The sequence below is a fragment of the Campylobacter concisus genome (genome assembly GCF_002914005.1).
Lineage (GTDB): Bacteria > Campylobacterota > Campylobacteria > Campylobacterales > Campylobacteraceae > Campylobacter_A > Campylobacter_A concisus_N.
The window spans coordinates 1-56,496 of the sequence record NZ_POZU01000036.1 but is presented as its reverse complement, the minus strand read 5'-3'; the positions used below and the strand labels follow the sequence as shown (position 1 = coordinate 56,496).

Sequence of the window (56,496 nt, the reverse complement as noted above, 5' to 3'; positions counted from 1 at the left end):
ACATTTGCCAAATGACAAAACATTTTTCTTAGACCATACATCTATGATAAGAAATTTAGCCGACGAGATCATAAGATCAGGGGCATTAAAGTAGAATTTATAAACTTTTGGCTAATATTCACACCTTACAACCAATAAAGCTCCATAAATCTTTTGCAAAAAAGTGCTTTTTGGTCTTACCAAATTTTAGAAAGGTAGAGTATGTCAAAATACGCTATATTTAAGCATGGCGGTAAGCAATATCGTGTTAGCGAGGGCGAGTACCTTAAGCTAGATCACTTTAGTGCTGAAGCTAAATCAACCGTTGAGATTACAGAAGTTTTAGCTGTAAATGACGGCGAAGTAAAGGTAGGTGCGCCATTTGTAAAGGGTGCAAAAGTTGTTCTTGAGGTCGTTAATGAAGGCAAAGACAAAAAAGTAGTTATCTACAAAAAACGCAGACGTAAAGACTCAAAACTAAAACGCGGCTTTAGAAGACAATTTACACGTGTAAAAGTCGTAAGTATCGCAGCTTAAGGAGATAAGATATGGCACACAAAAAAGGTCAAGGTTCAACCCAAAATAACCGTGATAGTATCGGACGCCGATTAGGTGTTAAGAAATTTGGTGGCGAGTTCGTTCGTGCTGGAAATATAATCATCCGCCAAAGAGGAACAGCAACTCATGCTGGAAATAACGTAGGTCTTGGCAAAGATCACACTATTTTTGCATTAGTCGATGGCTTTGTAAAATTTGAAAGACTTGATAAAAACAGAAAAAAAGTATCTGTTTATCCAGCTGCATAATCTCAGGGGCAATCGCCCCTTTCTTTCTTGAAATTATTCAAAAATCAAAATTTTTATTTAGTGTTTAGAATTTTTTAAATAGCTATTTAAGAGAAATTTTAAATCAACCATAACTTTATATTTTAGGCTTCATACTGATTATCTTTGCTTTATTTTAGACAAGATATCACGATTTAATTTCAGTAAAGTTGGATATAATCCAAATAAAAAATTTAAGGTAAAAAATGTTTATAGATAGTGCAAGATTGACTCTAAGTTCGGGGCATGGTGGAGCTGGAGCTGTGAGTTTTCGCCGTGAAAAACACGTCATTTTAGGTGGTCCTGATGGCGGAGATGGCGGAGATGGCGGAGACGTTTATTTTGTTTGTGATAACAATACACATACTTTAGCAAATTATAAGGGTAAAAGAGCCATGAAAGCTGGTAATGGTGAAGCTGGCATGGGCAAGCGAATGACTGGCAAAAAGGGCGAAAATTTAGAACTCATAGTCCCTCCTGGCACAGCTGTTTATGATGCACAGACAAATGAGCTGCTCTGCGATATAGTTAGCGAGGGTCAAAAGACACTATTTTTAAAGGGCGGCAAAGGCGGACTCGGAAATTTCCACTTTAAAAGCTCTATCAATCAAGCTCCAGAATACGCACAAAAAGGCATGCCTGAAGAGAGCATTGAAGTAAGGCTCGAGTTAAAGCTCATCGCTGATGTTGGTTTGGTGGGCTTTCCAAATGTCGGTAAATCAACGCTTATTTCAACAGTATCAAATGCCAAACCGCAGATCGCAAACTACGAATTTACGACGCTTACGCCAAAGCTTGGCCTTGTTGAGGTCGATGAGTTTAGTGGCTTTGTCATGGCTGACATCCCTGGTATCATCGAGGGAGCGAGTGATGGACGCGGTTTGGGCGTTAAATTTCTAAAGCATATCGAGCGAAATAAAATTTTACTTTTTATGATAGATGGAGCAAACTATAGAGGTATGAGCGAGCAGTTTAGTGTGCTAAAAGAAGAAGTCGCTAAATTTTCAAGTGTGCTTGCCAGCAGGGACTATGCTATCGCTATCACCAGAGTCGATGCGGCGGAAAATTTAGATGAAAATATAAAAGAATTTATGAAATTTTTAAAGCTAAAACCAGAGCAAAACGGTAAATTTATCTACAAACAAGATTTACTAAGCTTTGATCATTTAAAGCCATATTTTATTTTGCCGATCTCATCAGCGACAAACGAGAACATCGACGAGCTTAAATTTGCACTGCTTGAGCTACTTAAAAAAGAGCTTTGAGTTGCGACTTTTTGGCGCTTTGAGCATAGAAATTTAAGAACATAAAATGAAGAAAATTTTTTGCATTATACTATTTTACTTTAGCGCATATAGCTGTGATCCAGCGGATCCGGCATATATGTTTTTGGATTACAATGACATAGATCGTGACGGCATGCTAAATTTAGATGAGTGGACGTCCTGCAAAGTGCCATCAGCGCTAAAAATAGCACCAGATCTATGCACTAGTGAGGAATTTAAGAGGCTGGATCTTGATCGTAGTGGCAAAGTTAGCATTAATGAGCTAGGAAGTTTGATATTTCAAAAGATTGACTGGCAAGAAGATCCATGCGCCTCTTGGCTGACTGGCAGTAAAAACGTAGATCAAAATAAAAGTCGTTGAAATTTAAAGGAAAGTGATGAATGTAGTTTTTATGGGGACGCCCGATTATGCCGTTAGGATACTTAGGCACCTAAAAGAGGCTGGCTTTAATATAAAAGCAGTCTTTACCCAGCCTGATAAGCCAGTTGGTAGAAAGCAAATTTTAACCCCAAGCGAGGTGAAAATTTACACACAAAATGAGTTAGCAGGCGTGCCAGTCCTTACACCAAATACGCTAAAAGATGAGGCGGTTATTGCCGAGCTAAAGGCATTTGAACCTAAATTTATCGTAGTGGCAGCTTATGGTAAAATTTTGCCTGGGAGCGTGCTTGAGGTGGCAACTTGTATAAATTTACACGCTTCAATCTTGCCAAAATATAGAGGCGCAAGCCCTATACAAAGCGCGATCTTAGCAGGCGAAAAGCAAACTGGCGTCACAGCTATGCTAATGGACGCTGGGCTTGACACTGGCGATATGCTGGACTTCATATACACGCCTTGCGAGAGTAAGATGTCAAGCGAGCTTTTTAGTGAGCTAGGCGAGCTTGGCGGTGAGCTAATCGTAAAAGTACTTAAAAATTTTGAAAATTTAAAGCCACAAAAGCAAAATGACGCAGAGTCTTCGCACTGCAAAAAGATAAGCAAGAGCGACGGGCTTTTTAGCTTTGATGAAGATGCGGGGCAAATTTATAATAAATTTCGTGCGCTCACACCTTGGCCGGGGCTTTATTTGGCAAGCGGGCTAAAAATTTTATCGCTTGAGTTAAGTAAAAAAAGTGGTAAAAGTGGAGAAATTTTAAGCGTAGAAAAAGACCACGTTGTGGTTGCTTGCAAGGGTGGGGCGGTTAAAATTTATGAGCTTCAAGAGCCAAGCAAAAAGCCAACAAACGCAAAAGCATATATAAATGGTAAGCGCCTTAGCGTTGGCGATGAATTAAAATAAATTTAAAGGAGCGGTTATGAAAAATGCACTAAGTATAGCAGGGGTTGATCCAAGCGGTGGAGCCGGAGTTTTAGCTGATATAAAGGTCTTTATAGCGCACGGCGTATATGCGATGGGAGCGATTACGGCGGTCACTGCTCAAAATACAAAAGGTATATTTGGCATGCAGCTAGTTGAACCAAAGCTCATCGAGGATCAGATCAAGGCGATATTTGATGATATAAGAGTTGATGTGATAAAAATAGGCGTTGTCCCAAGCGTTGAGATCATCAAAAGCGTCGCAAAAACGCTAAGAGAGATCAAAAATTTACCACCAGTCGTGCTCGATCCTGTTATGAGCTGTAAAAATGGCGACATCTGGCTAGAGGGCGCTGCAAAAGACGCGATCGTGGAGGAGCTATTTCCACTTGCGAGTGTGATCACGCCAAATATCTTTGAAGCGCGCGAAATTTTAAAGCATGAGCTAAAGGGCGAGAGCGAGCTAAAAGAGGCTTGCAAGGAGCTTTTGAAATTTGGTACAAAAAGCGTCTATCTAAAATGTGGCGAACTTAATGGCAAGTCGCTTGATATATTTTATGATGGCAGCGAGTATGAATTTGTTAGCGACGAGCGCATAAAAACGACTGCGACACACGGCTCAGGCTGCTCACTATCAAGCGCGATCGCTTCGAATTTAGCAAATGGCCAAAACCTAAAAGAGAGCGTAAAAAATGCGCATGATTATATCTTTAACGCTATCAAAAACGCGGTTATCATCGGCGGTGGACAAAATCCGGTAAATCACTTCTATAAATTTAAGTTGTGATTTGAAAGTAGAGTTTTTTCAAAGTCTGCCTTCGACACAGGAATTTTTGATAGAGGCCCTAAAAAACGGCGAGATAAAAGCTCCGTATATGGTTGTGACGTATAATCAAACCAAAGGCATCGGTAGTCGCGGTAACAGCTGGGAGGGGCTTGGCGGAAATTTGTTTATGTCATTTTGTATAAGCGAAGATGAGCTACCAAGCGACATACCTCCGCCCTCGATCTCGATATATTTTTCTATGTTGATGCGTGAAGTCTTGAGCGAACTTGGCTCAAAGTGCTGGTTAAAATGGCCAAATGACTTTTATGTGGACGAGCGCAAGATAGGTGGCACTTTAACAAATAAAGTAGATGAAATTTACATTTGTGGCATGGGGATAAATTTAGCTAGCGCGCCTGAAAACGCGGGCATTTTGGATATAAAAACTAGCGTAGATGAGCTAGTTTGGGGCTTTATTAGTATGCTTGATAAAAAGATTTTATGGAAGCCAATTTTTAGCAAATTTAGGATAGACTTTTGCAAGTCAAAAAGTTTTATTACGCATATTGCAAATAGAGCTGTTTCGCTTCAGGATGCTGAAATTTGCGATGATGGAGCGATCTTACTAAATGGGGAAAAGGTATATTCGTTAAGATGAGCGAGATAATAACAATAGCTAATCAAAAAGGCGGCGTTGGCAAGACCACAACAGCCGTAAATTTAGCCGCATCACTGGCGGTTGCTGAGAAAAAAGTATTATTAATAGATATCGATCCACAGGCAAACGCGACAACTGGACTCGGTTTTAGCAGAAGTGACTATGAGTTTAACATCTATCACGTCTTAACAGATAGAAAAAAGCTCTCGCAAATTGTATTAAAAACTGAGATCCCAACACTTTTTTTAGCTCCATCAAATATCGGACTTGTCGGTATTGAGCAAGAATTTAACGATCAAAATAAGGATTATAAACTAATCCTTAAAAATAAAATTTCAGAAGTTGTAAACGACTATGATTTTATCATCATCGATAGTCCTCCAGCACTTGGTAGCATTACGATAAATGCTCTTAGTGCAAGTGATAGTGTTATTATTCCGATTCAATGTGAATTTTACGCACTTGAGGGCTTAGCTCAAATTTTAAATACGGTTAAGATCATCAAAAAAACGATAAATCCAAAGCTTAACATAAAGGGCTTTTTACCGACTATGTTTAGCTCACAAAACAATCTCTCAAAAGAGACAATTGCAAATTTAAAGCAGCATTTTGAAAATAAGCTCTTTAAGAGTAAGGACGGCAAAGAGGAATTTGTGGTCGTTCCAAGAAATGTGAAACTTGCTGAAAGCCCAAGTTTTGGCAAGCCAGTGATACTTTATGATATAAAATCACCAGGCTCAATTGCGTATCAAAATTTGGCATATTGTATTTTAAACTAAAAAATAAGGAAAAAAATGGCTAAAAAAGGTGGATTAGGGCGAGGACTTAGTGCGATACTTGAAGATGTAGAGCAAGCCTACAGTAAAGAGATCGCAAATTTAAATGACTCTGAGATGGTCGAAGAGATAAATATAGATGAAATTTTACCAAACCCATACCAGCCTAGAACGCATTTTGATGAAGAGGCTTTAAAAGAGCTAAGTGCCAGCATCAAAAGACACGGATTGATCCAGCCAATAATCGTCATCAAAAAAGATGATGGTTATATGTTAATAGCTGGTGAGCGCAGATACCGCGCTACAAAGATGCTTGGAGCAAGCAAGATAAAGGCAATCATCGCTGATATCAAATCTCAAAATTTAAGAGAGCTTGCACTTATTGAAAATATCCAACGTGAAAATTTAAATCCAATCGAACTTGCAAAGTCGTATAAAGAGCTCATAAATGAGTATAAGATTACACAAGATGGCTTGGCAAATATCATTCATAAAAGTAGAACACAAATAACAAATACGATGAGGCTTTTGCTTCTTAGCGACTATACGCAAAAACTTTTACAAGAAGATAAGCTAACGCAAGGTCACGCTAAAGTTATAGTTGGGCTTAGTACTGAAGAAGAAAAAATGGTTGTTGATACGATCATCGGTCAAAAGCTAAGCGTTAGAGACACAGAAATTTTAGTAAAAAAGATAAAAAATAAGGAAGAGATAAAAGACAAAAAGCCAAAAATTTCTGAGGAAATGAGCAAAAAATTATCAAATTTACAAGAAATTTTTAAAAATTTAAAGATAAAGACAAAAGTAAAATCTAGCAATCTAGTTTTAGAATTTAATAATATTTCACAGGTGGAAGAATTTATTGCTAGGCTAAAATAGAATTACAAATTTATTTTTATTTTTAGTAATTTATTGTAAAATCAGACTTTAATTTGAATATTAAATAAAACTTAATGATAAAATAAGGAGAGTGGATGTTAGAAATAGATGTGCCATTGATGCTTTTAACGGCTATCGTTTTCTTAGTATTGATCGCTATTTTGAATTCCTTGCTTTATAAGCCAATGCTCAAATTTATAGATGACAGAAATGCCTCTATAAAAAATGATGAAGAGAGTGCTAGTAAAAATGCAAGTGATCTAAGTGTTCATGAAAAAGAGATTGAAGAGATTATATTAAACGCAAGGACTGAGGCCAATAAAATAAGGCAAGAAGCCTTAAATTTGGCAAAAGAGGAGTCTTTAAAAGAAGTAAATGCTGTAAAAACTAGTTTAGAGGCTGATTACAATGAATTTTTAAATGCTCTAAACTCCCAGAAAGATAACTTAAAGGCAGATCTATCAGCTAAACTACCTGAGCTTAGAGCAGCTTTAAACGCTAAGCTCTCTAAAATTTAAAGGAAATTTATGAAGATAAAAATTTTATTTTTTCTAGCAATTCCATTTCTAGCATACGCTAGCGAGCATGGTGGAACAAACTACGACATAGTCGAGAGAACGCTAAACTTCTTACTTTTTTTTGCTATTTTGGTCTATTTTGCTGCTAAGCCACTAAAAGCTCTTTATCAAAGTAGGATCGACAGGATCGCAAATAAGCTTGAGAGTATCCAAGAGAAGCTTCGTGAGTCAAAAGCTAAAAAAGATGACGTTTTAAAGCGTGTAGAAGAGGCTAAGCAAAATGCAAATGCTCTAATCGAAACTGCGAAAAAAGAGGCTGTAAATTTAGCTGCTAAAGTTAAAAAAGAGGCTCAAAACGATATCGCAAATATCGAAAAAGGCTACAAAGAGCAAAAAGAATTTGAAGAGCGCAAGATGACAAAAGGCGTTGTAAATGAAATTTTGAGCGACATTTTCTCAAGCGATAGCCTAAAAGTCGATCAAAAAGAGCTTGTAAATATCATACTTAAAAAGGTTAGCTAATGAATGAAGTAGTAGCTAAAAAATACGTAAAAGCGATCTTAAGCGACGTAAAGTCTAATGAACTTAATGTATTTGTTGAAAATTTATCAGAGCTAGCCGCTGCTTTTGCTAGCGATAAATTTAAAAGCATTATAAGTTTGCCAACATTAAAGGCTTCACAAAAGGTTGAATTTGTACTATCTTTGGTTAAAAATCAAGATGTTAAATTTGCAAATTTTATAAAGCTTCTTGGTGCAAACAAAAGACTAGAGCTTATACCTGCGATACTAGATGAGATGAAGATAGAGCAATCTCTGCTTGAAAATACATATCGCGGCGAAGTTGTTGGAAATTTTGATCTAAGCGCTGAGCAGCTAAAAGCTTTGGAAGAGAATTTCTCTAAGAAATTTAACTCTAAGATCAAGCTTGATGGCTCAAAGAGCAATTACAACGGTGTAAAAGTTGAGTTAGACGATTTAGGTGTCGAGGTAAATTTCTCTATCGACAGACTAAAAAGTCAAATGAGTGAATATATATTAAAAGCAATTTAAAAAGGAGTGAAAGCGTGAGTGCAAAAATTAAAGCTGACGAAATTAGCACGATAATCAAAGAGCGTATTGAAAATTTTGATTTAAGTGTTGATGTAGAAGAGACCGGTAAAGTCATCTCAGTCGCTGATGGCGTTGCTAACGTTTATGGTTTGAAAAACGTTATGGCTGGTGAGATGGTTGAGTTTGAAAGCGGCGAAAAGGGTATGGCTCTTAACCTTGAAGATAGCAGTGTTGGTATAGTTATCCTTGGAAAAACTAGCGGTATCACAGAAGGAAGCTCTGTAAAAAGACTTAAAAAACTTCTACGTGTGCCAGTTGGCGACGCATTGATCGGCCGTGTTGTAAATTCACTCGGTGAGCCAATCGACGCAAAAGGTCCAATCGAAGCTACTGAATCTCGCTTCGTCGAAGAAAAAGCAAAAGGTATCATGGCAAGAAAAAGCGTTCATGAGCCACTTCAAACAGGTATCAAAGCTATCGACGCACTTGTACCAATCGGTAGAGGACAAAGAGAACTAATAATCGGCGATCGCCAAACTGGTAAAACAACAGTTGCTATCGATACTATCATCAACCAAAAAGGTCAAGATGTCATTTGTATCTATGTAGCTATCGGTCAAAAAAAATCAACCGTTGCTCAAGTCGTTAAAAAACTTGAAGAATATGGCGCTATGGACTACACAATAGTTGTAAATGCTGGTGCTAGTGACGCAGCTGCGCTTCAATACCTTGCACCATACGCTGGCGTAACAATGGGTGAATACTTTAGAGATAACTCTCGCCACGCATTAATCATCTATGATGACTTGTCAAAACACGCGGTTGCTTACCGTGAGATGTCTTTGATCTTAAGAAGACCGCCAGGCCGTGAAGCTTATCCGGGCGACGTTTTCTACCTTCACTCAAGACTTCTAGAAAGAGCAAGTAAGCTAAATGACGCGCTAGGCGCTGGATCTTTGACAGCTCTACCTATTATTGAGACTCAAGCGGGCGACGTTTCAGCTTATATTCCAACAAACGTTATTTCTATTACAGATGGTCAAATTTTCCTTGAGAGCGACTTATTTAACTCAGGTATCCGTCCAGCGATCAACGTTGGTCTTTCTGTATCTCGTGTTGGTGGTGCGGCTCAAATAAAAGCTATTAAACAAGTTTCTGGTACACTAAGACTAGACCTTGCTCAATACCGCGAACTACAAGCGTTTGCTCAATTTGCAAGCGACCTTGACGAGAGCTCAAGAAAACAACTAGAGCGTGGTCAAAAGATGGTTGAAGTACTAAAGCAACCTCCATATTCTCCACTTCCAGTTGAGAATCAAGTAGTTATCATATTTGCTGGCGCTAAGGGCTATTTGGATGATGTTGCAACTGCAAATGTAACAAAATTTGAGGCTGAGCTATATCCATATATAGAGGCGAAATACCCTGAAATTTTTGAGCAAATCAGAACTAAAAAGGTTCTTGATAAAGAAGTAGAAGAAATTTTACATAAAGCGTTGAAAGATTTTAAAGCGACTTTTGCCGCTAACTAGGGCTAAGATATGTCAAATTTAAAAGATATAAAACGAAAGATTAAGAGCGTCCAGAATACTCAAAAGACGACGCGTGCGATGAAGCTTGTCTCAACAGCAAAGCTTCGCAAAGCCGAAGAGGCTGCTCGATACTCTAGAGTTTACGCACTTAAGATCAATGAGGTTTTATCGGAGATAGCTTATAAGATCAATCAATATGCATCAGTTATGACTGAGAGTAAATTTTTTAACACAACAAAGAGTGTAGAAAAGGTTGATATTATATTTGTTACCGCTGATAAAGGGCTTTGCGGTGGCTTTAATGTCCAAACTATAAAGACAGTTAGGCGCATGATTGATGAGCTAAAAGCCAAAAAGATCAAGGTCAGACTAAGAGCTGTTGGTAAAAAAGGTATAGAATTTTTCAATTTTCAAGGCGTTGAACTACTTGAGACTTACGTCGGAGCTAGCTCTTCTCCTACATATGAAAAAGCTCAAAAAATCATAAAAGATGCCATCGATGACTTTACAAACGGCATAACTGATAAAGTCGTGCTAATACACAATGGTTATAAAAATATGATTTCTCAAGAGATTAGAGTAAATGATATTGTGCCTATTGAGCCGTCTAAGATAGTTGCTGTTGAGACAAATTCTTTGATGGAATTTGAACCAGAGGACAACTATACTAAGATTATGGATGAATTGCTTAATAAATATTTTGAGTATAGTATGTATTATGCTTTAGTTGACTCTTTAGCGGCTGAGCACAGCGCTAGAATGCAAGCTATGGATAATGCAACAAACAATGCTAAACAACGCGTCAAACAGTTAAATCTTGCTTACAATAAAGCAAGACAAGAGTCTATTACCACTGAGCTTATTGAGATCATCAGTGGTGTTGAATCAATGAAATAAAAGGAGTATGAATGAAGGGTGTTATTAGTCAAGTTATGGGCCCTGTGGTCGATGTTGACTTTAATGACTACTTGCCGAAGATCAATGAAGCTATCGAAGTTTTATTTGAGGTTGAGGGCAAGAAACATAAACTAATATTAGAAGTTGCTGCTCACCTAGGCGATAATAGAGTCAGAACTATTGCTATGGATATGAGTGAGGGCTTGACTCGTGGCTTAGAGGCTAAAGCACTTGGTGCGCCTATTAGTGTTCCAGTTGGTGAAAAAGTTCTAGGTAGAATTTTTAACGTAGTTGGTGATTTGATCGACGAGGGCGAGGGTATAAATTTTGATAAGCATTGGTCTATTCACCGCGATCCTCCTCCATTTGAAGAGCAAAGTACAAAAAGTGAAATTTTTGAAACTGGTATCAAGGTAGTCGACCTTCTAGCTCCTTATGCAAAGGGCGGTAAAGTAGGTCTATTTGGTGGTGCTGGTGTTGGTAAAACGGTTATTATTATGGAGCTTATCCATAACGTTGCGTTTAAACACAGCGGTTATTCTGTATTCGCTGGTGTTGGTGAGAGAACTCGTGAAGGAAATGACCTTTATCACGAAATGAAGGAAAGTAACGTTTTGGATAAAGTTGCCTTGTGTTATGGTCAAATGAATGAGCCACCAGGAGCAAGAAACCGTATCGCGCTAACTGGTCTTACAATGGCTGAGTATTTCCGTGATGAGATGGGACTTGACGTTTTGATGTTTATCGATAATATCTTCCGTTTCTCTCAATCAGGTGCAGAGATGTCAGCTCTACTTGGACGTATTCCATCAGCTGTTGGTTACCAGCCAACTCTTGCAAGTGAGATGGGTAAATTCCAAGAGAGAATTACATCAACTAAAAAAGGTTCAATCACTTCTGTTCAAGCCGTTTACGTTCCTGCGGACGACCTTACAGACCCAGCTCCTGCAACTGTTTTTGCGCACCTTGATGCCACAACAGTTCTTAATAGATCTATTGCGGAAAAAGGTATTTATCCAGCTGTTGATCCGCTTGATTCAACATCAAGAATGCTCGATCCTCAAATTTTAGGAGCAGATCACTATAAGGTAGCTCGTGGCGTTCAAGCTGTGCTCCAAAAATATAAAGATCTTCAAGATATCATTGCGATCCTTGGTATGGATGAGCTTAGCGAAGAAGATAAGCTAACAGTTGATAGAGCAAGAAAGATAGAGAGATTTTTATCTCAGCCATTCTTCGTTGCTGAAGTATTTACAGGTAGCCCTGGTAAATATGTAAGTCTTGACGAAAATATAGCTGGCTTTAAGGGAATTTTAGAGGGTAAATATGATCACTTACCAGAAGCAGCATTTTATATGGTTGGAAATATAGATGAGGCTTTAGCTAAAGCTGAGAAACTTAAGGCTTAAATTTAAAAAGGAAGCGTAATGGATAAATTACATTTAGAGATCGTAACTCCTCAAGGTCAGATATTTAATGATGACGTGAGCAGTGTAGTGCTTCCAGGTAGCGAGGGTGAGTTTGGTGTTTTACCAAACCATGCCTCATTAATATCTCTTTTAAAAGCAGGTATTATAGATATAGAACATAAAAATAAAAAACATGATGTTGTTGCGATTAACTGGGGCTATGCAAAGATTGACGAAGGTAAGGTAGTAATACTTGCTGACGGTGCGGTTTACGTCTCTGGTGATAGTGAAAGTGAGCTTGCAAATTCATTGGAAGCTGCTAGAAATTTGATAGAGAGCATGAGCAGTGATACAAATGCTTTTGCAGCAACTATATCTAAAATGGAAAATGTAGTGAGAACTAGATAAGTGGGCGGTATAGATTTATTTTTAAATTACATTCAAAGAAGTAGTTTTATTACAATTATTGTTTTAACTTGGCTGTCAATATATTTTATAGTTAGTTTCACAATTCTTTTTTCAAGAATGGCTGGTATTGGAGCTTGGCAAAAACGTGAGCAAAATGCACTTGAAGCACTGCTTATGGGTGCTAAAAATATTCCAAATGATTCGTCTTTGAGAAAATGTGCAAATGGAAGAATCTCAAGAGAAAAACTAAACGTATGTATAAGTATAGCCGAGAAAAATGCTACAAGTGGACTAACGTGGCTAAGTGTAATAGCATCTACTTCGCCTTTTATCGGTCTTTTTGGAACCGTTGTTTCTATTTTAGAGACATTTTCACAGCTTGGAAATGGCGGAGGTTCATCACTTGGTATTATCGCTCCAGCTATTTCAGAGGCACTTGTTGCAACTGGTTGCGGAATTTTTGTTGCCATCCCAGCATATACATTTAACTTACTCATAAAAAGAAAAGCTTATGAATTAATGAGTGTTATTGAGCGTCAGGCTGATGTAATGATAGCACTTAAAAAAGATGATGAGATACTATAAATGGCCGTTAAATTTACCGATGAGACACCAGAGCTAAATATAACTCCTCTTGTTGATATTATGCTTGTTTTGCTAGCCATTTTAATGGTTACTATGCCAACTATAACATATCAAGAGGATATTACTCTTCCGGATGGTTCAAAGGCGAAAACTTCAACATCTAAGCAAAAAGACCTTATAGTATCTATAAATTCACAAGGACAAGTTAGAGTTGATCAAAGCACTATGAGCCTTGCTGAGTTTCCCGATAATATCGCATTAATGAGTACAAAATACGATAAAACCTCGCCTATCTATATAAAAGCTGATAAAAATTTAAAATACGATGATGTTATGTTTGTATTAAAGACTTTGAAAGGTGCTGGTTTTAATAAAGTAGCTTTAGAGACAAACGGTTAAAATGTCAAATAAAGTTAAATTTCCAACGCTTAGTTCGTTTCTTGTAGCATCTTGTATTTACGTTATTATTATACTTGTTTTGTTTATAAAGCTTACTTTTTTTGTAGAACCTCCTAAAAAATATACTGATGATAAAGATGCTATTATGGATGTGGTTATGGTTGATAGAGAGGTTGATCAAACCATTAAAGCTCCAAAACAAGCAGATGAAGTAGTTAAAGAGACAAAGCCTGAACCTAAAAAGGAGTCTGAAGAAGATAAGCAAGAGACTACAAATAAGCCTGTTGTACCAGATGAACCATTACCTACCCCAAGCTTACCAACTCCTCCAAAAGAGGAACCAAAACCTGAGCCTAAAAAGCCAGAACCAAAACCAGAAATTTTAAAACCAAGTGAAGAACCCAAAGAAGATGTTAAGCCAGAGCCAAAACCTGAGCCTAAGCCTACACCAAAACCAGTTGAAAAGCCAAAACCAAAAGAGCCAAATATAAAAGACCTCTTTAGTGACATAGATTCTACGAAACTTAAAAAAGATGATGGTATAAAAAAGGCCGAAAGTAAAGTGCAAAGCCGTAAAAAAAGCGAAGCTTCTAGTTCAAAAGCCGCAAAAGAAGCTAGTGATATAATAAAGAGTTTAAAGATAGATCAAAATCCAACTGCTCCAAAATCGCAAATGACAGGTACTTATGATAAATTATTTGGTGAGATAACAAAACAAATAGAAAGAAGATGGCAAAGCTATAAGGCCGACTCTGCAAATTTAGCTAAAGTTAAAGTTATGATAGATCAGAGCGGAAATTTTAGCTATGAAATTTTAGAGCTATCATATAATGAAGAATTTAACGCAAAAGTAAGAGAGTGCTTAGAAAAACTTACAACGGAGAAATTTCCATTCAATCCAGACAAAAGCACTACTTTTAATTTAAATTTAGAAGATAAAATAAACTAAAATTTATAAAATTATGGAGTAGAGATGAAGAAAATTTTTCTTTTTTTATGTGTTGCTCTAGGGCTTTATGCTGCTGATGCAACCATATCTGTTGTAAATCAAGGTATTGCCTTGCCAAAGATAGCTTTGCAAGATGCAACAACTGCTGTTAGCGATATGGGTTTTAAAGACAAATTCTTTAAAATCATGCTAGGAGATCTAAAGGTTAGTTCCGATTTTGAAGTAATCGAAGACCATGTGCCTTCTACCTATGAAGGGGATGCGACTACTAATACAATGAGTGATAAAGGCGTCGAGCTTATCTTTAGATATGCACTTGAAGGCTCTATGGGCTCGCCTCTTACTTTAAGAGTAAAACTGATAAACGCTAAAACAGCAACTACAAGATATGAGAAGGTTTATACTATGCCAGATGGCGCAAAGTATCCGTTTTTGGCGCATAAAAGTATAGTTGAGCTTACTAATGAACTAAATTTACCACCAGTTGGCTGGATGGAAAAATTTATTATTCTTTCAAAATATACTTCAGCTCGCCAAAGCTCTATCATAGTTGCTGATTATACACTTACATATCAAAAGACCATAGTAAGTGGCGGTCTAAACATTTTCCCAAAATGGGCTGGAGCCGATCAAAGTAAATTTTATTATACATCTTACATAAATAATAAGCCAACTTTATTTAGATATGATCTAAATTCTGGCACAAAAACAAAGATAATTGATAGCATTGGCATGCTTATAGCCTCAGATGTTAGTAAAGATGGAAGTAAAATTTTATTAACCATGGCACCAAAAGATCAGCCAGATATTTTTATCTATAATACAAATAGTAAAAGTTTGACGCAGATTACCAATTATCCAGGTATAGATGTAAATGGAAATTTTGTAGATAATGATAGTAAGATAGTTTTTGTATCAGATAGGCTTGGTTATCCCAACGTTTTTGCAACTCCTGCGATTTCTGGCGGAAGCGTTGAACAAATGGTATTTCATGGTAAAAATAATAACTCTGTAAGTACATTTGAAAATTATGTTGTTTATTCAAGCAGGGAAGCAAGCGGTAGTTTTAATATATATCTAATTTCAACTCAAACGGATTTTATACGCCAGCTTACAGCAAATGGCAAAAATAACTATCCAAGATTCTCAAGCGATGGGCAAAGTGTCGTCTTTATAAAAGAGCTTGGTGGTCAAAGTTCACTAGGGGTTGTTAGGCTAAATGAAAACAGAAGTTTTCAGTTTCCTTTAAAAGTAGGAAAAATTCAATCTATAGATTGGTAAGATTCTGATAAAATTTAAAATTTTTGTGATATAATTCGACCAAATTTCTAAAAAAGGATAAGGAATGAAAAAAGTAGTTCTAGCAAGTGTTGCAGTTGCAACTTTATTGTTGAGCGGTTGTAGCTCAAAAAACCCTGAAGTTGATATGAATTCAAATTCAAATCAATCTGCAGATAATTCAGGTAGCATGAGCGATGCTGATAGATTAGCAGCTCTTATTGCTAATATCGAGAGTCAAGTTAAAAGTGTATACTTCGACTTTGATAAATTTAACATAAAAGCTGATCAACAAGGTGTTGTTAGCTCAAATGCATCAGTATTCAACCAAGCTGACGCCCAAGCTCTTTCTATAAAAGTAGAAGGTAACTGCGATGAGTGGGGTACAGATGAGTATAACTATGCTCTTGGTTTAAAACGTGCTAAAAGTGCTAAAGATGCTCTTGTAAGAAATGGCGTTAGTGCTGATAGAATCGCTGTAGTTAGCTTTGGCGAAAGCAATCCAGTTTGCACAGATAAAACAAAAGCTTGCGATGCTCAAAATAGACGTGCAGATTTCAAAGTACTTCCATAATTTATAATTAAATAATAATGAACAAAAAATCAATTATAGTGGCTCTGATTGGAGCCACTATCTCTATTACCTCCGGCCAAGAGATTTCAGCTTTTGATGCAGGCAATATGGATAGTGTGAATCCATATGGTCTAACTGACAATGAAAAAGTTACCTTAAACAATAAGCGAAGTGTTCAAAATATTGAAGAGAATATGAATAGTGTTTTAGAACAACTTCAAGGTTTGCAAAGCTTGATTGAGAGCATGAGTGCTAGAATGAATAAGCTTGAGCAAAGAATAAATGATATAGAGACGAAGGTAAATGGAGGCATAAGTGATTCTGGTGTAAGTTTGACATCACTGAAGGCTTATGTTGATGAAACTAGAGATATACAAGACAAAAACTATAAAAATATTACTGCTGCCTTAAATAAATTAGGCGCGATAATGGATAAAAATGCTGCTCAACCAAAGCAAAATGCAAATCCAAAACAACAAAATAAGCCAACTTCAAATTTTAGTGGAAAAAGCGATAAAGATATTTTGGCTGATGGCATTAAACTTTTAAATTCTGGCAATAGCACAGAAGCAGCTGAATATTTTGAATATTTAAATAAAAAAGGCTATAAAACTGGTGCAACAAATTATTATTTAGGTGAAGTTGCTTACAGTCAAAAATCATACAGCACAGCTATACAATACTACAAAAAAAGCATACAGGACGAAGATAAGGCTGACTATACACCAAAACTTCTATATCACACAGCTATAAGCTTTGATAAGATAGGTGATACGCAAAGTGCAAATAGATTTTATAAGGCTTTAAAAGTCGGTTATCCAGATAGCAAAGAAGCCAAAGCCTCTCCCAATAGAAACTAAATTTTAATCTTTTTTAGATATAATCCCACATTAATCAAAAAACCAAATCTAAGGAGATTATTGTGAGTAAAGATCAAGTTATAACTATGTTTTACGAACTAAAAGATGCTAACACTGGTGAAATTTTAGAGTCAAACATGCAAGAAGGTGGCCAAATTTCATTTATAACAGGGCATGGCCATATTATAGAAAAGCTTGAAGAAGAAGTAAGCAAATTAAAATCAGGTGAAAGAGCAACTATAAGCGTAAAGGCAGCAGAGGGTTGTGGTGAATATAATAATGAAGCCATTCAGTCGTTACCAAAAGAGCAATTTGCTGGTATAGATTTGCATGAAGGAATGGAACTTTTTGGTCAAAATGAGGATGGCTCAAGCGTTCGTGTTATTGTTAAAGAGATCAAAGATGATGAAGTGACAGTTGATTTTAATCACCCATATGCTGGTAAAGATTTACTATTTAATGTTGAAGTTTTAGAAGTTAGAGATGCGACAGAAGATGAAAAAGCAACAGGCATGGTGGCTGGGGCTCATACTTGCGGTTGTGGTGGTCACGATCATGAGCATGAGCATGAGCATGAGTGCTGCGGGGGTCATGGACACGGGCATGGACACGGACACGAGGATGGTGGTTGCGGTTGCGGTGGACATGGACATCACCATCACTAAGAAGCTAAAATGAAAAAATTTGCTTTTGTTTTTGCGGGCCAAGGCTCGCAAAGTATTGGTATGGGAAAAGACTTTTACGAAAATTTTTCTACTGCTAAGTTACTTTTAAATGATGCTTGTAATGACACTGGCACTGATTACAAAGAGCTTTTATTTACACAAAACGATAAGTTAGATAAAACAGAATTTACTCAGCCAGCTATCGTCTTAAACTCGCTAATGACTTATTTGGCTTTTTCAAATTTTATTAAAGAAAAACCAGAATTTAGTCTCGGGCACTCACTTGGAGAATTTACCGCTCTTGCAGTTAGTGGAGCATTTAATTTTATTGATGCGATTAGGCTTGTGAATTTACGTGGTAAATTTATGCAAGAAGCCTGCGTTGGCAAAGATGCTGGCATGATGGTAGTTCTTGGACTTAGTGATGAAGTGGTTGAAGAAATTTGTAAAAAAGCAAGAGAAGAAGGTTTACAAATTTATGCTGCAAACTACAACTGCGATGGACAAATCGTTGTCGCTGGCGTAAGAGCTGATCTTGCTAGCTATGAAGCAAAATTTAAAGAAGCTGGTGCAAAAAGAGCAATGCTTTTAAATATGTCGGTAGCAAGCCATTGTCCGATACTTGAACCAGCTAGTGTTAGGTTGACAGGCGAGCTTGAGGGTACTTTGGCTGCCAAATTTTCTCCAGTTGTCTCAAATGTAAATGCTAAAATTTATACTGATAAAAGCGAAGCACTAGTCCTACTAAAAGAGCAGCTAATAAAACCAGTTTGCTATAAACAAAGCATTAAAAACTATGAAAATAATGTTGATTGTTTTATCGAGCTTGGTGCTGCGACGTTAAAGGGCATCAATAAAAAAATTACCGAAAAGCCAACTTATAGTATTACTGATATGGCAAGTCTTGAAGAAGTTGTGAAAATTTTGGAGGAGAGATGATAGCGATACTTGGAGCTATGCAAGAAGAGATAACGCCGATCCTTGAAATGGTCGGTGAATATAAAACTATTCAATATGCAAATAATAAATTTTACTTAGCAAACTATAAAGGAAAAGAGCTAGTCATTGCCTATTCAAAGATAGGCAAAGTAAATGTAGCTATAACAGCAACTTTAATGGTAGAAAAATTTAAGGCTTCAAAGTTACTCTTTACTGGTGTAGCTGGCTCACTTGATGAGAGTTTAAAAATAGGCGATATGCTTTATGCTACTAGCTTGGTGCAACACGATCTTGATATCACGGCTTTTGGCCATCCTTATGGCTATGTGCCAGGCACAAGTATATTTGTCAAAAGCGATGAAGGGCTAAATGAACTGGCAAAAAAGATAGCTGATAAAAAAGATATGATCTTAAGTGCTGGTATTATTGCGACTGGAGATCAGTTTATCTGCGATAATGAAAAGAAAGCTTGGATTAAAAAGATATTTAATGCGAGCGCTACCGAGATGGAAGGTGCTAGCGTTGCACTAGTTTGCGAAACACTAGGTGTGCCATTTTTTATACTAAGAGCTATCAGCGATGGGGCTGGTGATGCAGCAGAGTTTGACTTTGATAAATTTTTGCAAGATTCAGCAAATGTTAGTGCAAAATTTATACTTGAAATGGTAGAAAGCTTATGATAGAGCTTAGTAAAAGGCTTCTTAGGCAAGTTGGTCAGACAAATGCCAGATACAAGATGATAGAGGGTGGAGATAAGATCTTGCTTGGTCTTAGCGGTGGTAAAGATAGCCTCGCACTAGCTCACGTACTAAAGCATATCCAAAACGTTACACCTGAGAAATTTGAGTTTAAAGCAGTAACACTAAGCTACGGCATGGGTGAGGACTACGCTTATCTTACGAAGCATTGCAATGAGCACGGAATAGAGCATGAAGTAATAGATAGCTCAATCTTTGAAATTTCAAAAGAGAAAATCCGTAAAAATTCTAGCTTTTGTAGTTTCTTTTCTCGTATGAGAAGAGGTTATCTTTATACTTACGCCTTAAAGCATGGTTTTAATAAACTCGCGATTGCTCATCATTTAGACGATGCAGCGGAGAGCTTTTTTATGAACTTTACATATAATGGTGCACTAAGGACGCTTGCTCCAAAATATACTGCAAAAAATGGAATCACAGTTATTAGGCCATTTATCTTCGTTCGCGAGAGACAGCTTCGCGAAAATGCTATCAAAAATGAATTAAGAGTCATTGGCGATGAAGCATGTCCTGCAATGAGATTTGACGTGAAGATGCCGCATGCTAGATATGAAACCAAACAGCTTTTAGCGACTTTAGAAAAAGAAAATCCAAAACTTTTTACTTCGCTAAAAGCAGCATTTGAAAATATCCATACTGATACTTTTTTTGCTCTCAATAGCAGTAGTGAAGAGTAAAATTTCACTTGATTCTTGGGACTAATCCCAAGAATCAAGCTATAAATATTTCTATTTTAATTAGCTCGTATAAAAATAAATAAAAATGTATGAATAGATGAAATTCTTGTACTTGTGCATAAATCAAAACTATCATATATAGCAAATACAAAAGCATTTAGTGCAAAAACTACTGGTTAGAATTTTATAACTTAGAAAATTGAAGCTTAAAAAATAGCCATGTGCTTTAAACATTAAGAAATAGCTATTTAAAATAGCAAGCTATAGCTTAAAGTCCGTCAAGTAAAATTTTATAAAGTCGGTTTATTTCATCGTCATTTAGCTCGATCGTGCTTTTTGTATCAAATAAATTTTTGATCTTGCTAGCGTCAAATTCGCTTCTATCAAGGCAGTGCTTGTGAGAGGGCAAAAAGCCACGAGTTAGGCAAAGCTCGCTTTCTATCTCCTCGTCGCAGATAAAGCACTCAAGCTCGCTGTGAAGCCTGCCTTCATACTCTAAAATTTTGACGTAGCTTTCGATGATGAGGCGTTTTGGATTTTGCAGCTGCATCTGTTTGGCGCAGCGATCAAGCTCGTTAAAGTAAATTTCATCGAGCTGCTCGACCTCTTTTAGATGATCATAAAGTAGGCGCATAAACTGCTGCCAAATGATGAGCTTATCGCGCTCTAGCAGCCATTTAAAGCCAAGATGAAGTATGCTTCTAAGCTTTGGTAGAAATTTCGCCTCTTGCTCTAGCTCAAAGTCGATCTTGTAGCCAGTCATGATGTTTGAGTGGCGAGCGCCAAAAAATCTATACGACTTTACGAGCAAATTTGGCGTTAGCACAAAGACTAAAAGGTCCTCGTCTCTGACCTTTTGCACACGCAGGATGTAGCCTTGCATCTAGGCAAAAAACTCCCTTATGCGCTCTCTCATAGCTGTCACGTCTTTAATGAAATTTACATCATTTCTAAAGGTTGTTGCGCCATCTATGCCTTTGCTGTATTGGTGCAAATGCTTTCTAAATATGCAAAGTCCGTGCTCGCCGTAGTGCTCGATCATCGCATCAAAGTGAGCTAGTATGATCTTTTGCTTTAGCGCCTTATCTACGCTGGTTTTGGTCTTTATCTCGTGAAATATCCAAGGGCTGCCGATACTTGCTCTGCCGATCATGAGAGCGTCACACTTTGTAAGGTTTAAAATTTCATCTGCATTTTGTGTATTTATATCGCCATTTGCGACGACTGGAATTTTTACACTAGCCTTTACTCTAGCGATCGCTTCGTAATCAACCTTTGCGCTGTATCCGCCAGCTCTTGTACGCCCATGCACTGCGATGTAGTCTGCGCCGGCTTCTTCGCAGGCTTTTGCTATCTTTTCTTCATTTTTATCGTTAAAGCCAAGTCTAAATTTAACACTCAGGCTCTCTTTGTTTGAGACGCTTTTTATGGCTGAGATTATATTTTGAAGTTTATCAAGATTATTTAGTAAAGCAGAACCCGCTCCTTGTCTAACAACCTTTGGTACGGGGCAGCCGCAGTTTAGATCGAGCCCATAAATCCCATCAAATTTATTGATAATTTGCACAGCTTTTTTTATATTTTCTGTGTCATTACCAGCTATTTGAACTACATAAGGCTCTTCGTTTGGGGATTTTTTAATCATTTCAAGCGTTTTGTCACTACTCTCATATACTAGAGCATTTGCGCTGATCATTTCGCTAACAGTGACATCACAGCCAAATTTCTTAACTACGCTTCTTAGTGGCAAGTCAGAAAAGCCAGCAAGAGGTGCTAAGAAAAGTGGCTTTTTGCTAAAGTCTATCATTTAAAAAATAGCGAGCTAGGCACCATTTTGCCGTTATCTCGTAAAAATAGTAAAACCTTTATCTCTTTAAACTCATCTGGGTCGCTACCTTCGATAGCTTCTCTTACTTTATCAAGCATCTGAAGCTCAAATAGCGCATATACGTAAGCCTCATCAGCGTCAGCATGGATGCTTTTTAGCTTCTCAAAGATGCCGATAAATGCATCTGGTTTTAGCTTATTTTTAAGCATTATGGCTGCTTTGTCGTATTGTGCTTTTGTCACTTTTGCGTTGTTTAAAAGATCAAAAATTTCATCACTGCTTAGATCGATCTCGTCATTTACAAAGCGGGTAATAATAAGCATTATATCTTCACTCGCTAGTTCAAAATTTAATCTTTTGATCTCGCTAAAAGAAGCTACTTTTATAAGTTTATCAAATGCAGCTTTTTTAAGGCTCTCATTTTGATCTTGATTTTTAAGTATGTCAAGATAGTAAGTAGGTAGTTGCTCGATCTTATTTAGCTCATTTAGGATATTCAACTTGCTATCTTTTGCTAGTCTAAATTTCTTTAGATCGACAATCTCTTTATTTTTTATACTTTTTATAGTTTGTAAGATATTGTTTATCTCAGCATCATCTACACCGACATCTTTAAGCTCGCCTACTGGTGAGATAGAGCGAGTGAGCTGCGAGGCGATCTTGTAAGTGTCGGTTTTGAAGTCTTTATTGCTCTCAAAGCCAAGAAGCGTCTCTTTAGCTAAATCTTTATAAAGCTGGCTATCTTTTTTGATCCATTTTTTATATCTATAAAAAGCATATCCATGATAGGCAATATGAAGTAGGGCAAGAAGTGCTAAAACAGCTACTGGAAGAGCGACCCAAATAGCAATTGGCAGAGTTATAGTTTGGCCTAAAAGCTCAAATGTGTAATCAGAACTATTAAGAGAATAAGTAAGCCCTGCAACAACTACTATGTAGATTATGCAGTAGACGAGAAATTTTCTAGTTTTCATGTTTTCTCCTTAGTTTTTTGCTGTTTTTTCGATTATTTCACGGCAAGTTATGCAGTATTTTGCATGTGGTTTTACTTTTAGTCGCGGTATGCTGATCTCCTCTTCACACATATCACAAATTCCATAAGTTTTATTTGCTATCTTCTCTAGTGCTTCATCTATCTCTGATAGCTCCGCTCTTTGTTGCGTCGAGATGGAATGCTCTATTAGCTGGTCTGTATTTACTGAGGCTATATCAAACTCATCGCTTACACCACTATCTCTTAAGCCATTTACTTCAACAGATGAATCATAGATATTTTTTTTGATCTGTAATTTTCTTTCTTCAAGTAATTTTTTAAAAAAATTTAGCTCAGTTTGTGTCATTTATATTCCTTTATTTGTGATATGGGTGGTTTGCATTTATGCAAAGTGCTCTAAAAATTTGCTCAAAAAGTACAAGCTTGGCAATCTTATGTGCCATCGTCATCTTGCTCAAACTTACGATTTTTTGTGCTTTATTCTTTAAATTTTGGCTAAGGCCATAAGCTCCACCTATGAAAAAGTTAATTTGTGAATTTGAGTTTAAAATTTGTGCAAATTCTTGGCTATCAAGTTGCAAGCCATTTTCATCAAGCATTACGCAAAAGCCTTTTAAATTTGGCTCATAAATTTCATCATAGGCTCTTAATGCTTCGCTTTTTCCGGCACTTTGAGCTTTTGCTATTTTTTCATTGAAAAAGACTTTATCGTTTATCTTGGCAAATTTTGCACTCATTTTTATATATTCTTGTATCTCGTTTTCAAAGTTATCACGTGATGATTTTTGAATGCTAAAAACTGAAATTTCCAAATTTAGCCTTTGGTTTTTAGCTTTAGTTCAAAGTTGTTTTCACTCTCGTCTTGTTTGTCTTTTTGATGTATTGTCTTATTATTTGTGAGAAATTTAACCATATCGCTTATATATTTTTTATGTTCGCTTCTTGGCACGATAGCATCGATTAGGCCATGCTCTAACAAAAACTCAGCTCTTTGAAATCCCTCTGGTAAATCAGCACCAATGGTTTGTTTGATGACCCTTTGACCTGCAAAGCCTATTAAAGCGCCAGGTTCAGCGATTATTAGATCTCCAAGCCAAGCAAAAGAGGCGCTAACGCCACCCATTGTCGGATCAGTAAGTATTGAGATGTAAGGTAATTTTGCTTCATCAAGTAGTTTTAAAGCGGCTGATGTCTTTGACATTTGCATCAAAGAAAATGTACTCTCTTGCATTCTAGCTCCACCTGAAGCACTCACTATGACTAAAGCTTGGCGTTTTTCTATTGCTCGTTTTATCGCTCTTACGATCTTTTCACCCTCAACTGAAGCTAGCGAACCACCCATGAAGCCAAAGTCAAAGACAACTAGCTGAATTTCTTGGCCTTCGCATTTACCTTCTCCACAAATAACTGAGCTTGTACGCCCAGTTTTTTCTTTATTTTCTGTAATTCTTTTTTTGTATGATTTTTTATCGACAAAATTTAATGGATCAACTGGCTTTAAATTTGCATCAAATTCAATAAAGCTATCTTCATCACAGATCAAATTTATACGATCGGTAGCTTTTAATCTCATATGATAGCCACATTTTGGGCATACATTAAAACAAGCTTCAACTTCTTTGTAGTACATCAGTGAGTGACAATTATCGCATTTTACCCAGTGTGTAGGCGCTTCTTCTGGACGAGGTTGAGCTTTTCTTATCTTTGAAAAAATATCTGAGAAATTCATATTTTTACCCACTTATATTAAAAATTGTGGGATTATATCTAATGTTTGCCTTGCTTTTTCTTATATGACTTAAAGTTTGTTTATTTGTGGAGGTTTTAAGGGGCAAGTTGACCCCTTAAAAAAATATCTTGTTAGAAGCGTCTTCCGATAGTAAATTCAAATGTATTTGTATCATCGCCCTCTTTAGGTTTAAGAGCTTTTGCAAAGATTAGTTGAAGTGGTCCAATAGGAGTTATCCACTCGATACCAGTTCCAACTGAAGATCTTTTTATCTCATTTAGGCTATTTTCGCCGATCATACCATAGTCATAAAATACAACGCCACGCATTTTGACACGATCTATTATAGGGAAGCTTATTTCAGCTGAATTATTAAATGAAGTTTCACCGCCGTATTCGTAGTAGTCGCCATTATATTTTACCTTTGGAGATACAGTTCTGCTCTCGTAACCACGTAAGCTTCTTATGCCACCAAGGTAAAGTCTTTCGTTAATCGGAGTATATCCTCTTTCCCAAATTTTGCCAAAGCTTGCTTTATATCTTAAGATAAGATCGTAGTCGATGTATTCTCTAAGACCTAGATAGTAGTTAAAATTTGTGCGATTTTTGATAAAGTCTATATCGCCACCAAGTCCAGCTATCTCAAATGATGTGCCAGCTATGATGCCACGTCTTGGCAAGTAATAATCATCAGTGCTATTATATGTTAAAGCTGGAGTTATAGCGCTTTTTATAGCTTTACCTTCTCTATAAATTTCTTTTTTAGTTTTTGTGTTGATATCTCTTAGTTCATCATCTTTTAAAGTAATTTTGCTTTGCTCAATATTGTAAGTAAGCGATGCGCTTAAATTTCTAGTTAGTTTTCTACCTAATGTTGTGCTAAAGCCATAGCTTCTCTCTTTATATGTTCTCCAGTCATAGTCATTTGCGTAAAGTGTTCCGCCAAGGCTATACTCTGAGTCAAAAATTCTTGGATTTGTAAGACTTATCTGACCTGAAAGCTCTCTGTCGCTCTTATCTACGCTTACTTGTCCTTGAAGACCAGAGCCAAAGATATTTGTGTCAGAAAGTGCTGCGTTTAGTAGTAGTCCGTCACTGCTGCCGTATCCGATACCACCGCTTATTGAGCCAGTTGAAGCCTCTTTTACTTTTACCTTTAGATCAACTGTATTTTTATCAACCGGATCTTCTTCTATCTCAACGTCATCAAAGTAGCTTGTTCTTTTTAGTGCATCTTTTGAGTCTTGAAGGTCGGTTCTGCTATATAAATTTCCTTCAGTTAGATAAAGTTCACGTCTTACAACGCGGTCAACAGTTCTATCGTTTCCTGAAATTTGAACATTTCTTATATATACTTTTTCGCCAGGATCGACTTCGTAGTCAATATCGACGGTTTTATTTTCATCAAATTTATCAGTCTTTGGATAGACTTTGACAAATGCATAACCTTTATCAGCAACCATATCATCGAGCTTTTTCATATCTTGGCGAAGTCTTGCTGAGTTCATCGTGTCACCAGCCTCAAGCCTAAAGTCATCTATAATCTTTTTAGTGTCAAGCTCTAGCTCTTCAGGTGCCGTAATGCTTACATTTGAAACCTTATAGGGCTCACCTTCATGAACATAATAAGTAAGATCAGCTGTGTAGTTATCAAACGATGAATTTAAATAAGGTGACGAAATAGTCGCATCTAAATAGCCTTTTTGGAAATATTTGTCTTGTATTCTTGCTGGATCATTTTCAAGCTCAAAAAGTTTAACTTTACCGTCATTTCTACCCCAAAGCCAGCCCATAAATTCTCTACTTTTATTTGCAACTACTGGCTCAATGTCGTCATAATCAAACTCTTTTGCACCGACTAAATTTACATTTTTGATTATCATATTTTCGCCACGGTTTATATTGAGTGTTATAAAAAGTGAGCTATCGTTATCTGCAACTGGTTGTTTTTCTACGTCTACAACGGTATCAAAATATCCCTTTGACTCATAATACTGACGAATTCTCTCTTTAGTTTTTTCTATTGTAAGCTCATCATACATATTGCCTGGTTTGATGTTGATTAGTGACTCGATCGCAGTTTTATCATTTGTTACGACGCCTTTTAGATCGACTCTCGCAACACTTGGCTTCTCTTTTACAGCTACTAAAAGATTGCCATTGCCTGTATCTTCTATGTAGATATCGTCGAAATAATTTTGTTTGTATAAATTTGTGATCGCCTTATCGCTAAGCTTTGGAGTCAAATCCTGACCGACTTTTAGGCCCATTATTTGGCTTGCTACTTCAGGCGAAAGGTGAATTAGGCCTTTAAAATTTATTGACTGGATTGTTTGTGCGCTTAGGCCACTGAAAGCTAATGCTAATAAAAATAATTTCTTTTTCATTAAATTTAACCTAGAGTTTTAGTATAAGTGCGTATAATATCATATTTTATTTTTAATAAATTTAAATTTTATAATTTTGAAGGTTTTTTATGAAAATAGGTATCATCGGACTTGGTCTTATGGGCGGCTCACTTGGGTTAGCATTAAAAGATGAAAAATTAATTTCTTGTGTTAGCGGATACGATAAAGATGAAAATCATAGCAAAAAGGCCTTAGAGCTTGGCTTGGTGCATGAAATTTTAAGTATAGATGAGATGAAAAAGAAGTGTGACATCATCTTTTTGGCTGTACCAGTCGAGGCTATCGTGAGCATCGTGCAAAATTTAACTGATATCAGCGAAGATACAACTATCATTGATTTTGGCTCAACTAAACAAAAGATCATCGAGGCTGTGCCAGAAAAAATTCGCAAAAATTTCATTCCAGCTCATCCAATGGCAGGTACTGAGTATTCTGGTCCAGAGGCTGCTTTCAAATCACTTTACACAGGAGCAACTGTTATCGTTTGTAACTTTGCTGAGAGCGCAGAAAAACATGTAAAAAGAAGCGTTGAGCTATTTTCTTGCCTTGGCATGAAGATTATTTTTATGAGTGCGAAAGAACATGATCATCACGTGGGTCTTATTTCGCATTTGCCTCATGCGATTGCATTTTCTCTTGCGAGTGGGATTTTAAAAGAAGAGGATAAAAGGCATATTGTGGCACTAGGTGGACCTACATTTAAGGGCATGATACGTGTTGCAAAGAGCTCGCCTTTTATGTGGAGCGATATCTTTAAGCAAAATAAAAATAATGTTATTGAAGCCATAAATATGTTTGAAAAAGAGCTAAATTTGTGCAAAGATCTCATCAAAGATGAACACTGGGATGAACTTTTTGCCTGGATGAGCGATGCTAGAGCTGTAAGAGAAATTTTGTAATTAACTAAAAATTTATTGATTAAATGTAAAATTTCGCAAATAAAATTTAAGGTAAAAATATATGTATAGACGTGGAATTGGTGGTTTTGGTATTGTTGTGCTTTTACTAATTTTAATTTTAGCCGGTGGTTTTGGCTATGCTTTGATGTCAAAAGATTTTGAGCGAAACGAGCCGATAATTGGTGTTGCTGATAAAGTTTATTGGAATCTTAGAACTCCAATGAATATCAAATTTAAAGATGATAGCGGTATAAAATTTGTACGAATTAGTATGAATGATGGGAAAAATGATCTAAATTTGTTAAATCAAATCATACAAAATCCAAGTACTGAGCTTGATGTAAATTTGACCTTCCCAAAGACTGGCTTTTTTGCTCAAAAAGATACTTATGAGATGAATATTGAGGCTGTGGATACCAGTAAATGGAGCTTTTTTACTGGCAACAAAGCTAGCAAAAAAGTTGAAGTCGCGCTTGATACTTCAAAACCTGATCTTTACGTGCTTTCGCAGTCTTATTCTATCTCAAAAGGTGGTAGCGCGGTTGTGGTCTTTAGGGCAACTGATAATCAGCTAAAAGAGGTCTATGTCCAGACAAATTTTGGTAAAAAATTTAAGGCTGTACCATTTTATAAAGAGGGCTTTTATGCAGCACTCGTTGCTTGGCCAGTTCAGGTTGAAAATTTTAGTGCTGAGGTCATTGCAAGAGACTTTGCAGGCAATGAAAGCAAGTCTCATGTTAGATATTTTTATGAAAATGTAAAGTATAAAACTTCAACTATTGCATTAAATGATAGATTTTTAGATGGTAAGATAGTTGATCTAACTGATCAATATGCAAAAGATCCAAGCGCGCTTTCAAGGCTTGAGAAAATGAGATTTGTCAATGAAACGCTTAGAAATTCAAACGAAGAAAAAATAACAGCACTTACTACAAACCCTGGCGATGAGATGTTAACTGGCTTTAGTGCGACACCATTTTATCCACTAAGAAATGGTAAAAAAGTGGCTGACTTCGCCGATCACCGATACTATACATATAATAACGAGCAAGTAAGCGAATCATGGCATATGGGAATAGACTTTGCAAGTGTGGCCGCAGCTCCTATAATAGCTAGCAATGCCGGCCGTGTCGTACTTGCATCTGAAAATGGAATTTATGGATTAAATATTGTGATTGATCATGGATTTGGGCTTTATTCGCTTTATGGACACTGCTCAAGCACTAGAGTAAAAGAGGGCGATATGGTGGCAGCTGGCGATCAGATAGGCACTACTGGAACTAGTGGTCTTGCACTTGGTGATCACCTTCACTTTGGAATTTTAGTCCAAGGCGAAGAGGTGAGACCACAACAATGGATGGATAAAAAGTGGATAAAGGACAATATCACAAGTGTTTTAGATGCTGCAAAAGCGATGATAGACAAGAACTAAAAAATTTGCAAAATTGATTTTTTAGTGCTATCATAAGCGGATTAAAAATATAAGGAAAATTCTTGAAACAAACTACTATCGCAAGACGCGTTGAGACCGTTGGTATAGGGCTTCATAAAGGTGAGCCGATAAGACTTATACTAGAACCTCTTGATGCAAATTCTGGCATTATTTTGCACCGCGAAGATCTTGGTATTAGTTTTAAAGCTGAACCTAAAAATGTTATAAATACGCAGATGGCAACTGTTGTTGGCAACGAAAAGGGCTTTATTAGTACGATTGAGCATCTAATGTCAGCCATAAATGGTTATGGCATTGATAATATTAGAATTTCTGTTGATGCAAATGAAATTCCAGTGATGGATGGTAGTGCAATAAGCTTTTGTATGCTACTTGATGAGGCTGGCATAAGATATCTTGATGCTGGCAAAAAAGTAATTCTTGTCAGACGTGAAGTTGAGGTTGTTGAGGGTTCTAAATTTGTACGAACTTCACCTTCAAGAAGTCCAAAATTTGACTATACGATAAAATTTGATCATCCAGTTATTGGTGAACAAAGATATGTTTTTGATTTTAGTAAAAGCTCATTTATAAAAAATATAGCTCGTGCTAGAACTTTTGGATTTTTGAAAGATTTACAACGTTTGCAAGCTCAAAATTTAGCTCTTGGTGCATCGCTTGATAATGCCGTGGCAATCGATGATACGCATATCCTAAATCCAGAAGGTTTGAGATTTGAAAATGAGTTTGTAAGGCACAAAATTTTAGATGCGATTGGTGATTTGAGCTTGCTTGGGGCGCCTTTATTGGGCGATTATACAGCATTTGCTGGAAGTCATGATCTAAATCACAAATTAACTCTTGCTTTGATGGCCGATGAGAAAAACTACGAGATCGCAACTCTAAATGGCGAACTTCTAAAAGAGTATCAAAAGGTATTTGCATAGAAAATATTGAAATTTTAGTTGTCTCTTTATCGACTCCGCTCTTGGTTGGAGTTTATAAAGATGGCGTAAAATTTGATGAAATTACGACTGATGAACATGTCAGTGAAGCTTTGATAAAAATCTTAGAAAATTTATCCTCTAAATTTAATATCACAAAAATTATCTATGCAAATACGCCAGGAAGCTTTATGGGGTTAAAGGTGGCCTATGTCATCTTAAAAACATTTTCTTTGGCGAAAGGATGCAAATTTTACGCCGTTAGTGGCTTTAGCTTAAATGGAGGCCAAGCGATCAGAGCAAATAAAAATTTAAGCTTCATTTTAAAAGATGGCAAAATTTTACTTGAAAAAGTAGAGCCAGTAGGATTTAGGTTGCCTTTAAATTTAGATGAATTAAAACTAAATTCAGATACACTACCAGATTATATCATCCAAGCAGTTTAGGAGAAATTTTGAATATCTTAGTGCCTGCAACAAGTGCGAATTTGGGCCCTGGTTTTGATGCTTTGGGGCTCAGTTTGAAGCTTTTTAATAGCGTGAAAATCGAGCCAGCAAAATTTAGCTCAGTGTCGATAAACGGCGAAGGCAGTGGAAGTGTAAATTTAAAGAGAAATAATATATTCTTAAGTATTTTTAATGAAATTTTTTTTGAGCTAACTGGTAAAAATGAAAATTTTAGAGTCGTTTTTGAAAATAATATCCCATTTTCAAGGGGACTTGGCAGTAGCTCCGCTGTTATCGTTGGAGCCATTGCTTCAGCGTACGAAATGGCTGGCTTTAAGGCAAGTAAAGAGGCAGTTTTAAATAAAGCTATCATCTACGAAACCCATCCTGATAATATCTCGCCAGCAGTTCACGGTGGATTTATCAGCGCGATCGTAAAAAATGGCAATGTTTACGCAAATAAAATAAATTTAAGTGACGAGATAAAAGCAGTAGTTGTTATCCCAAATAAACCAATGAGTACTTCCTCGTCAAGGCAAATTTTACCAAAGAACTATACGATGAAAGAGTGTGTAAATAACTTATCTCATGCTGCTTTTTTAACGTCTTGTTTTTATGAAAAAAAGTATGATCTCTTAAAAATAGCAAGCAAAGATTTGATGCATGAAGAGCGTAGAATGCACGCTTTAGAAGAACTTTTTGAAGTTAGAAAAGTAGCTTATGAAAATGGTGCTTTAATGAGCACGCTTTCAGGCTCAGGTTCAAGCTTTTTAAACATCGCTTACAAAGATGATGCTAAAAATTTACAAGATATTTTAAAGAGTAAATTTAGTGATTTTAGGGTTGAGGTTTTTTCATTTGATAACGATGGATACGAAATTACGCAAAGCTAAAAACAAGTTTAAAAAGATATAATGAACAAAAATAATCCCGTAAGGACATGTGTCGCTTGTAAAGTTAAAATTTCTCAGAGCTTGCTAAAAAGATACCGCTTGGTAGGTAAGAATTTAGAGCATGGCAAAGGAAATGGTCGTAGCTTTTATCTGTGCGACAAATGTATGCAAAAAGATATAAAAATTTTAAAAAAAATAATTGATAAACAAACTAAAGGTGCTTTTATTTGTGATGCACCGAAGTTAAAGGAGATACTCTTAAATGAGCAATGTTAGGATTTCAGAGATCGCAAACGAGCTTGGCTACCCAAGTAAAGAGATAGTAGAAAAAGCTCAAGAGTTAGGATTAAAAGTCAAAACTCACTCAAATGCAGTTAGCCTTGAAGAGGCCGAAGCTATATATGAATATGTTCAAACTGGCGTGATACCAGATAAATTTAAAAAGAAAAAGAGTGAACCTAAACCAAAAAAAGAGCCTAAAAAAGAAGTAGAAAAAGAGTCAGTAAAAAAAGAAGAAAAACAAAAAAGTGAACCTAAAAAAGCTACTACTAAAACTGAGTCAAAGTCAGTAAAAGCTGAGCCTAAGAAAGAGGCACAAATTTTAGAAGAAAAACAAAAAATTGAACCTAAAAAAGAAGAAATAAAAATAGAGCAAAAACAAGTCGAAGCTCCAAGACCAAAAGAGAGCTTGGCTGATGTGACTCAAAAAAGACGTGGCCTTGTGATAGTAAAAAAGAAAAAAGACTATGAAGCGCCAATTGCTACAAAAGAAGAGAAAAAGCCTGAACCAAGCATAGCTAATATAAGCGATTTTAAAAGTATGTTTTCAGCAAATGATGAAAATTTAGCTAAGAAAAAGAAAAAAGATAAAAAAGTAGTTGTTGCAAGTAAAAAGGATAGCGCCCAGAAGATGGATCTGCTTGGTGGAAGTGATTTTGGTGACATTGTGCTAGAAGATGAAGATGTAGTTGTTCTTCCTGATTTTAGTTTTAAAACTCCGGTACCAGCACCTGCTCAAAAGACAAAACAGCCAAATGTTATGAGAACTACAGTCAACAATACGATAAATTCTTTTGGCGAAGGTGGCATTCAAAGAAGAGCTAGAAAAAAACACAAAAAGCCTGAAAATAAACAAAACAATGAAGCTGTGACGTCTATAAATATTCCAAAAGAAATTCGTGTTTATGAATTTGCTGAAAAGCTAAACAAACAGCCAAGCGAGATCATTGGTAAGCTTTTTATGCTTGGTATGATGACAACAAAAAATGACTTTTTGGATGAAGATGCGATAGAAATTTTAGCCGATGAGTTTAATGTAGAGGTTAATATCATCGACGATCAAAAAGAATTTGACTACGTAGCAGCCTATGAAGAAGAGATAAAAGACGATGAAAATCTCCAGCCAAGAGCACCAGTCATAACCATCATGGGTCACGTTGATCATGGTAAAACTTCATTGCTTGATTACATAAGAAAATCACGTGTAGCAGCAGGAGAGGCTGGTGGTATCACTCAGCATGTCGGTGCTTACATGGTAAATAAAAACGGCAAAAATATCACATTTATCGACACTCCAGGTCACGAAGCGTTTACTGCTATGCGTGCAAGGGGAGCTGGTGTAACCGATATAGTTATTATAGTTGTTGCAGCAGATGACGGCGTAAAACCACAAACAAAAGAGGCGGTTAGCCACGCAAAAGCTGCAGGCGTACCGATAATCATCGCTATAAATAAAATGGATAAAGAGTCAGCAAATCCTGACCTAGTAAAGACAGGTCTTGCTGAGCTTGATATCATGCCAACAGAGTGGGGCGGAAAGTATGAATTTGTGCCAATCTCTGCAAAAACAGGCATGGGTATAGATGATCTACTTGAGATCGTACTTTTACAAGCTGACCTTTTAGAACTAAAAGCAAATCCAAAGGCAAATGCAAAAGCAACTGTTATCGAGAGCTCACTTCAAAAAGGCCGTGGCCCAGTAGCTACTATTATCGTTGAAAATGGCACGCTTCATGTTGGAGATACTGTCGTTGCTGGTGTCGCATATGGAAAGATAAGAAGCTTGCTTGATGACCAAGGTAAGCCTTTGCAAGATATAAAACCAGGCGAATGTGGTGTGATAGTAGGTCTTAGCGAAATAGCAGAGGCTGGCGAGACGCTAATAGGTGTAAAAACAGATAAAGAGGCTCGTGAATACGCGCAGAAAAAGGCTGAATATATCCGCCAAAAAGAGCTTAGTAAGAGTACAAAAGTTAGTATTGATGAGCTTAGCGCTAAGATTGCTGAGGGTGAGTTAAAGACGCTTCCAGTTATTATTAAAGCTGACGTTGGTGGCTCACTTGAGGCGCTAAAAGCAAGCCTAGAAAAACTAGCAAATGATGAGATCAGGGTAAATGTCATCCACTCTGGTGTTGGCGGCATCACGCAAAGCGACGTAGCACTTGCTAGTGCGAGCGAAGACTGCATAATCCTTGGCTTTAACATAAGACCAACTGGCGAGATAAAAGAAAAGGCAAAAGAGAGTGGCGTTGAAATTAAAACTTACAATGTTATTTATAATCTAATCGACGACGTGAAGGCGATTTTAGGCGGACTAATGTCACCGATCATTAGAGAAGAGCAGCTTGGTCAAGCTCAGGTTCGCCAAGTGATCCATGTGCCAAAAGTCGGTACTATTGCTGGATGTATCGTCACTGAAGGCACGATAAACAGAGGTGCAAAAATTCGTCTTATTAGAGAAGGCGTGGTCGTTTATGAGGGCTTAGTAAGCTCACTAAAACGCTTCAAAGATGACGTCAAAGAGGTTGCTAAAGGTTATGAATGTGGCGTTGGTATCGAAAATTTCAACGACATCAGAGAAAATGATTACATCGAAAGCTTCAAAGAAGTCAAGGAGAAAGCTACTCTATGAACGCTAACGAAATAAAGCGTATGAGAACAGAGAGTGTGCTAAAAGAGCTCATACCAGAGGCTCTAGCCACTCTTGAAGATAGCATTTTAAAGGGGCTTTGTGTCACTGATGTCGAGTGTAAAAAGGGCAGATACGACGCCTTTGTTTATCTTGATAAGATGGCTTTTGATGAGCGTGAACAAGAGTATATTTTGGGACATTTAAAGCGAGTTTGCAGGCATTTGCAAAACCACTGTATGGCAGCCGAGGGCTGGTATAGATGCCCAAATTTTCACTTTAAATTTGACGATAGATTAGAGTATCAAAACCATATGGATAAGTTGTTTGATAAAATTTCGAAGGATTTAAACAAAAATGGATAATTTAGACAAACTAGTACGCGAATGCGGTGTCGAGCTTTATGACAGCGAGATCGCAAATGAAAATGGCAGGGCTATTTTTAGAGTTTATATTACAAAAAATGGCGGAGTGAGCCTTGATGACTGTGAAAAAGTAAGCCGTCTACTCTCGCCTATCTTTGATGTGACACCGCCAGTTAATGGGGATTATAACCTCGAAGTTAGCTCACCTGGCCTTGAGAGAAAGCTTAGTAAGCCATCTCACTTTAAAGCGAGCGTTGGCGAGCTTGTAAAAGTTCAAACCGAGGCTGAGAAATTTGCAGGAAGGCTCGTAAAAGCGGACGAAGAAAGTATTGCAGTTGAAAACGAGGAAGGGATCTTTGAGATCAACATTAGTGAGATAAAAAAAGCAAAAACATATTTGGAGTGGTAAAATGCTAAGCGACATCGAGATAACTCACCAAACAAAGTTAGAACATATCGACAGAGTTGCCGCAAGACTAGGCTTAAGCGAAGACGAGCTTGAACTTTATGGCAAATATAAGGCTAAAATTTCTCCAAGGCTTGAGCCATCAAACTCAAAGCTTATCTTGGTTACTGCGACTAATCCAACCCCATATGGCGAGGGTAAAACGACTATGTCGATCGGCCTAGCTGATGCGCTAAATTCGCTTAATAAAAAGGTTTGCTTAGCGCTTCGTGAGCCATCTCTTGGACCAGTTTTTGGCATAAAAGGTGGAGCAGCAGGTGGTGGCTACTCACAGCTTGCGCCGATGGAGGATCTAAATTTACACTTCACTGGCGATTTTCATGCGATAACATCGGCAAATAACCTGATTTCAACGATGATAGATAATAGCCTCTATCAAGAAAACCCGCTAAAAATAGAGAAAATTTTATGGAAGCGCTGTATGGATATGAACGACCGCGCGCTAAGATTTGTCACTGTGGGCCAGGGCGGCAGAACAGACGGCGTGCCAAGAGAAGATGGCTTTAACATCACCGCCGCAAGCGAGATCATGGCTGTACTTTGTCTGGCTACGAGCCTCTCTGATCTAAAAGAGCGCGTGGCAAATATCATGGTCGCCTATGATAGCGACAAAAAGCCTATCTACGTGCGTGATCTGGGCTGCGAAGACGCTGTTTGTATACTTTTAAAAGATGCGATCAAGCCAAATTTATTTCAAACGCTTGAACATACACCTACGCTCGTGCATGGCGGTCCATTTGCAAACATCGCACACGGCTGCAATTCGGTCATCGCGACAAAAACAGCTCTAAATTTAGCCGACTATGTCATCACTGAAGCTGGCTTTGGCTCGGAGCTTGGAGCGGAGAAATTTTTAGATATAAAATGCAGGGTTGCTGACATCAAACCAAGTGCTGTGGTACTTGTAAGCACTATCAGATCGCTAAAATATAACGGTGAAGCAAATAAAGATGAGATCACAAAACCAGATATGAACGCCCTTAAAAAAGGCATCGAAAATCTTGGCGGACACATCGAAAATTTAAAAGTCAAATTTGGTCAAAACGTAGTTGTGGCGCTTAACAAATTTGGCTTTGACACTAATGAAGAGATAAATTTTGTAAAAGAGTACTGCCGTGAGCTTGGCGTAGAAGTGGCAGTTTGTGAGAATTTCTTAAAAGGTGGCAAAGGTGCACTTGAGCTTGCTGAGCTAGTTTTAAAAGCGTGCGATAAGCCAAGTAAGATAAATTTTACATACGAGATGAGTGACGACACGAAAACTAAAATAGAAAAAGTCGCTAAGGAAATTTATGGAGCTGGCGAGGTGGTCTTTGAGGAGACTGCTCTTAAAAAGCTTGAGATGATAAAAGAGCTAAATTTGAGCCATTTGCCAGTTTGTATTGCAAAAACTCAGTATTCATTTAGTGACGATGCGAAGCTTTTGGGTAGAGCAAAAGGCTTTACATTTAGCGTAAAAGACCTTGATATTAGAACTGGAGCTGGCTTTATCGTCGCAGTTTGTGGTAAGATCATGCTGATGCCAGGGCTTCCAAAAGTGCCAGCTGCAGTAAATATGAAGATAGACGCAGATGGCAAGATCGACGGCTTATCGTAAATTTAGAAAATATGAAATTTGTAAAAATACTCTTTTTAATAGTTTTAAGTGTTTTCTTCGTTGGATGTGGGGGAAGATATAAATATAATGTTGAGCCAACGCCGATACAAAAAGGCGTGACTAAATACATTGTTAGTGATTTTAACCTAACATTGACAAATCAACCAACTAGATACGAGCACAACACTAACTATAAAAATGAAAGCGAACTTCGTGATGAATTTGTGGAATTTATAAACAAACATCTAAAAGAGCAGGGCATTTTGGGGGACGAAAATAGCTTCAAGATAAAAATACAAATGGACTATGAAAGATGGTTTAACTGGGGCGGTAAGGCGTTAAATAAACCACACTTTCGCTACAGCGTGAAAATTTATGATAACGCTGATAGGCTTTTGGTCTCTTACGCTATACCACTCTCTACAACGAAATATAGCTATTTTAAAGAGATCGCTGTTTTGGCGGAGATTGCTGCATTTAGATGGGACGCGGAGGATGAGCCGACCGATATCGACTTGATCTCAAAAACTCTTGTTGATGAGATAAAAGACATAGGAAAATAAAAATAGTCTGCTAAGATGAATGACGAATTTTACATGGATCTTGCTTTAAGCGAGGCTTGGAAATTTCAGATCCTGACCTATCCAAATCCAGCCGTTGGATGTCTTATTATTGATGAAAATGGACAAATTTTATCTTGTAAGGCTCATGAAAAGGCTGGATATTTACACGCTGAACCCACAGCGATACTCTTTGCGCTTTGCAAAAAAAGTGAAAAATTTAAAGATGATTTCATAAAGGCGTATAACTCCAAATTTGCTTCTAATATAAAAGAGGGCAAATTTGGCCTTTTAGAGCCAAAATTTACCTACGAATTTCTACTAAATAATCACTCAAATTTACTAAAAAATGCAAAAGCCTACGTCACTCTTGAGCCTTGCTCGCATCATGGTAAAACGCCACCTTGTGCAAATTTGCTAAAAGAGCTTGGTTTTAGAGAGGTGATAATAGGTAGTCATGATAAAAATAAGGTAGCAAGTGGTGGTGCAAATTTACTGCAAAGTGCTGGTATGAGGGTAAAATTTGGTGTTTTAAAAGAGCACTGCGATAAGCTACTTGAGCCATTTTTGGCATATCAAAATGGTGGATTTAGTTTTTTAAAAATCGCCCTTAGTAAAAATGGCGTGGCAAGTGGTGGCATCATCACAAATGAGCTTAGCCGTACGCACGTCCATAAACTAAGAAGCGTCATAGATACATTGGTGATAGGTGGCAACACTGTGCGAACAGACCGGCCAAAGCTTGACAGCAGGTTAGTGGGTAGCGGTAAAAACCCAGACGTTATAATCTACTCAAGAAGTGATAAATTTGATAAGACGATACCACTTTTTAGTGTGCCAGATAGAAAAGTCAGCATTCAAAAAGAGCTTAATTTAACAGGGCTTACTATGTTTGAAGGAGCTGATGAGTTTTTAAAACTTGCAAAAGATGGCAAGCTAGCGAATGTAAAGTGGCTACTTATCTATCAAAGCTCAAATTTCAAAAATGGTGAAAATTTACGACTTGATCTAAATTTAAAGCCACTATTTAGTGGAAATTTTGGAGACGATAGCTACACTTGGTATGAAATTTTGTATTAAATATCTAGGCCAAAATAGTGCTTGACTAAAAAGCCAATGCCAAATGAAATGATCGCAACACCAAAAGTTATCACACACATTTCAATCACTCTTGGCAAAAATTTAAGCTCTTTTGCCACGCTTATGTAAAAGTTGTAAGTGATAATGGCAACAAAGGCAAAGAAGAACATCGACAAGACAGCGTAAACACCACTTGAAAAGATGAAAAATGGAAGTATCAAAAACGCCGTTGTTATGATGTACGAACCACCTGTGTAGAGCGAATAGGTAAGCGGTTTGATCTCGTCACTTGGATTTTCTTTTGACTCGAGATAGGCTGACCCTGCCATAGAAAGAGCAGCTGCAATGCCCATGATAAGGCCCGTTGCACCAACTGATTTTGTATTTGAAAAAGCTAGAGCGATGCCACTTAGCGTGCCAGTTAGCTCAACTAATGCGTCATTCATACCAAGAACGATACCACCGGCATTGACTAGTTTCGTGTCTTTTAGCATAGAGATTAAATTATTTTCATGATTTACTTCTTCATTATAAATATCTCTAGCTTCAGGATACTCATCAACAATACCAAGATAAAATTGCTCTGCGTCTTCTTCACGTGACTCCATAAATTTTAAAGTAAAAGATGTACCAAAAATTTTAACAAGTATCGTATAGAAGATGACTTTGAATAAATTTGCAGTTCTGCTCTCACCTGTTATCTTTTGGCAAAAAGCATAATGTCGTTTTTCCTCAGTGATTAATTTACGAAGTATTTTTTTATTTTCTTCGTTTTTTTCACTAGCTTCAAGTAGTGTATAAATAGCTGTATCATCTGCTTCGTTTTGTAGCTGTTTTAAAGCACGCTTTTTATCTAGCATAAATTCCCCTTTTTTAAATTTTGTAAGATTTTGGATTTTGAAGTGTAAGATTAGATGGTGCGATCAGCGAGACTCGAACTCGCACACCTAGCGGCACTACCCCCTCAAGATAGCGTGTCTACCAATTCCACCATGATCGCAAAAAGAATAAAAGCCCCAAAGGGGCTAAATTTAAGCTTTACGCTTAGCCAAGCATTGGGTTTGCGTAAAGAACGATAAGTGTAATAACTAGTGCGTAGATAACTTGTGCTTCGATCATCGCAAGAGCGATAAACATTGTAGTCATAAGTTTGCTACCAACACCTGGGTTTCTAGCTGTTCCACTAATTGTTGCAGCAGCTGTATTACCCATACCAATAGCACCACCAAGAGCTGCAAGGCCAAGGCCAATACCACCAGCGATAACTGAATATGATCTAATCATCTCGCCGTCAGCGCCAAATGCGAATGCAGCAAGACCAAGAATTAAAAACACGATCTTTTTCATCGTTGCTCCTTTAAATTTTAAAGCTCTTTCGGATCTGTCCCCTACTTAAACTTTATGTGCCGTAATATTACAAAAACAAAACTTTGTTTCAAATAAAAACACTAAAAATTTAAATTGCCCATAAAAAATTCTTGGCTTAGAAAAATAAAAGTTTTTTTATGTTATCTTTGAAAAAATTAATTTATTCTTAATCTCAGGTAATCAATGATAAATGAAAAATTTTCAAAAATAGGCTTTGTTCTTGCGATGGCTGGTTCTGCTGTTGGTCTTGGCAATGCCTGGAAATTCCCTACAATGGTGGGAAACAACGGCGGTTCAGCATTTATAATTTTATATTTGCTCCTTACATTTGCTATCGCATTTGTGGCGTTTTTAGCAGAGCTTAGTATCGGCAAGCTTGGCGAAAGCGACGTTGTGAGCTCTATTTATAAACTTGCTCCAAAGCATAAAAAAATATGGTCTTTTTCGGGCTTTTTTATGATAGGAGCTATACTTATTGCTTCATTTTATATGGTTGTCATTGGCTGGATATTAAAATACATTTATCTTAGTTTTTCGCCACTTTTGAGCAGTAGAGAAGAGGCGGCCCAACAGTTTAATACGCTTTTATCAAATGATTTAAGTAGCGCTATTGTTTGCTTTAGCTTGGTCTTTTTGATGGTATTTTTTGCTGTTTCAAAAGGTGTGAAAAGTGGCATTGAAAAGCTAAATATCTGGATGATGCCGGGCCTTTTTATACTACTTATTTGTATACTTTTTTATGCAATTAGCATGGGCGATGGTTTTGTTAAGGCGGCTAAATTTTTATTTGTACCAAATTTTAGCGCGATCACGCCAGATGTTGTTTTACAAGCTCTTGGACTTGCGTTCTTCTCGCTATCTATGGGTGTTGGCGTCATACCGACATACGCTGCAAATTTACCAGAGCAGACAAATCTTATAAAATCAACGCTTTCTATCATCTTTATAAACATATTAATAGGCATTATGATGGGACTTGTGGTCTTTACGTTTATATTTGCTTATGGAGCTGATAGCACGGCAAGTGGCCCAGGGCTTATTTTTATCTCACTTGTTACACTTTTTGCAAAGCTTGGGATAGTTGGCAATGTCATGGCCATCGCATTTTTTGTTTCACTTTTATTTGCTGGTGTTACAAGTGCTGTTTCGATGATTGAACCATTTGCTTATTATTTGGTTAGAAAATTTGAAATTTCACGCAAAATGGCTCTTGTTTATATTGGAATTTTTGTCTATATTTTAGGCCTTTTTTGTATTTTTTCATATTATGCACATACGGCTAATATCTTTAGTATATTTGGTAAGCCAGTCTTTGATGCACTTGATTTTCTTACTTCAAATATAATGATGCCAATAGGTGCCATAATTTTTAGTTTTTTTGTTGGCTATAAACTTAAAAAAGAGAGCCTATATCTACTCTTTGGCGAATTTATGGAAAAAGTATTTTTTGAAATTTGGTATTTTGCTTTAAGATACATCGTACCAATCGCAATTTGCGCCATCATGATCTATCAAATAGCAGGTAAATGATGGATAGATTTAGTAAAGTTGGTTTTGTTCTTTCTATCATTGGAGCGGCTATTGGTCTTGGTAATGCATGGAAATTTCCATATATGGTCGGTAGTAACGGCGGTTCAGCATTTATTCTTATATATCTACTTTTTGCTTTTGTTGTTGGACTTAGTATATTTTTTGCTGAGATGGCAATGGGTAAAATTTCACGCCTTGACACGGTTGGAGCATTTAAGAGTCTAGCTACAAAGGGGGCAAATTCTTGGAAATTTGCTGGTGTTGTGATGGTGACAGGGTTATTTATCGCATCTTTTTATACGCTCATTATCGGTTGGGTTTTAAAATACGTTATCTTAAGTCTCGGTGAGCTTCCAAAAGATATGGCAAGCTCAGAAGCGCTTTTTGTAAATTTTACTTCAAAGGGCATAGAGGAGCAAATTTTGTATTTTAGTATCGCTTTTTTTGCCTACTTTTTTATACTTACAAAAGGTATAAAAAGTGGAATAGAACGTATAAATGTATATCTTATTCCAGCACTTTTTATTTTACTTTTGCTTATGCTTGGCTACTCTTTTGGCATGAATGGATTTGATGAGGCGGCTAAATTTTTACTTGTGCCTGATTTTTCAAAGATAGATCAAAGCGCTATCTTAAATGCTCTTGGGTTAGCTTTTTTTACAATGTGTATTGGCATTGGCTGCATTTTAACTTACTCATCAAGCCTAGGCAATGATACAAATTTATTTACTTCATCGCTTTATGTAGTCTTTGCAAATATAATTATTAGCGTAATTATAGGGCTTATAGTTTTTACATTCACCTATGAATTTGGCTCAGAGCCATCAAAGGGTGCAGGGTTAGCATTTATCTCGCTTCCAACGCTTTTTGCAAAGCTTGGTTTGCTTGGAAATTTCTTGGCTTTTGCATTTTTTACATCTTTATTTTTTGCTGGTATAACATCAGTTATTTCGCTAGTTGAACCGTTTATATTTTTCTTAAATAAAAGCTTGGGACTTAGTAGAAATAGATCAATTATCATTGTCGGTGCCGTAGTTTATCTTTTGGGAATTTTATGTGCGTTAAGCGGTATTAGCGATTTTAAAGAAGCACTTACATTTTTTGGTAAGAGCTTCTTTGATTTGCTTGATTATCTTAGCTCAAACATTATGCTCCCGCTTGGTGGCATTATATTTGCCATTTTTGTTGGGTACTTTATGAAATTTGAGCTTTTAAAAGAGCTATTTTTGCCTTATATGGGTGAGATTGTTTTTAAAATTTGGTATTTTTTAATAAGGTTTGTGGCACCAGTTCTAGTTTTTGTGGTGTTATTAAGGGAGATTGCATAATGGCAAAAGAACAGTTTTCTAAAATAGGTTATGTTTTAGCAGTTGCAGGGTCAGCTGTTGGACTTGGCAATGCGTGGAAATTTCCATATATGGTCGGTGAAAATGGTGGATCAGCATTTGTTATTTTATATCTTTTGATAACGTTTTTAGTTGGCATACCTATCTTTATGGCAGAGCTTAGTATTGGCAAGCTTAGCGAAAGCGATAGTGTAAATGCCTTTAGAAAGTTGGCAAATAAAAATAAAAATTTATGGCAGCTAGTTGGAATTTTAGCTATGGTAACCGCAGCTATAATCTCATCTTATTATATTGTAATCATCGGCTGGGTCTTTAAGTATTTCACCCTATCTTTTACCGGTCTTCCAAACGATATAGAAAGTTCAAAAGTAATATTTAATGAGCTTCTTACACATGGTCTTGGCGAGCAGACGCTTTATTTTGTTATTGCATTTGTAGCTTGCTTTTTTATCCTTTCAAAAGGTGTGAAAAGTGGCATTGAAAAGCTAAATGTTTGGATGATGCCAAGCCTATTTATCATGGTTTTAATCATGCTTATCTTTTCTATGACAATGAATGGCTTTACAAAATCGGCTGAGTTTTTACTTGTTCCTGATTTTAGTAAAATTTCATTTAACTCGCTCTTGCTTGCTCTTGGGCTTGCTTTTTGGACACTATCTCTTGGTATGGCAGCTATCATTACATATTCAGCTAGCTTAAGTGATGATACAAATTTAGCTACTTCTACGCTAAGTATCGTTTTTATAAACATCGTCCTAGCCATTATGATGGGTCTTGTTATCTTTACATTTATATTTGAATTTGGCGCAGAGCCGTCTCAAGGACCAGGACTTGTCTTTATCTCGCTTCCAACGCTCTTTGCTAAGCTTGGTGTGATAGGTCAAATTTTAGCTGTAGCATTTTTTGCTGCACTTATCTTTGCTGGCATTACTTCAGCTATCTCTATCGTAGAGCCGTTTGTATTTTTCTTGATCAGAGAGTATGGCATTAGCAGGATAAAAGCTCTTAGCATAGTTGGAGCCGGTGTTTTTGTTTTAGGATTTTTATGTCTTTTATCAAATATAGAAAATGTTGGCGACAAATTTATGCTCTTTGGTAAAAATTTCTTTGATTTTCTTGACTTTACCGCTTCAAATGTTCTGCTTCCAATTAGTGGCATAGGTGGAGCGATATTTGTTGGATATTTTATGAAAAGAGAAGCACTTTATGTGCTATTTAGTCCATATATGAGCGACTTTGTATTTAGTGCGTGGTATTTTTTATTAAGATATGTGGCGCCAGTTTGCGTCTTTATCATCATGATAAATAAATTGTTTTTTTAAGGGTTGTTTATGCAAAAAGTTGAGAAATTTTTTGATAAGGTCGGCGATATAGTCGGCTATATTTGCATGTTTATTATGGCTTTGATGATAATAGACGTCTTTTTTAACGTTGTGGCAAGATATTTTTTCTCTTATGGAAACGTCGCATTCCAGGAGCTTGAGTGGCATTTTTTTGCTGTGATATTTTTGCTTGGCATGAGCTATGCATTAAAAGAAGATGCGCACGTTAGAGTTGATATCTTTTATGCTAAATTTTCACCAAAAAATAAAGCTCTTGTAAATATGATAGGAACTGTTATTTTTGTAATTCCATTTGCACTTTTAGTTTCAAATTTATCATTTGAATTTGTGAGTGATGCTTATACTTCAGCTGAAGCTAGTGCGGATCCAGGCGGTCTTACTCACAGATGGATCATAAAAGCACTTATTCCTTTTTCTTTTTATCTACTTGTATTTTTTGCGATTGGCTTTTTTATAAGAAATTTTAATCTTTACAAAAAAGCTAAAAAGGGGGAATAATGGCTGGTTTGATAATGTTTATAGCCGCACTTTTGATGCTAGGCATTGGTTTTCCAGTAGCCTTTACCTTTGGTGCGGTTTCGATGATATTTGGCATGATTGGTAGTATTGTTGAGAGCATTGGGGACGGAGATGGGCTGCTTGGAAGTATCGAAGTTTTCAAAGATATGTTTAACTTCATGCCTTATAGAATTTTCTCTATAATGGAGAGTAGAATTTTTATAGCAGTTCCACTTTTTGTCTTTATGGGCGTTGTGCTTCAAAAGTCAAAACTAGCTGAGAGGTTACTTGAGAGCATGGGCATGCTTTTTGGAGAAATTCGTGGAGGTATTGCTATTAGCACTATCTTGGTTGGAGCACTTCTTGCAGCTTCAACTGGTGTTGTTGGTGCAAGTGTCGTTGCAATGGGCGTTATAAGCTTGCCTGTTATGTTAAAGTATAAATACGACCAAGCGCTAGGTTGTGGCACTATATGTGCTGCTGGTACGCTTGGACAGATCATTCCACCTTCTATCGTGCTGATTATTTTGGGTGATATATTTTCAGTGCCAGTTGGTGAGCTTTTTCATCAAGCCATCATCCCAGGACTCACGCTAGTAGCAGTTTATATCATTTATATTTTGATTGTTGCTTATTTGAAACCAGATACAGCACCAGTAGTAAAAGATGAGAGCGGTGTTAGTAAATTTAAGCAGATTATTAGAGCACTAATCGCTATCTTTCCGCCGCTTTTACTAGTTATTTGCGTGTTGGGTTCTATATTTGCAGGTATCGCTACACCGACTGAAAGCTCAGCTTTTGGCTGCGTTGGAGCCATTATTTTAGCTATTTTTTATAGGACATTTTCATTTTCTATGATAAAAGAGGCATTGGCAGAAAGCGTAAAAACTACAGCTCTAGTCTTTGCCATACTTGTTGGTGCGACAGCCTTTTCTATGGTATTTAGTTATACTGGTGGCGATGAGATTGTTGAAAAATTTATGACAAATTTACCAGGCGAGAAGTGGGGCTTTATCATTTTTAGTATGGTTGTCATCTTTGTGCTTGGCTTTTTTATAGACTTTGTTGAAATTTCATACATTGTGCTTCCTATCTTGGTGCCAATAGCCGCAAAGCTTGGTATAAATCCAATTTATCTAGCAATCTTAGTTGCGATGAATTTGCAAACTTCGTTCCTAACACCACCATTTGGTTTTAGCTTATTTTTCCTAAGATCAGTCGCACCAGCTGAGATAAAAACGACTGCTATTTATAAAGGTGTTGTGCCTTATATTTTTATTCAGCTTGCTGTACTTGTATTTTTCTGCGTCTTTCTAATGGAATTAAAGCCAATGCTTGATGCGAGCCACGGCGGATTATTAAACTTCTTACTCTCGCTTTTTAAATGATATAAAAGTTTTTGGTTGTAAAATACCAAAAAACAAGCAAAATGGCTAATTTGAGTTTCTAACCAATTTAGCCATTTTCTATGAATTCTTTAAATAAATTTATAAAATTAATGAGGTGGGTGATGGCGAAGAAATTTATCGATGTTATGGATACGACCTTTAGAGATGGCTTTCAGTCAGTTTATGGCGCTAGAGTGCTTATGAATGACTTTTTGCCTGCGCTTGAAGCAGCCAAAGAGGCTGGCATAGAGCATTTTGAATTTGGCGGTGGGGCTAGATTTCAAAGCCTTTATTTTTACCTAAATGAAGATGCTTTTGCGATGATGGATAAATTTAGAAGCATCGTAGGACCAAAAGCAAATCTTCAAACCCTAAGCAGGGGCGTAAATACCGTCACACTTGATACTGGCAGCCGTGAGCTAATCGACCTTCACGCAAAACTTTTCAAAAAACATGGAACCACCACCATCAGAAATTTTGACGCACTAAATGACGTTGAAAATTTAAAATATTCAGGCGAGAGGATCGCTCATCACGGACTAAAACACGAAGTTGTAGTTACTATGATGGATTTGCCTAGTGGCTGTGTGGGAGCTCATGATGTTAAATTTTATGAGAAAATTTTAAGAGAAATTTTAGATGCAAATATCCCATATCACAGCGTTTGCTTTAAAGATGCAAGTGGCACAAGCAGCCCGCAAAAGGTTTATGAAACCATAAAAATGGCTAGAAAGCTACTCCCAGAAAAAACTCACATCAGACTTCATACACATGAAACTGCAGGTGTAAGTGTCGCTTGCTATCTTGCAGCGCTTGAAGCTGGCGTTGATGGCATAGATCTAGCTGCAAGCCCAGTAAGTGGCGGTACAAGTCAGCCAGATATCCTAACCATGCTTCACGCAGTAAAAGGCAAAAATTATGATCTTGGCGGACTTGATGTGGAGAAAATTTTAAAATACGAAAGCGTTTTGAATGATTGTTTAAAAGAGTATTTCTTGCCGCCTGAAGCTGTGCAAGTAAGCCCTCTAATACCATTTTCGCCGATGCCTGGTGGCGCACTCACTGCAAATACCCAGATGATGAGAGATAATAATATCTTAGATAAATTCCCAGAGGTCATCCTTGCGATGCGCGAGGTGGTGCAAAAGGGTGGATACGGTACTTCAGTGACCCCGGTTAGTCAGTTTTATTTCCAACAAGCGTTTAATAATGTAATGTTTGGCAAGTGGAAGAAGATTGCCGAGGGATACGGCAAAATGGTGCTTGGCTACTTTGGCAAAACCCCAGTTACGCCTGATAAAGAGATCATCAAGCTTGCTAGCGAGCAACTAGGCTTAAAACCAACTACAAAACACGCAGTTGATATAGCTGATAAAGATGAGAGCAAGTCGCTTGCTCATGTAAAAGAAATTCTAAAGCAAAACAATATAAAAACTACCGAAGAAAATATATTTATAGCAGCAGCTTGTAAAGAAAAAGGCATCGCATTTTTAAAAGGTGAAGCTAAAGTAAATGTAAGAAAAATCGATCCAAACGCTAAGGCAAATGAATGCAGACAAACTCAAAGTGGCAGATATAGTGTCGTCGTAAATGGTAGCCGCTACAATGTCGAAGTGAGCGAAGGCTTTAACGATAGTATCCAAGTAAAATCGATCACTGAAGTTGAAGGCAAGAGCGTAAAAAATACCAAAAGTGTAGCAGCAGGCGCAACAGCAAATGATATCGTTGCTAGCTTACCGGGTGCTGTGCATAAAATTTTAGTAAGTCCTGGCGATCAAGTCAAAAAAGGGCAAGCTGTAGTCGTGCTTGAAGCAATGAAGATGGAGATAGAGGTCAAAGCCCCAAAAGATGGTGTGATAGGCTCTATTGAGGTTAGCAAAGGTCAAAGCGTCGCGAACAATCAAGTAGTGGCTAAATTTAAATAAATTTGCCCATTTTAAAAAGAGAGTGTTAAGCGAAATTTGATTAATATTTTGATGACTTTTAGGTCAGAATTTATAAAGAAATGAAAATTTTAAAAGGAAACAACATGATAAATAAACTAGACGAGCTAGGTCTAAAAGAGATCAAAAAGATAAATTACAATCTAAGCTATGACGAGCTTTTTGAGCTTGAAAAGGCAAACAATGAGGGCAGAGTCTCAAGCAACGGCACATTTATGGTTGATACGGGAATTTTTACTGGAAGAAGCCCAAAAGATAAGTACTTTGTAAAACAAGATCCGAGTCAGAAGTATATCGCTTGGGGTAAGATAAATCAGCCTATCACAAAAGAGCTTTTTGACAAGCTTCTTAAAAAAGCAAAAGAGCAGCTAAGTGGCAAGGAAATTTTCATCCAAGACGCATTTTGTGGAGCTAGTAAAAAGAGCCAAAAATCAGTCCGTTTTGTCACCGAAGTAGCGTGGCAAGTGCACTTTGTAAAAAATATGTTCATCCGCCCAAGCGAGGCAGAGCTAGCTAAATTTGAGCCTGATTTTGTAGTATATAACGCTTGTAAGACAAAAAATGAGGACTACAAGGCTGATGGGCTACATTCAGAGGTTTTTGTCATCTTTAACGTTGAGGAAAATGTTGCAGTAATAGGTGGCACATGGTATGGTGGTGAGATGAAAAAAGGCATTTTTTCTATGATGAACTACTGGTTGCCACTTGAGGGCAAGCTGAGTATGCACTGCTCTGCAAACGTAGGCGAGAAGGGCGATACAGCGCTATTTTTTGGTCTATCTGGCACTGGTAAAACGACACTTTCAACCGATCCAAAACGCAAACTAATAGGCGATGACGAGCACGGCTGGGACGATGATGGCGTGTTTAACTTTGAGGGTGGCTGCTACGCAAAATGTATCAACCTTGATCCAAGTAGCGAGCCAGAAATTTACGCAGCTATCAGGCGTGACGCGCTACTTGAAAACGTAGTGGCTGACGAAAACGGAGTGGTTGATTATAAAGATGGCTCAAAGACTGAAAACACACGCGTGAGCTATCCGATCTATCACATCGACAACTACGAGCCAAGCTCAAGCGCTGGCCATCCAAAAAATATCATCTTTTTAAGTGCTGACGCTTTTGGTGTGCTTCCTCCAGTTGCAAAGCTGACAAAAGAGCAGGCGATGTATTATTTTCTAAGTGGCTACACGGCAAAAGTTGCTGGTACAGAGCGCGGTATTACTGAACCAGTCGCTACTTTTAGCGCTTGCTTTGGTGAGCCATTTATGCCACTTCATCCAACCGTCTATGCAAAACTGCTTGGTGAGAAGATCGATAAACACGGCGTTAATGTCTATCTTGTAAATACAGGCTGGAGTGGTGGTGCTTACGGCGTTGGTAAGCGTATGAGCATAAAAGCAACTCGTGCTTGCATAAATGCGATCCTTGATGGTAGCATCACAAAATGTGAGTTTGAAAATTTTGATAAATTTAACTTTGCCATTCCAAAAGAGCTCGATGGTGTCGAGACAAAACTGCTAAATCCTATAAACACATGGGCAAATTCAGCTCAGTATAACGCTTCACGCGATAAGCTCGCTAAAATGTTTGTTGAAAATTTCAAACGTTATGAAGATGTAAAAGAGGGCGTTGAGTACGCGAAAGCTGGTCCAACAGCTTAATTTGTATAGCCTTGCAAAGCTTCTTGCAAGGCTAGTCTTTTTAGTTGATATTTTTGATATGACTAAATTTAAAGTATCTCTCTTCTAAATTCCAATCTCAAGTGTTACATTTGTAAATTTATTCTAGTAAGTAACAAAATATTAGATATTGCCAAATACATTAGTTACTAATAAAATTTTCCTATTACAATTAGCCCCTAGTTTTTCTTTTTGTATTTGAACCAGTTATCAAATATTGTTTATTGTGTTGTTTTCTAAAAATTTTTATAGGTTTGAGAAGGAGATAGATTGTATAAATTTATGGTAAAAAGAAAAAATAAGGGCAAAGTTGCCCTTATAGTTATAAAGTTATATTATGAGTGGAAGTGAAATTCCTCTGGATGATCTAGTGCGTATCTAAATTTATCCATATCGACTTTTTTATCCCAGATAGAAACTATCATGCAACCAACAGCGTTACCGCAGAGATTACCAACTGCACGCATCTCTGACATAAATTTATCAACGCCAAGTAGCACGGCCACGGTTACGACTGGTATGCCAGTACTTGGAAGTGCGCTTAGTGTGCCAGCAAGTACAACAAAGCCTGATCCTGTCACGCCAACAGCGCCTTTACTTGTGATCATTAGTACGATTAGAATACTTATTAGATGCTCAAAACTTAGCGGGATGTTAAATGCTTGAGCTAGAAAAATAACACTTAGACTTAGATAGATGTTGGTGCAGTCAAGGTTAAATGAGTAGCCAGTCGGGATGATAAGTCCAACTGCGCCTCTATTTATACCAGCTGATTCTAGCTTTTGCATAAGTGGCGCAAGAGCTGTTTCGCTCGAGCTTGTCGCAAAGACTACCAATACCTCTTTTGAAATAAAACGCATAAATTTAAAGACATTGATTTTTGCAAAATAGCAAATAATGCCAAGCACGACAAAGATAAAAAAGCAGCTCGCAAGTGCCATAACAACCAAAAGCTCCATCATACCAAGAAGCGTTCCGATACCAAATTTGCCGATTAGATAAGCCATAGCCGAAAATGCAGCCACTGGGCTAAAGAGCATAAGCCAACTAAGAAGTTTTAAGACATAGTGCTGAATAAATTCAAGTGGCTTTAGGCAAGCTTGTTTTTTATCATGTGCTAGCAGCGAAAGTACGATGGCAACGATAATAGCCATGAAAAGTACTTGAAGTGTGTTTGATTTTATAAATGGATCAAGTATATGCACGTAAGGGAAAATATCATCTACTGGCACAGCACCTCTTAAAAGATGAAGTGTATGTGCTACAAATCCGCTATTTGCGTCCATATTTGCAGCTTGAGATGTAAATTTAGCTACGCTTGAGGCATCAAGCTGAGTATAGTCAAGATTCATACCATGTCCTGGACGAAGTGTCTCGCCAAAGATGATACCAACAGCAAGAGCAAGCGTGCTAACTATCTCAAAATAGATAAATGCCTTTAATCCAATAGATCCAAGATCTTTTAAACTTTCAAGCCCAACGATACCTGAAACGATCGTTAAAAAGATAATAGGACCGATTAAAATTTTAAGTGCTTTTATAAAATAATCAATGCCTGGCTTGCTTGCTATACCAAGCTCAGGTGCGACCATGCCAACGATAACGCCACCAACAATACCGATCACAACCCAAAAGGCAAGATTGGTAAATAATCTTACAGCAAGATTTCCTTGCTTTTTAGCATTATTCATAAATTTCCCCTTTATAGGCTTTCTCTGATCTTAGCAGAGATGATCTTATCGCCTTGTCTTATAGCGTCAAGCACCTTTAGGCTCTCTTCATCAACGCATTTTCCAAAGACTGTATGCACGCCATCAAGATGAGGTTGTTTGCTATGACAGATGAAAAACTGTGATCCGCCAGTATCACGCCCCGCGTGAGCCATGCTTAGGCTACCGCGCTCGTGTTTTACCTTTTGGTTGTCGCATTCGCATTTTATTCTCCAGCCAGGACCGCCTGTACCTGTACCATTTGGACAACCGCCTTGGATGACAAAATTTGGTATAACTCTGTGAAAATTTAGACCATTATAAAAGCCTGATTTTATCAAATGGATAAAATTTGCGACAGCTTGTGGAGCTTCTTCGGCAAAAAGTTCAAGTCTGATCTCGCCTTTGTCTGTCTCTAAAACTACAAATTTATCTTTTTTAAGTTCATCTAAATTTATATCATAAACTTTTAATTCATCAAAACGCATGTATTTCCTTTTTATTCGATATTTGTATAAACTGCTTGAACGTCATCATCGTCTTCTAGCTTATCAAGAAGCCTCTCGACCTCAAGCATTTGCTCTTCGCTTAGATTCACGGTTTGATTTGGTAAGTATTGAAGTGAAGCTTTTTTAACTACTAAATTTAGTTTTTCGATACCTTCATGAAGTGTGCCAAAATTTGCATAATCGCCATAAACAAATAGCGTCTCATCGTCAGCCTCGATATCGCTTAGACCATAATCTATTAGTTCAAGCTCGATCTCTTCGATATCTGCACTTGGTTTTTCAAGCTCAAAAACGCTCTTTCTTGTAAACATAAAGCTAAGGCTGCCACTTGGCAAAATTTCTCCGCCATTTTTGCTAAATATTGCTTTTACATTTGCAACTGTTCTTGTTGGGTTATCAGTAGCGCACTCGACGATGATCTGCACGCCGTGAGCTGCTTTGCCGTCATAAAAGATAGTCTTGATATCAGCGCTATCTTTGCCATTTGCTCTTTTTATAGCTGCGTCGATGTTATCTTTTGGCATATTTTCAGCTTTTGCCGCTGCGATAGCTGCACGAAGTTTAGGGTTCATATCTGGATCACAACCACCATCTTTTGCGGCTACTGTTATAGCTTTTGCAAGTTTTGGAAATACCTTGCTCATCTTATCCCATCTAGCTTCTTTTGCCGCTCTTCGGTACTCAAATGCTCGTCCCATAAATATCCTTAAATAAATTTTTTACGGATTATAACTAAAAAAATTTTATACTTTTTTAAAACATTTTTAGTTTGCCTGTTAAAGTGCATAATTTGCAAATTTGAAAATAATATTTGGTAAAAATTTAAGCTAAAGGCATATAATCATACTCATGATAAAAAATGCTCAAAAACAAGATGCAAAAATCTGCATAAAACTACTAAATTTAGCGATGGAGGATATCGCCTACAAGCTAAGTGGCTACGATGATCCTATTAAAAGTGATGAAATTTTAGAAATTTTTTTTAAAAGTGAGACAAATAGACTAAGCTATAAAAATGTCTTTGTTTATAAGCATAACGAGGAAATTATCGCTGCTATGTGTGTATATTTTGGTGGCGACGCGGAACAACTTGATATAGAAATTTTGCAGCATTTAAAGGCGCTTGGCAAAGACGCCCAGGTAGAAAAAGAGTGTTTTGATGATGAGTTTTATATAGATAGTATCGCTGTTGATGAAAATTTTAGAGGCCAAGGGCTTGCAAAAGAGCTCATAAGGTATTCATTTGTCAAGGCAAAAGAACTAGGGCATAAAAAGGTTTCATTAATAGTAGATACAAATAAGCCAAAAGTTCGTAAATTTTACGAGAGTTTGGGCTTTAAATTTAATGTCAAGAAAATTGTAAATTTACATGAATACGACCATATGATAAAGGAGATAATATGAAAACATTTGAAGCAAACAATATCCACTGCCAAAACTGCGCAAACACTATAAAAAACGCACTTGAAGATGACTTTGGCAAGATAGAAGTTGATCTTAGCAAAGAGCCAAGACAAGTTAGTCTTGATATAAAAGATGGCGATGTTGAGAAATTTAAGTCTGAAATGGCTGATCTTGGATTTGACGTTATAAAGGAGCTTTGATATGCCTTTAAAAGTCAAGCTAAATATAGCGGGAATGAGCTGCGTAAATTGCTCAAACGCTATCGAGAAAGTTTCTAAAAAGATAGATGGGGTGCTTGAAGCAAATGTAAATTTTGCAAATGCAAGCGGCGAATTTATCCTAAAAGACGCTAGCGTGCGTGAAGTTTTAGAGCAAAAGATAAAAAAGCTTGGCTACTTTGTGGCGACAAATATTGATGAATTTGAAGCCAAAAGAGACGAGCATATAACTGCGATCAGAAATAAATTTATATTTGCATTTCTAGCGAGCATGGTCATCATGGCGCTTGAGATGTTTGTAAGGCCTAGCGTGGTTGTAAATTTAGCCATTTTAGCGCTTGGCTTTTTGGTGCTAGCTTTTAGTGGCAAAGACTTCTTTGCTCACGCCATAGAGGCTGTTAAAAACAAAAACTACGATATGAACGTGCTTGTAGCTCTTGGAAGCGGCAGTGCATTTTTATACTCGCTTTTTGTTGTGATCTTTTCAGATTTCATCCCAGATGATCTAAAAAATGTCTATGTCTCGGGCGCAGCGATGATAATAGCCTTTGTTTTGCTAGGTAAGTATCTTGAAGAGCGCTCAAAGGCAAAGGCAGGCGACTACCTAAAGACGCTACTTAAAATTTCGCCAAAGACCGCCTTTTTGGTCATGCCAGATGGACATAGTAAAGAGGTAAATGTAAATGAGCTAAAAGTAGGCGACATCGTCATCGTAAAAAATGGCTACAACATCCCAAGTGATGGCGTGATAGTTCAAGGTGGCGCTGAGATAGATGCTTCTATGCTTACAGGAGAGAGCTTGCCAGTTTATAAAGAGGTGGGAGATGGCGTATTTGCCGGCACTCTAAACACAAATGGCTACATAAGCGTCAAGGTGACAAAGAGCTCTTACGAGAGCTTGCTATCTCAAATTTTAAACCTACTAAGCGACGCTAGCTCTAAAAAGATGCCTATCGGACGGCTGGCTGACAAGATAGCAAACATCTTTGTGCCAAGTGTGGTGGCGATCTCAGTTCTTACATTTTTTATATGGATAATTTTTAGTGGAAATTTCGCCTATGCGATCTCTAGCGCGATCTGCGTGCTTATCATCTCATGCCCATGCGCACTAGGACTTGCCACGCCAATAGCAATCGTAAGCTCGCTTGCACGTGGTGCAAAAGCTGGAATTTTAGTAAAAAATCCAGAAGTTTTAGAGCTAATAAAAGATGCTAAATTCGTAGCATTTGACAAAACAGGCACACTTAGTAAAGGGCAAATCAGCGTCAAAAGCTCAAATTTAAGCGAGCAAGATTTAGCTCTTATCGCTTCTGCTGAAAATTTAAGTGAGCATCTCATCTCAAAAGCTATCGTTAGATATGCAAAGCAAAAATGTATAGATTTACAAAAGCTAAATGGAAAATTTCAAAATGTTGTCGGGCAAGGCATCATCTATGAGGATGAGAATAATCAGATAATAATCGGAAACGAAAAGCTGCTTTTGGCAAATGAAGTAAGTTTAAATCCGGATGAAAGTAACGCTATAAAAGAGGCCACAAACGATGGAAGTGGCGTCATACTTTGTGCTATAAATAAAAAATTTGTTGGTTTTTTAACGCTTAGTGATGAGCTAAAAGACGAAGCAAGCGATGTTATAAACGAGCTTAGTAGTCTAAATTTACAAAGTGTGATCCTTTCAGGCGATGATGAGAAGGTGGTTGCAAGTATTGCCAAGAAGCTAAATGTGAGTAAATATCACGCAAATATGTTGCCTGAAGATAAATTTAATGAGATAAAAGAGCTTGCAAGTCACGGTGGCGTTATCTTTGTTGGAGATGGCGTAAATGATTCACCATCGCTTAAAGAGGCAAGTGTTGGTATCGCTATGAACTCAGGCTCAGATATAGCAAAAGGTGCTGGAGATATCGTGCTTGTTAAAAATGATTTGCGTGGCGTGACCGGGCTAGTTAGACTGGCAAATGCTACTATGGCAAACATAAAAGAAAATTTATTTTGGGCGTTTATGTATAACGCGATTTGTATCCCAGTGGCTGCAGGCGTGCTCTACCCTGTCTTTGGGCTACTTTTAAGCCCAGTTTATGGCTCAATGGCGATGTGTCTTAGCTCTGTTACTGTCGTTTTAAACGCACTTAGACTTAGATATCTACGACTTAAGGATTAAAATTTGAAACTTGGAGAACTTTATAGCGTTGTAGCGGCTGCGCTTGCTGCAAATTTTAGTGGCATTTTGGATGTTTCATCTTTTATGCGTATCAAAAAGACAAATGCGTGGATAACGCAGACTAATAGCGAAGCAAATAAAAAAGGCAATGAGCTTTATACCAAATTTATCAAAGATGAAAGTAGTGCTGCTTTATGTGACGATTTTGTCATTTTAAAGTCAAAATTTGAGGCAAGTTACTATTTTTCGTCTGCAAAAGATGATCTAGCTCAATTTTATAAGGCTATAAATTTTCAGCCAAAGATGGGCGAGGTTGATAGCATCTCAAATCAGCTAATTTTAATAGCAAATATTTTAAAAGGCGAAGCATCTAAGGAGTCTATGAAGCTTCTTGCAGCTTTTAATGTCTCATTTTTCTTGCCTTATGCTAAACAGCTTTCAAAAGATATACAAAAAGACGCAACTAGTAATTTTTATAAATCAATGGGATATTTTTTAGAGGATTTTTGCTTGGTTTTAGAAACTATTATTGGTAAGGCTTAGTCTTAAGCCTGTGCCATTTCTATCATTTGAGTTTTAATACTTAAAATATTATTTTGAATGGCTGACTGCTCTAAATTTAAGTAATGAAGCATTTGCATAGAGTTACGATCTTTTAGGCTTTGGATGCTTGAAATTTGATGTGAAATATCTAGCTTTTGATCTTGTAATTTTTCTAAGTCTTTTTGTAACTGTATAGCGCTCGCTTTATTAATAATTATAGGGGAAATTTTAGCATCTTCTCTTTGTTCTACATGTACTTCATTGCTTCTAACAATATCTTTCTTGTCATAGCCAGAAGATACTAACATGCTTGTTTTTGAGCTATTTGAAGAGATAGAT

At 37.2% G+C, this 56,496-nt stretch carries 63 protein-coding genes and 1 tRNA gene (1 of these 64 only partly in view); 50 read left to right on the top strand and 14 right to left on the bottom strand.

Going from position 1 to position 56,496, the window contains the following annotated elements; genetic code table 11:
- The 27 genes from CYP54_RS03950 to CYP54_RS03820 form a co-directional block, all read left to right on the top strand.
- On the top strand, positions 1–94 hold the end of the coding sequence (locus tag CYP54_RS03950; RefSeq protein ID WP_103604276.1) for a hypothetical protein. It extends 869 nt beyond the left edge of the window; only the last 94 of its 963 coding nucleotides appear in the window; its start codon lies beyond the left edge, outside the window; it ends in the stop codon at positions 92–94.
- Between the two features lie 107 nt (positions 95–201).
- Positions 202–516 (top strand): 50S ribosomal protein L21, encoded by a 315-nt coding sequence (rplU, locus tag CYP54_RS03945; RefSeq protein ID WP_021090648.1) that lies wholly within the window; start codon positions 202–204, stop codon positions 514–516.
- 11 nt (positions 517–527) lie between these two features.
- Positions 528–785 (top strand): 50S ribosomal protein L27, encoded by a 258-nt coding sequence (gene rpmA / locus CYP54_RS03940; protein WP_002942569.1) that lies wholly within the window; start codon positions 528–530, stop codon positions 783–785.
- A 224-nt stretch (positions 786–1,009) separates the two neighbouring features.
- Positions 1,010–2,068, top strand: a complete 1,059-nt coding sequence (gene obgE, locus CYP54_RS03935) for a GTPase ObgE (RefSeq protein ID WP_103604275.1) — start codon at positions 1,010–1,012, stop codon at positions 2,066–2,068.
- Positions 2,069–2,114: 46 nt separating this feature from the next.
- A complete protein-coding gene (locus tag CYP54_RS03930) occupies positions 2,115–2,450 on the top strand; it encodes an EF-hand domain-containing protein (RefSeq protein ID WP_103604274.1) in 336 nt (111 codons plus the stop codon).
- A gap of 16 nt (positions 2,451–2,466) precedes the next feature.
- Positions 2,467–3,372, top strand: coding sequence for a methionyl-tRNA formyltransferase (gene fmt, locus CYP54_RS03925; RefSeq protein ID WP_103604273.1), 906 nt, complete (start codon positions 2,467–2,469; stop codon positions 3,370–3,372).
- A 16-nt stretch (positions 3,373–3,388) separates the two neighbouring features.
- Positions 3,389–4,177, top strand: a complete 789-nt coding sequence (thiD, locus tag CYP54_RS03920) for a bifunctional hydroxymethylpyrimidine kinase/phosphomethylpyrimidine kinase (RefSeq protein WP_103604272.1) — start codon at positions 3,389–3,391, stop codon at positions 4,175–4,177.
- A gap of 1 nt (position 4,178) precedes the next feature.
- A complete protein-coding gene (locus CYP54_RS03915; RefSeq protein WP_103604271.1) occupies positions 4,179–4,814 on the top strand; it encodes a biotin--[acetyl-CoA-carboxylase] ligase in 636 nt (211 codons plus the stop codon).
- On the top strand, positions 4,811–5,593 hold the full coding sequence (locus tag CYP54_RS03910) for a ParA family protein (RefSeq protein WP_103604270.1): 783 nt from the start codon (positions 4,811–4,813) through the stop codon (positions 5,591–5,593). The genes CYP54_RS03915 and CYP54_RS03910 overlap by 4 nt, the downstream gene beginning before the upstream one ends.
- Before the next feature lie 15 nt (positions 5,594–5,608).
- The gene (locus CYP54_RS03905; RefSeq protein WP_103604269.1) at positions 5,609–6,469 is read left to right on the top strand and encodes a ParB/RepB/Spo0J family partition protein; all 861 of its coding nucleotides are present in this window, start codon (positions 5,609–5,611) and stop codon (positions 6,467–6,469) included.
- 95 nt (positions 6,470–6,564) lie between these two features.
- Positions 6,565–6,987: a FoF1 ATP synthase subunit B' gene (locus CYP54_RS03900; RefSeq protein ID WP_103604268.1), complete on the top strand. Its 423-nt coding sequence runs from the start codon at positions 6,565–6,567 to the stop codon at positions 6,985–6,987.
- 9 nt (positions 6,988–6,996) lie between these two features.
- A complete protein-coding gene (locus tag CYP54_RS03895; RefSeq protein WP_002939383.1) occupies positions 6,997–7,509 on the top strand; it encodes a F0F1 ATP synthase subunit B in 513 nt (170 codons plus the stop codon).
- A complete protein-coding gene (locus tag CYP54_RS03890) occupies positions 7,509–8,039 on the top strand; it encodes a F0F1 ATP synthase subunit delta (protein ID WP_103604267.1) in 531 nt (176 codons plus the stop codon). Before CYP54_RS03895 ends, CYP54_RS03890 begins: the two co-directional genes overlap by 1 nt.
- Positions 8,040–8,053: 14 nt before the next feature.
- Complete coding sequence (gene atpA / locus CYP54_RS03885; RefSeq protein WP_103604266.1) at positions 8,054–9,571, top strand: F0F1 ATP synthase subunit alpha; 1,518 nt, start codon at positions 8,054–8,056, stop codon at positions 9,569–9,571.
- A gap of 9 nt (positions 9,572–9,580) precedes the next feature.
- On the top strand, positions 9,581–10,468 hold the full coding sequence (gene atpG / locus CYP54_RS03880; protein WP_002939426.1) for an ATP synthase F1 subunit gamma: 888 nt from the start codon (positions 9,581–9,583) through the stop codon (positions 10,466–10,468).
- An 11-nt stretch (positions 10,469–10,479) separates the two neighbouring features.
- Positions 10,480–11,877, top strand: coding sequence for a F0F1 ATP synthase subunit beta (gene atpD, locus CYP54_RS03875; protein WP_103580399.1), 1,398 nt, complete (start codon positions 10,480–10,482; stop codon positions 11,875–11,877).
- An 18-nt stretch (positions 11,878–11,895) separates the two neighbouring features.
- Complete coding sequence (gene atpC, locus CYP54_RS03870; protein WP_021090667.1) at positions 11,896–12,285, top strand: ATP synthase F1 subunit epsilon; 390 nt, start codon at positions 11,896–11,898, stop codon at positions 12,283–12,285.
- Positions 12,286–12,870: a MotA/TolQ/ExbB proton channel family protein gene (locus CYP54_RS03865; protein WP_051288435.1), complete on the top strand. Its 585-nt coding sequence runs from the start codon at positions 12,286–12,288 to the stop codon at positions 12,868–12,870.
- Positions 12,871–13,269: a biopolymer transporter ExbD gene (locus CYP54_RS03860; protein WP_021090535.1), complete on the top strand. Its 399-nt coding sequence runs from the start codon at positions 12,871–12,873 to the stop codon at positions 13,267–13,269.
- Between the two features lies 1 nt (position 13,270).
- Positions 13,271–14,218, top strand: a complete 948-nt coding sequence (locus CYP54_RS03855) for a TonB C-terminal domain-containing protein (protein WP_087585512.1) — start codon at positions 13,271–13,273, stop codon at positions 14,216–14,218.
- A gap of 24 nt (positions 14,219–14,242) precedes the next feature.
- A complete protein-coding gene (gene tolB, locus CYP54_RS03850; protein WP_103604265.1) occupies positions 14,243–15,499 on the top strand; it encodes a Tol-Pal system protein TolB in 1,257 nt (418 codons plus the stop codon).
- Positions 15,500–15,563: 64 nt separating this feature from the next.
- Positions 15,564–16,070, top strand: a complete 507-nt coding sequence (locus CYP54_RS03845; protein WP_021090913.1) for an OmpA family protein — start codon at positions 15,564–15,566, stop codon at positions 16,068–16,070.
- 17 nt (positions 16,071–16,087) lie between these two features.
- The gene (locus CYP54_RS03840; RefSeq protein WP_103604264.1) at positions 16,088–16,930 is read left to right on the top strand and encodes a tetratricopeptide repeat protein; all 843 of its coding nucleotides are present in this window, start codon (positions 16,088–16,090) and stop codon (positions 16,928–16,930) included.
- Between the two features lie 56 nt (positions 16,931–16,986).
- Positions 16,987–17,595 (top strand): FKBP-type peptidyl-prolyl cis-trans isomerase, encoded by a 609-nt coding sequence (locus CYP54_RS03835; RefSeq protein WP_258033662.1) that lies wholly within the window; start codon positions 16,987–16,989, stop codon positions 17,593–17,595.
- 9 nt (positions 17,596–17,604) lie between these two features.
- Positions 17,605–18,534: an ACP S-malonyltransferase gene (fabD, locus tag CYP54_RS03830; RefSeq protein ID WP_103604262.1), complete on the top strand. Its 930-nt coding sequence runs from the start codon at positions 17,605–17,607 to the stop codon at positions 18,532–18,534.
- Positions 18,531–19,214, top strand: coding sequence for a 5'-methylthioadenosine/adenosylhomocysteine nucleosidase (locus CYP54_RS03825; protein WP_103604261.1), 684 nt, complete (start codon positions 18,531–18,533; stop codon positions 19,212–19,214). The genes fabD and CYP54_RS03825 overlap by 4 nt, the downstream gene beginning before the upstream one ends.
- Complete coding sequence (locus tag CYP54_RS03820) at positions 19,211–19,969, top strand: tRNA 2-thiocytidine biosynthesis TtcA family protein (protein WP_021090654.1); 759 nt, start codon at positions 19,211–19,213, stop codon at positions 19,967–19,969. Before CYP54_RS03825 ends, CYP54_RS03820 begins: the two co-directional genes overlap by 4 nt.
- A 268-nt stretch (positions 19,970–20,237) precedes the next feature.
- Here CYP54_RS03820 and recO read toward each other — a convergent pair whose 3' ends face one another.
- From recO to bamA, 7 genes are all read right to left on the bottom strand, one after another.
- Complete coding sequence (recO, locus tag CYP54_RS03815) at positions 20,238–20,852, bottom strand: recombination protein RecO (protein WP_021087592.1); 615 nt, start codon at positions 20,850–20,852, stop codon at positions 20,238–20,240.
- On the bottom strand, positions 20,853–21,776 hold the full coding sequence (locus CYP54_RS03810; protein ID WP_103604260.1) for a tRNA dihydrouridine synthase: 924 nt from the start codon (positions 21,774–21,776) through the stop codon (positions 20,853–20,855). It abuts the gene before it with no gap.
- Positions 21,773–22,771: a hypothetical protein gene (locus CYP54_RS03805; RefSeq protein ID WP_054196230.1), complete on the bottom strand. Its 999-nt coding sequence runs from the start codon at positions 22,769–22,771 to the stop codon at positions 21,773–21,775. Before CYP54_RS03805 ends, CYP54_RS03810 begins: the two co-directional genes overlap by 4 nt.
- A 9-nt stretch (positions 22,772–22,780) precedes the next feature.
- On the bottom strand, positions 22,781–23,137 hold the full coding sequence (dksA, locus tag CYP54_RS03800) for an RNA polymerase-binding protein DksA (RefSeq protein ID WP_035167251.1): 357 nt from the start codon (positions 23,135–23,137) through the stop codon (positions 22,781–22,783).
- Positions 23,138–23,147: 10 nt separating this feature from the next.
- Positions 23,148–23,603 (bottom strand): 23S rRNA (pseudouridine(1915)-N(3))-methyltransferase RlmH, encoded by a 456-nt coding sequence (locus CYP54_RS03795; RefSeq protein WP_103604259.1) that lies wholly within the window; start codon positions 23,601–23,603, stop codon positions 23,148–23,150.
- A 2-nt stretch (positions 23,604–23,605) separates the two neighbouring features.
- Positions 23,606–24,520, bottom strand: a complete 915-nt coding sequence (gene accD / locus CYP54_RS03790) for an acetyl-CoA carboxylase, carboxyltransferase subunit beta (protein WP_103604278.1) — start codon at positions 24,518–24,520, stop codon at positions 23,606–23,608.
- Positions 24,521–24,651: 131 nt separating this feature from the next.
- Complete coding sequence (gene bamA, locus CYP54_RS03785; protein WP_103604258.1) at positions 24,652–26,907, bottom strand: outer membrane protein assembly factor BamA; 2,256 nt, start codon at positions 26,905–26,907, stop codon at positions 24,652–24,654.
- An 89-nt stretch (positions 26,908–26,996) separates the two neighbouring features.
- Here bamA and CYP54_RS03780 point away from each other — a divergent pair, with 89 nt between their 5' ends.
- From CYP54_RS03780 to ribD, 12 genes are all read left to right on the top strand, one after another.
- Positions 26,997–27,827 carry a prephenate dehydrogenase gene (locus CYP54_RS03780; RefSeq protein WP_103604257.1) on the top strand — a complete coding sequence of 277 codons (831 nt, stop codon included), beginning with the start codon at positions 26,997–26,999 and terminating at the stop codon, positions 27,825–27,827.
- A 61-nt stretch (positions 27,828–27,888) separates the two neighbouring features.
- On the top strand, positions 27,889–29,259 hold the full coding sequence (pgp6, locus tag CYP54_RS03775) for a peptidoglycan metallopeptidase Pgp6 (protein WP_103604256.1): 1,371 nt from the start codon (positions 27,889–27,891) through the stop codon (positions 29,257–29,259).
- Between the two features lie 62 nt (positions 29,260–29,321).
- Positions 29,322–30,206 (top strand): UDP-3-O-acyl-N-acetylglucosamine deacetylase, encoded by an 885-nt coding sequence (lpxC, locus tag CYP54_RS03770; RefSeq protein ID WP_084041565.1) that lies wholly within the window; start codon positions 29,322–29,324, stop codon positions 30,204–30,206.
- Between the two features lie 41 nt (positions 30,207–30,247).
- On the top strand, positions 30,248–30,649 hold the full coding sequence (locus CYP54_RS03765; protein ID WP_103604255.1) for a glycoprotease: 402 nt from the start codon (positions 30,248–30,250) through the stop codon (positions 30,647–30,649).
- An 8-nt stretch (positions 30,650–30,657) separates the two neighbouring features.
- Complete coding sequence (thrB, locus tag CYP54_RS03760) at positions 30,658–31,542, top strand: homoserine kinase (protein WP_103604254.1); 885 nt, start codon at positions 30,658–30,660, stop codon at positions 31,540–31,542.
- 21 nt (positions 31,543–31,563) lie between these two features.
- Positions 31,564–31,818 (top strand): YlxR family protein, encoded by a 255-nt coding sequence (locus CYP54_RS03755; RefSeq protein WP_085657700.1) that lies wholly within the window; start codon positions 31,564–31,566, stop codon positions 31,816–31,818.
- Complete coding sequence (infB, locus tag CYP54_RS03750) at positions 31,805–34,453, top strand: translation initiation factor IF-2 (RefSeq protein ID WP_103604253.1); 2,649 nt, start codon at positions 31,805–31,807, stop codon at positions 34,451–34,453. The genes CYP54_RS03755 and infB overlap by 14 nt, the downstream gene beginning before the upstream one ends.
- The gene (rbfA, locus tag CYP54_RS03745; protein ID WP_021090755.1) at positions 34,450–34,815 is read left to right on the top strand and encodes a 30S ribosome-binding factor RbfA; all 366 of its coding nucleotides are present in this window, start codon (positions 34,450–34,452) and stop codon (positions 34,813–34,815) included. The genes infB and rbfA overlap by 4 nt, the downstream gene beginning before the upstream one ends.
- Complete coding sequence (rimP, locus tag CYP54_RS03740; protein WP_103604252.1) at positions 34,808–35,224, top strand: ribosome maturation factor RimP; 417 nt, start codon at positions 34,808–34,810, stop codon at positions 35,222–35,224. Before rbfA ends, rimP begins: the two co-directional genes overlap by 8 nt.
- Position 35,225: 1 nt before the next feature.
- The gene (locus CYP54_RS03735) at positions 35,226–36,875 is read left to right on the top strand and encodes a formate--tetrahydrofolate ligase (RefSeq protein ID WP_103604251.1); all 1,650 of its coding nucleotides are present in this window, start codon (positions 35,226–35,228) and stop codon (positions 36,873–36,875) included.
- An 11-nt stretch (positions 36,876–36,886) separates the two neighbouring features.
- The gene (locus tag CYP54_RS03730; RefSeq protein ID WP_103604250.1) at positions 36,887–37,438 is read left to right on the top strand and encodes a hypothetical protein; all 552 of its coding nucleotides are present in this window, start codon (positions 36,887–36,889) and stop codon (positions 37,436–37,438) included.
- A 15-nt stretch (positions 37,439–37,453) separates the two neighbouring features.
- Complete coding sequence (gene ribD / locus CYP54_RS03725; protein ID WP_103604249.1) at positions 37,454–38,515, top strand: bifunctional diaminohydroxyphosphoribosylaminopyrimidine deaminase/5-amino-6-(5-phosphoribosylamino)uracil reductase RibD; 1,062 nt, start codon at positions 37,454–37,456, stop codon at positions 38,513–38,515.
- Here ribD and CYP54_RS03720 read toward each other — a convergent pair.
- The 3 genes from CYP54_RS03720 to CYP54_RS03710 form a co-directional block, all read right to left on the bottom strand.
- Positions 38,512–39,375, bottom strand: a complete 864-nt coding sequence (locus CYP54_RS03720; RefSeq protein WP_103604248.1) for a VIT1/CCC1 transporter family protein — start codon at positions 39,373–39,375, stop codon at positions 38,512–38,514. The two genes, ribD and CYP54_RS03720, sit on opposite strands and share 4 nt — an antisense overlap.
- A 55-nt stretch (positions 39,376–39,430) precedes the next feature.
- Positions 39,431–39,515 (bottom strand) — tRNA-Leu (locus CYP54_RS03715).
- A 44-nt stretch (positions 39,516–39,559) separates the two neighbouring features.
- Entirely contained in the window at positions 39,560–39,862 is a 303-nt protein-coding gene (locus CYP54_RS03710) for a F0F1 ATP synthase subunit C (protein ID WP_004317263.1), read from the bottom strand.
- A gap of 204 nt (positions 39,863–40,066) precedes the next feature.
- Here CYP54_RS03710 and CYP54_RS03705 point away from each other — a divergent pair, with 204 nt between their 5' ends.
- The 7 genes from CYP54_RS03705 (at position 40,067) to pckA (ending at position 49,595) form a co-directional block, all read left to right on the top strand.
- On the top strand, positions 40,067–41,413 hold the full coding sequence (locus CYP54_RS03705) for a sodium-dependent transporter (protein ID WP_103604247.1): 1,347 nt from the start codon (positions 40,067–40,069) through the stop codon (positions 41,411–41,413).
- The gene (locus tag CYP54_RS03700) at positions 41,410–42,741 is read left to right on the top strand and encodes a sodium-dependent transporter (RefSeq protein WP_103604246.1); all 1,332 of its coding nucleotides are present in this window, start codon (positions 41,410–41,412) and stop codon (positions 42,739–42,741) included. The genes CYP54_RS03705 and CYP54_RS03700 overlap by 4 nt, the downstream gene beginning before the upstream one ends.
- Positions 42,741–44,081 carry a sodium-dependent transporter gene (locus CYP54_RS03695; RefSeq protein WP_021090462.1) on the top strand — a complete coding sequence of 447 codons (1,341 nt, stop codon included), beginning with the start codon at positions 42,741–42,743 and terminating at the stop codon, positions 44,079–44,081. Before CYP54_RS03700 ends, CYP54_RS03695 begins: the two co-directional genes overlap by 1 nt.
- Positions 44,082–44,090: 9 nt before the next feature.
- Positions 44,091–44,600: a TRAP transporter small permease subunit gene (locus tag CYP54_RS03690; protein ID WP_021090735.1), complete on the top strand. Its 510-nt coding sequence runs from the start codon at positions 44,091–44,093 to the stop codon at positions 44,598–44,600.
- Positions 44,600–45,988, top strand: a complete 1,389-nt coding sequence (locus tag CYP54_RS03685) for a TRAP transporter large permease (RefSeq protein WP_072594708.1) — start codon at positions 44,600–44,602, stop codon at positions 45,986–45,988. Before CYP54_RS03690 ends, CYP54_RS03685 begins: the two co-directional genes overlap by 1 nt.
- A gap of 122 nt (positions 45,989–46,110) precedes the next feature.
- On the top strand, positions 46,111–47,913 hold the full coding sequence (locus CYP54_RS03680) for a biotin/lipoyl-containing protein (RefSeq protein WP_103604245.1): 1,803 nt from the start codon (positions 46,111–46,113) through the stop codon (positions 47,911–47,913).
- Positions 47,914–48,020: 107 nt separating this feature from the next.
- Entirely contained in the window at positions 48,021–49,595 is a 1,575-nt protein-coding gene (pckA, locus tag CYP54_RS03675; protein ID WP_181001517.1) for a phosphoenolpyruvate carboxykinase (ATP), read from the top strand.
- Positions 49,596–49,948: 353 nt separating this feature from the next.
- Here pckA and CYP54_RS03670 read toward each other — a convergent pair whose 3' ends face one another.
- From CYP54_RS03670 to CYP54_RS03660, 3 genes are read right to left on the bottom strand one after another with little or no spacing between them, the layout of a single operon-like run.
- A complete protein-coding gene (locus tag CYP54_RS03670) occupies positions 49,949–51,304 on the bottom strand; it encodes a cation:dicarboxylate symporter family transporter (protein WP_103604243.1) in 1,356 nt (451 codons plus the stop codon).
- Positions 51,305–51,315: 11 nt separating this feature from the next.
- Entirely contained in the window at positions 51,316–51,810 is a 495-nt protein-coding gene (locus CYP54_RS03665) for a peptidylprolyl isomerase (RefSeq protein ID WP_103576885.1), read from the bottom strand.
- A gap of 11 nt (positions 51,811–51,821) precedes the next feature.
- On the bottom strand, positions 51,822–52,529 hold the full coding sequence (locus CYP54_RS03660; RefSeq protein WP_021090734.1) for a YebC/PmpR family DNA-binding transcriptional regulator: 708 nt from the start codon (positions 52,527–52,529) through the stop codon (positions 51,822–51,824).
- A 151-nt stretch (positions 52,530–52,680) separates the two neighbouring features.
- Between CYP54_RS03660 and CYP54_RS03655 the strand changes: the two genes are divergently transcribed.
- Genes CYP54_RS03655 through CYP54_RS03640 form a run of 4 tightly spaced genes read left to right on the top strand, consistent with a single transcriptional unit; the run spans position 52,681 to position 56,157 of the window.
- Positions 52,681–53,235 (top strand): GNAT family N-acetyltransferase, encoded by a 555-nt coding sequence (locus CYP54_RS03655; protein WP_103582452.1) that lies wholly within the window; start codon positions 52,681–52,683, stop codon positions 53,233–53,235.
- Positions 53,232–53,435, top strand: a complete 204-nt coding sequence (locus CYP54_RS03650; protein ID WP_103580431.1) for a heavy-metal-associated domain-containing protein — start codon at positions 53,232–53,234, stop codon at positions 53,433–53,435. Before CYP54_RS03655 ends, CYP54_RS03650 begins: the two co-directional genes overlap by 4 nt.
- A 1-nt stretch (position 53,436) precedes the next feature.
- Complete coding sequence (locus CYP54_RS03645) at positions 53,437–55,614, top strand: heavy metal translocating P-type ATPase (protein ID WP_103604242.1); 2,178 nt, start codon at positions 53,437–53,439, stop codon at positions 55,612–55,614.
- A gap of 3 nt (positions 55,615–55,617) precedes the next feature.
- Positions 55,618–56,157 carry an oxidoreductase gene (locus CYP54_RS03640; protein WP_103604241.1) on the top strand — a complete coding sequence of 180 codons (540 nt, stop codon included), beginning with the start codon at positions 55,618–55,620 and terminating at the stop codon, positions 56,155–56,157.
- Between the two features lie 2 nt (positions 56,158–56,159).
- Here CYP54_RS03640 and CYP54_RS03635 read toward each other — a convergent pair.
- The coding region (locus CYP54_RS03635) for a hypothetical protein (protein ID WP_103604240.1) at positions 56,160–56,496 on the bottom strand (337 nt) is incomplete at its 5' end.

Excerpts from the sequence above, each read along its gene's own strand:
- CYP54_RS03685 (WP_072594708.1), top strand. The coding sequence starts at position 44,600 with ATGGCTGGTTTGATAATGTTTATAGCCGCACTTTTGATGCTAGGCATT.
- CYP54_RS03705 (WP_103604247.1), top strand. The coding sequence starts at position 40,067 with ATGATAAATGAAAAATTTTCAAAAATAGGCTTTGTTCTTGCGATGGCT.
- CYP54_RS03670 (WP_103604243.1), bottom strand. The coding sequence starts at position 51,304 with ATGAATAATGCTAAAAAGCAAGGAAATCTTGCTGTAAGATTATTTACC.
- CYP54_RS03710 (WP_004317263.1), bottom strand. The coding sequence starts at position 39,862 with ATGAAAAAGATCGTGTTTTTAATTCTTGGTCTTGCTGCATTCGCATTT.
- recO (WP_021087592.1), bottom strand. The coding sequence starts at position 20,852 with ATGCAAGGCTACATCCTGCGTGTGCAAAAGGTCAGAGACGAGGACCTT.
- CYP54_RS03930 (WP_103604274.1), top strand. The coding sequence starts at position 2,115 with ATGAAGAAAATTTTTTGCATTATACTATTTTACTTTAGCGCATATAGC.
- bamA (WP_103604258.1), bottom strand. The coding sequence starts at position 26,907 with ATGAAAAAGAAATTATTTTTATTAGCATTAGCTTTCAGTGGCCTAAGC.
- CYP54_RS03805 (WP_054196230.1), bottom strand. The coding sequence starts at position 22,771 with ATGAAAACTAGAAAATTTCTCGTCTACTGCATAATCTACATAGTAGTT.
- CYP54_RS03845 (WP_021090913.1), top strand. The coding sequence starts at position 15,564 with ATGAAAAAAGTAGTTCTAGCAAGTGTTGCAGTTGCAACTTTATTGTTG.
- CYP54_RS03855 (WP_087585512.1), top strand. The coding sequence starts at position 13,271 with ATGTCAAATAAAGTTAAATTTCCAACGCTTAGTTCGTTTCTTGTAGCA.
- rbfA (WP_021090755.1), top strand. The coding sequence starts at position 34,450 with ATGAACGCTAACGAAATAAAGCGTATGAGAACAGAGAGTGTGCTAAAA.
- infB (WP_103604253.1), top strand. The coding sequence starts at position 31,805 with ATGAGCAATGTTAGGATTTCAGAGATCGCAAACGAGCTTGGCTACCCA.
- CYP54_RS03730 (WP_103604250.1), top strand. The coding sequence starts at position 36,887 with ATGAAATTTGTAAAAATACTCTTTTTAATAGTTTTAAGTGTTTTCTTC.
- pgp6 (WP_103604256.1), top strand. The coding sequence starts at position 27,889 with ATGTATAGACGTGGAATTGGTGGTTTTGGTATTGTTGTGCTTTTACTA.
- rimP (WP_103604252.1), top strand. The coding sequence starts at position 34,808 with ATGGATAATTTAGACAAACTAGTACGCGAATGCGGTGTCGAGCTTTAT.
- CYP54_RS03755 (WP_085657700.1), top strand. The coding sequence starts at position 31,564 with ATGAACAAAAATAATCCCGTAAGGACATGTGTCGCTTGTAAAGTTAAA.
- CYP54_RS03720 (WP_103604248.1), bottom strand. The coding sequence starts at position 39,375 with ATGCTAGATAAAAAGCGTGCTTTAAAACAGCTACAAAACGAAGCAGAT.
- CYP54_RS03695 (WP_021090462.1), top strand. The coding sequence starts at position 42,741 with ATGGCAAAAGAACAGTTTTCTAAAATAGGTTATGTTTTAGCAGTTGCA.
- CYP54_RS03840 (WP_103604264.1), top strand. The coding sequence starts at position 16,088 with ATGAACAAAAAATCAATTATAGTGGCTCTGATTGGAGCCACTATCTCT.
- CYP54_RS03900 (WP_103604268.1), top strand. The coding sequence starts at position 6,565 with ATGTTAGAAATAGATGTGCCATTGATGCTTTTAACGGCTATCGTTTTC.
- CYP54_RS03810 (WP_103604260.1), bottom strand. The coding sequence starts at position 21,776 with ATGATAGACTTTAGCAAAAAGCCACTTTTCTTAGCACCTCTTGCTGGC.
- CYP54_RS03660 (WP_021090734.1), bottom strand. The coding sequence starts at position 52,529 with ATGGGACGAGCATTTGAGTACCGAAGAGCGGCAAAAGAAGCTAGATGG.
- thiD (WP_103604272.1), top strand. The coding sequence starts at position 3,389 with ATGAAAAATGCACTAAGTATAGCAGGGGTTGATCCAAGCGGTGGAGCC.
- CYP54_RS03895 (WP_002939383.1), top strand. The coding sequence starts at position 6,997 with ATGAAGATAAAAATTTTATTTTTTCTAGCAATTCCATTTCTAGCATAC.
- CYP54_RS03890 (WP_103604267.1), top strand. The coding sequence starts at position 7,509 with ATGAATGAAGTAGTAGCTAAAAAATACGTAAAAGCGATCTTAAGCGAC.
- CYP54_RS03905 (WP_103604269.1), top strand. The coding sequence starts at position 5,609 with ATGGCTAAAAAAGGTGGATTAGGGCGAGGACTTAGTGCGATACTTGAA.
- CYP54_RS03690 (WP_021090735.1), top strand. The coding sequence starts at position 44,091 with ATGCAAAAAGTTGAGAAATTTTTTGATAAGGTCGGCGATATAGTCGGC.
- CYP54_RS03700 (WP_103604246.1), top strand. The coding sequence starts at position 41,410 with ATGATGGATAGATTTAGTAAAGTTGGTTTTGTTCTTTCTATCATTGGA.
- ribD (WP_103604249.1), top strand. The coding sequence starts at position 37,454 with ATGAATGACGAATTTTACATGGATCTTGCTTTAAGCGAGGCTTGGAAA.
- CYP54_RS03820 (WP_021090654.1), top strand. The coding sequence starts at position 19,211 with ATGATAGAGCTTAGTAAAAGGCTTCTTAGGCAAGTTGGTCAGACAAAT.
- rplU (WP_021090648.1), top strand. The coding sequence starts at position 202 with ATGTCAAAATACGCTATATTTAAGCATGGCGGTAAGCAATATCGTGTT.
- atpC (WP_021090667.1), top strand. The coding sequence starts at position 11,896 with ATGGATAAATTACATTTAGAGATCGTAACTCCTCAAGGTCAGATATTT.
- dksA (WP_035167251.1), bottom strand. The coding sequence starts at position 23,137 with ATGACACAAACTGAGCTAAATTTTTTTAAAAAATTACTTGAAGAAAGA.
- rpmA (WP_002942569.1), top strand. The coding sequence starts at position 528 with ATGGCACACAAAAAAGGTCAAGGTTCAACCCAAAATAACCGTGATAGT.
- CYP54_RS03735 (WP_103604251.1), top strand. The coding sequence starts at position 35,226 with ATGCTAAGCGACATCGAGATAACTCACCAAACAAAGTTAGAACATATC.
- fabD (WP_103604262.1), top strand. The coding sequence starts at position 17,605 with ATGAAAAAATTTGCTTTTGTTTTTGCGGGCCAAGGCTCGCAAAGTATT.
- atpD (WP_103580399.1), top strand. The coding sequence starts at position 10,480 with ATGAAGGGTGTTATTAGTCAAGTTATGGGCCCTGTGGTCGATGTTGAC.
- CYP54_RS03860 (WP_021090535.1), top strand. The coding sequence starts at position 12,871 with ATGGCCGTTAAATTTACCGATGAGACACCAGAGCTAAATATAACTCCT.
- CYP54_RS03680 (WP_103604245.1), top strand. The coding sequence starts at position 46,111 with ATGGCGAAGAAATTTATCGATGTTATGGATACGACCTTTAGAGATGGC.
- CYP54_RS03665 (WP_103576885.1), bottom strand. The coding sequence starts at position 51,810 with ATGCGTTTTGATGAATTAAAAGTTTATGATATAAATTTAGATGAACTT.
- CYP54_RS03650 (WP_103580431.1), top strand. The coding sequence starts at position 53,232 with ATGAAAACATTTGAAGCAAACAATATCCACTGCCAAAACTGCGCAAAC.
- CYP54_RS03655 (WP_103582452.1), top strand. The coding sequence starts at position 52,681 with ATGATAAAAAATGCTCAAAAACAAGATGCAAAAATCTGCATAAAACTA.
- obgE (WP_103604275.1), top strand. The coding sequence starts at position 1,010 with ATGTTTATAGATAGTGCAAGATTGACTCTAAGTTCGGGGCATGGTGGA.
- tolB (WP_103604265.1), top strand. The coding sequence starts at position 14,243 with ATGAAGAAAATTTTTCTTTTTTTATGTGTTGCTCTAGGGCTTTATGCT.
- CYP54_RS03780 (WP_103604257.1), top strand. The coding sequence starts at position 26,997 with ATGAAAATAGGTATCATCGGACTTGGTCTTATGGGCGGCTCACTTGGG.
- CYP54_RS03645 (WP_103604242.1), top strand. The coding sequence starts at position 53,437 with ATGCCTTTAAAAGTCAAGCTAAATATAGCGGGAATGAGCTGCGTAAAT.
- accD (WP_103604278.1), bottom strand. The coding sequence starts at position 24,520 with ATGAATTTCTCAGATATTTTTTCAAAGATAAGAAAAGCTCAACCTCGT.
- fmt (WP_103604273.1), top strand. The coding sequence starts at position 2,467 with ATGAATGTAGTTTTTATGGGGACGCCCGATTATGCCGTTAGGATACTT.
- CYP54_RS03910 (WP_103604270.1), top strand. The coding sequence starts at position 4,811 with ATGAGCGAGATAATAACAATAGCTAATCAAAAAGGCGGCGTTGGCAAG.
- atpG (WP_002939426.1), top strand. The coding sequence starts at position 9,581 with ATGTCAAATTTAAAAGATATAAAACGAAAGATTAAGAGCGTCCAGAAT.
- CYP54_RS03825 (WP_103604261.1), top strand. The coding sequence starts at position 18,531 with ATGATAGCGATACTTGGAGCTATGCAAGAAGAGATAACGCCGATCCTT.